Source organism: Streptomyces sp. NPDC005794 (assembly GCF_042871445.1).
In the GTDB taxonomy this organism is placed as follows: domain Bacteria; phylum Actinomycetota; class Actinomycetes; order Streptomycetales; family Streptomycetaceae; genus Streptomyces.
In genome coordinates, this window is sequence record NZ_JBIAIN010000018.1 from 115344 (window position 1) to 171239 (window position 55896).

Sequence of the window (55896 nt, forward strand, 5' to 3'; positions counted from 1 at the left end):
GCGGCGGGCGACGCGGCGGCCCGCCACGCGGCGACGGCGGCGCAGGAGTACGCCGAGCAGGCCCACCGCCTGGGCCTGTCCCGGGCCGACGCACTGGCCCTGGCCGAGGACGCGGTCCGGGCGGCCTACACGCGGTGACGCCCGCTCACAGGTACAGCCCGGCGTCCGCCCCCGCGTCCTGCTTCGGTACGGAGGCGGGACCGCTGCCCCGCCGCAGGGCGTACAGCTCGGCGAGCGTGGCGCCCTCCCGGCCCAGCCCCTCCTCCGTACCCAGCCAGGACACCGACTCCGCCCGCGTCAGCGAACCCACCTCGATGCGGGCCAGGCAGCGGCCGGGCCGCATCACGGCGGGGTGCAGCCGCTCCAGGTCCTCATTGGTCGTCACCCCCACCAGCACGTTGCGGCCCTGGCCCAGCAGGCCGTCCGTGAGGTTCAGCAGCCGGGACAGCGCCTGACCCGCCGTGTGCTTCGCCTCGCCCCGGATCAGCTCGTCGCAGTCCTCCAGGAGCAGCAGCCGCCACCGTCCCTTCGCTGAACCGTCGTCCTCACCGATGGCGATGTCCATCAGGTAGCCGACATCGTTGAAGAGCCGTTCCGGGTCCAGTACGCAGTCCACCTGGCACCAGTCGCGCCAGGAGCGGGCGAGGGTGCGCAGCGCCGAGGTCTTGCCGGTGCCCGGAGGGCCGTGCAGCAGGAGCAGCCGGCCGGAGATGTCGTCGGGGGTGACCTTCATCAGCCGGTCCATCGCATCGGCCACCGGCGCCGTGTAGTTGGGCCGGACCTCGTCCCAGGTGCCGGCGGAGATCTGCCGGGTGGTGCGGTGCGGGCCGCGGCGCGGGGAGACGTACCAGAAGCCCATGGTCACGTTCTCGGGCTGCGGATCCGGCTCGTCCTGCGCCCCGTCGGTCGCCTCGGACAGGATCTTCTGGGCCAGTTCGGCGGTGGTCGCGGTGACCGTGACGTCGGCGCCCCGGTTCCACCGTGAGATCAGCAGGGTCCATCCGTCCCCCTCGGCGAGGGTCGCGCTGCGGTCGTCGTCACGCGCGGCCCGCAGCACCTCGGCCGCCGAGGGCAGCAGGGTCGCCCCCGACTTCACCCGGTCGAGGGAGGCGCTGTGCGAGTAAGGCTGCTCGCCCGTCGCGAAGCGGCCCAGGAACAGCGCGTCCACGACGTCGGACGGCGAATCGCTGTCGTCGACGTTGAGCCGGATCGGCAGGGCGGACTCGGGGTTGGCAGACATGGCGCCCATGATCCGGCACGGCGGCACCCCGCGCACCCAGGTTTCGGCAGCCGCCCCCGTGTGACGGGACCGGAGCGCCACACGGGCGGCGCTCCGGCCCCGCCGGTCACGGGATCAGGCCGGCGCGGACCCGCCACCGGACCCGCGGCGCACCCTGCGTGCGCCGCGCACGACGGCGAACCCCTTGGTGAGGGCCCGGTCCACCACGAACGCCCGGGCGACCGCCCGGCCCTCGACCAGCCGCGCGAACTCGGCGGGGCCGGTGTCCCGGCGGACGGTCACCCGCTCCAGGGCGTACGGCCCCTGGCGGCGGCGCGCCAGAGCGTTGCCCACGGCGAGTGACTGCGCGAAGCCCGCCGCCCGCACGGACTGCCGCACCCGGCGGGTGGAGTAGCCGTACGGATAGGCGAAGGAGACCGGGGGAGCGCCCAGTTCGGCGCCGACGATCTCCCGGCAGCGCACGGTCTCGGCCCGCAGGGCCACGTCGTCGAGCTGGTCCAGCTGCGGGTGGGTGTGGCTGTGGCCGCCTATTTCCACCCCGGCGGCGGCGAGTTCGCGCACCTGGCCCCAGCCGAGCATGGTGTCCAGGGCGCCACCCTCGTCGTACGCCCCCCGCAGCCAGCCCGTGGTGACGAAGACGGTGGCCGTGAAGCCGTGCTCGGCGAGCTCCGGCAGGGCATGCCGGTGCACCCCCTCGTAACCGTCGTCGAACGTGATCAGCACCGGCCGGGGCGGCAGCGGCCGCCCCGTGCGCCAGCTCTCGCCCAGCGCGGCCGTGGTGAGCGGGGTGAAGCCGCGCCGGGCCAGGATCTCCATCTGCGTACGGAAGGCGCCGGGTGACACGGAGAGCCCGTACGCCCCGTCGGCCGGACGGTGGCCGACGGCGTGGTACATCAGGATCGGCACGGCACCGCTCACCGCACCGTCCCCGCTCACCGCACCTCCTCACGCGTGCCCGCCGCCGGTTCGATCGCCGGTACGGCGAAGGACGCGCCGTCGCGCCGGACCCGTACGCTCCCCACCGCGTAGCCGGCCGCGGCCGCCAGTACCCCCGTCACGACGGCGCCGGCGCGGCCCGCTCCGCCGGGACGGCCGAGCAGGAAGTCCCGGGCACCCCGCAGTACCCCGGCCGGGAGCACCCGGGTGGTGTAGCGGCGCTCGGACTCGAGCCCCCGGCCCGCACCGACGCTCCGGGCGACGAGCGCCTTCGAGAGCCCTTCGGCGTACGTACGGGTACGGAAGTAGCCGAAGCGCTCCCGCACCCCGGGGACCTTGTGGTGGATCACGGCGCGGTCGTCGATCAGCAGGACGGCGTGGGGGAGTGCGCGGCTCAGCCGGATGCAGAGCTCGGTCTCCTCACCGCCCAGCGGACGCTTGTCGCCGTCCCGCCCGATACCGGTCGCGAAGCCGCCCGCCGCGTCGAACGCCGTACGCCGGAACGACGCGTTGCCGCCGAGGACGTTGCGGACCCGGACGGTGCCGGACGGCAGCCCCAGGTAGGTGCAGCCGACCACCCAGTCGAACTCCTCGGGGAACCAGACCGGTCTGCGGCCCGAGGCCCACGACGGCAGGGTCCGGCCGCCGACGGCCATCACCTCCGGATCGTCGTAGCCCTTGTCGAAGTGGCGCAGCCAGTCCTGCTCGGCCACCGCGTCGTCGTCGAGGAAGGCGACGACCGCCCCACGGGCGGCGGCGATGCCCGTGTTGCGGCCCGCGGACAGGCCGCGGGGGCCCGCGTTGGCCAGCACCCGCACTTCCGGGCAGCCCCCGTACTCCTCGGCCAGACGGCGCAGCAGCGCCGGATTGTGGTCCACCACCAGCAGGATCTCCTCCGCCGGCAGGGACTGCGCGCGGACCGAGGCGACGGCCTCGAGGATGTCCGCCCAGCGTTCCTCGGTGTAGACGCAGATGACGACGGAGAAGTCGCGTGGGCTCACGGAGTCCGCCCCCGGCCGAGAGCTCACAGCACCTGCCCCCGGCCGATGACGGCGGGAACGGTGGCCGTCCGGCGCACGCGCTTCTCCGTGAGGATCACCCTGAGCACGCGGAGCCCGTCCCGTACGGCGCTGAGATTGCTGACGCCGTGGATGCGGTTGTACTCGTGGCTGGGCACCTCCTGGACCCTGAGGCCGGCCTTGACCACCCGGATGTTCATCAGGGTCTCTATCTCGAAGCCGGTGCAGTCCAGGGTGATCCTGTCCAGGCAGTGCTTCCAGAAGGCGTTGTAGCCGTAGCAGAGGTCGGTGTAGCGCGCCCCGAACTTGCGGTTGACCACCGTGCACAACGCCCGGTTGCCGAGCTTGCGGACGGGCGTCATGTCGTCCGTGCCGCCGCCGTTGGCGAAACGCGAACCCTTGGCGAAGTCGGCGCCGCCGACCAGGGCGGAGACGTAGCTGACGATCTCCTCGCCGTCCGCCGAGCCGTCCGCGTCGACCATCACGATGATCTCGCCGGTGCAGGCGGCGAAACCACTGATCAGGGCGTCCCCCTTGCCCTTGCCCACCTGTTTGACGACCACGACGTCCGGCCGGAGTTCACGGGCGACCCGGACGGTGTCGTCGGTCGAATTCCCGTCCACGAGCACGACTTCGTGAATCCAGTCGGGCAAGGTCTTGAACACATGGGGAAGATTCTCCGCCTCATTCATGGCGGGGATCACGACACTTACCGGCGGCGCTATCGCGAGATGGGAAGAGATCGGACGGTATTCGCTCTTCATTCGAGCGGCTTCGGTCTCTTCGGCGGCAGGTCTGATCGAGGAAGGCAGAACTGAACTCATGAGTCTTTTCCCTCTCGTCCGGTGGACGGCCCGCCCCCGGGCTGTCCGGATAAAGGTCCGGTTCGAAAGGGGGGCTCTCACCCCGGCCATGACGGCATGGCGCTCCGAGCTGGCTGGATGAGCCGGCACAACTGGCCGCGCGGCGACCGGCTCGAACGAGTCCGGCCGCTGAGCACGGCACCCCCCTACCGTGCGCCGCTCCGGTATCCACCGCGGCTGCCTGAGCCCTCCCCTGGAGCCGCTTGCGTGATGGGCCGTTACGGGTTGATCTACAACGGTATTAACGAATGGAACTGTATGGCAAGACATGCGATGGTGTCTCGCCCTTTTCGGAGTTTGGCGGAACTGTCACATACGGCTGCGGAATTGACGCTTCCTAATTCTTGGCGCGCCCGGGGTCTTTGGGGCCTTCGGGGCCTTCGATGCTTTCGAGGTCCGTGCCGGCAGGTAAGTGATCGGCGCGGATGCGGAAATGACCAGCACGTCATTCCGTGCTGAGCCGCTGTTCAGGGGCGACATGGCCTGCGCCGTCAGGAGACTGACCAGGAGTGACCCGGCGGCCGAGACGGTGAGCCGGCCCGTCCGGTCCGGTCCCGGCCGTCAGGCGTACAACGCGGCGGCCGGGGTCGTGAAGAGGTGAAAGAGCGTGAAAGGGGTGCGTAGTGGTGAATCGAACCCGGCGAGTGCCGGTGCGGCGCCCACTCCCGCCACCGCGACGGCTCCGCCCGCCAGGACGGGCGGCGTGTCTGTCCTGACTGTTCCTGTCTCAGGGGTGATGATCCGCATGGGCGACTTTGCCCCCCAGTGCGCCGGATGTCAGATTTCAACCTGCCGCACCGTCAGGAAGGCGTCAAGAAGACGTTGTCGAAGCTTCTTGGCATGCACACTTCCGAAATTCATGTCGGTACTGCTACCACGGAGTAGGCAGAGATCCTGCCCAAGGAGGTTCCATGAAAATGTCCAGACTCGTGGCGTTCTCGTCCTCTCTCCTGCTCGGTACTGTTCTCGCCCTGACCGGCGTGAGCGTCGCCCAGGCCCAGGAATCCGCACAGTCCGTCGACTATGTCGCCCTGGGTGACTCGTACTCGTCGGGTGTCGGTGCCGGCAGTTACGACAGCGCGAGCGGTGACTGCAAGCGCAGCACCCGCGCCTACCCCGTCCTCTGGAAGGCGGCCAACAGCCCCGCCTCGTTCGCCTTCACCGCGTGCTCAGGGGCCAGGACGGGCGATGTCACGGCCGGTCAGCTCGGCCCCCTGAACTCCGCGACCGACCTCGTCTCGATCTCCATCGGCGGCAACGACGCGGGCTTCGCCGATGTCATGACCACCTGTGTCCTGCAGTCCGAGGCCACCTGTCTGAGCCGGATCGCCACCGCCCGCGCCTACGTCGACTCGACCCTCCCCGGCAAGCTGGATTCCGTGTACGGGGCGATCAGCGCCAAAGCGCCGGCGGCCCACGTCGTCGTCCTCGGATACCCCCGCTTCTACAAGCTGAGCGGCAGCTGCGTCGCCGGTCTCAGCGAGAAGGAGCGCTCCGCCATCAACGGCGCCGCCGACTACCTCAACGCCGCGACCGCCAAGCGTGCGGCCGATCACGGCTTCACCTTCGGCGACGTCGCCTCGACCTTCACCGGGCACGAGATCTGCTCGGGCAGCGCCTGGCTGCACAGCGTGAACTGGCTCAACATCGGGGAGTCCTACCACCCGACAGCCGCCGGGCAGTCCGGCGGCTATCTGCCCGTCCTCAGTTCGAAGGCCTGACCGTGCCGTAGCGCAAGGTGCCGGCTCAGCCGGCCGCCGAGGGGGAGGCTCCGTCCCGCGGGGTCTCCTCCGCGCGCATCACGTGCATCACGTGCATCACGCGCGCCACGAGAACGCGACGACGCCCGTCGTGGCCTTCCCGCCGCCTCGCCCGTCCGTGTCGTCGTCGCCCGACAGGGCCCAGGCGAGACCTCCGGCGACGAGCAGTGCCACGGCGGCTCCGACGGCCACCAGAACACCCGTGCGCCTCCGGTGCCCGTCGGATTCCGGCGGGTCCGTGGCCGGGCCGGGCTTCCCTGGCTCCCCGGCCGGTGCGGCCGGAACGGTCGGGGCGTCCGGCGGTGGCAGCGGCGGGCCGGAGGCCCCGCCGCTCGGTGATCCGGTCCCGCCCGCGGCCAGGATCCTCAGCCGGCGCTCGGTGTCCCCGGCCGTGAGCCGCTCGGCCGGATCCTTGCGCAGCAGCCCCTCGACGACGGAGGCGAGCGCGCCGGCCCGCCGCAGCGGTGGCGGCTCCTCCTCGCGCACCGCGCGCAGGGTGTCCTGCTCGGTGTCCCGGCCGAACGGTTCCCGTCCCTCGGTGGCGGCGTACAGAAGCACTCCGAGCGACCAGAGGTCGGATTCGGGCCCGGGCGTGCGCCCCAGTGCGCGCTCGGGCGCAAGGTATTCCGGCGAGCCGGTCGGTTCACCCGTCCCGGTGAGCCCGGACGACTCTCCGGACGGGGTGATGCCGAAGTTCTTCAGCATCACCCGCCCGTCGTTGGCCAGCAGCACGTTGCCCGGTTTCACGTCGCGGTGCAGCACTCCGGCCTCATGGGCGACGCGCAGCGCGGCGAGCACCTCCGCGCCGACCCGGGCCGCACGCCGTGGGGGCAGCGGACCGTCGGCGTCCAGCACGTCGGACAGGGCGATCCCGCGGATCAGATCCATCACGATCCAGGGCCGGGAGTCCTGGCTGACCACGTCATGGACGGCGACGGCGTTGCGGTGCGAGACACGGGCCGCCGTCCGGACCTCCCGCTCCAGACGGGCGAGCAGTCGCTCGGCTTCGGCGGCGGGCAGGGCCGCCGGGGTCCGCACCTCCTTCACGGCCACCTCGCGGCCCAGCACCTCGTCCCGGGCACGCCACACGATGCCCGTCCCGCCCTCGCCCAGCGGGTCCAGGAGACGGTACCGATCCGCGATCACACGTCCGGTTCCCGGGGCTTCGCTCATCGGTGACCCTCCATCAGAAGCGGTGCGCGGTAAGGCGAATCCCCTCCAAGCTAACGCAACCCGTCCGGGAACCGACAGCATCCGGTGACGGGCCGTCAACACCCGGATACGCGCGTGCGATCCTGCGGCCGGAATACACGAGTGTCGGCGCGGGACGATAGGGTTAACCTGCCCGGGCCGGGTGCCCTCGTACGGGTGGGGAGTGACATGGAACAGATAACGGTGCGGAGCAGGCCGCGTGTGCCTGCCATCACATGTGGGAGTGGAGCGACCAGTTCGCGCCTCGACCGCCATCTCGCAGTGCTGGGCGGCCCCGCCGTTCCGCAGCGCGAGTCGGCGGAAGCGACGCTGCTGATGCTCGAACTCACCTCGCGCGACGCCGCGCACACCCGCAGGAGCAGGAGCGCGCGAGTCTCGCTCTTCGCCCCCCTGCGGCGACTGCGGCGCTCGCTCTTCGGCAGCCGCCACTGACCGACGGCTGTCACGACCGGCCGGCCCTCCGCTCAGGGCCGCGTCCACGATCACTCCGCTCCGGCGCAGTGCTGCTCTCGGCCCGTCCGTCATCCCCAGGGCCGGCAGCGTTGCGTCGGTGTGTTCCCCAGCGCCGGTACGGCACCCATCGGCGCCGGCGCCTCGCCCCTCACCACGGGCCGGCCCTTCAGCCTCCCCTCCGTGTGCGGGCCGCCGTCTCAGAGCAGTGCGAACTGCCCCTCCGGCCCCTCCTCCTGATGGTCCAGCACGGACGCGGGGAGCCGCGCCGACGCGGGGACGGGAATCAGCCCGGCCGAGCGCAACCCGTCCCGGGTCAGCGTGCCCGCCTGCTCCAGCCGGTTCCGCAGCGCCCGCTGCCGGGGCCGCAGCCCGGCGAGCAGCGCCAGGACGGTGACCAGTTCCAGCAGCTCAGAGGTCCGCTCCTGCGGCCAGCCACGCGGTCCCAGCGCGGCCAGGCCCTCCGCCGTCGCCGTACGGCGCTCCACCCAGAGCTCCAGCATCCGTACCCCGCTCACCCGGAAGTCCCAGGCCTCGACGGGCACGGGGGAGACACGTCCCTCGCCGAGGACGATCGCCTCCTCGTCGGCGTCGTAGCGCAGGCCGTCCGGCCGGGCCCGGACCGCGGCCCGCACATACGGGCGCCGGCCGCCGGGCAGGCGGGGGCGCTCCCCGCCGCGCGCCCCGCGCAGCTGGATCCGCAACAGCTCCTGGCCGAGCTGCACGCCCTCCGCCCACAGGTCGCCGTCGGCGGGCAGCGGGACGAGCGGCCCGGCGGGGGAGGGCAGAGCGGCGGCGAGGATCCAGGCCAGGACGGATTCGGCGCTGACCGGTACGCCGTACCGGGCGGTCAGCAGAGCGGCCAGACCCGGGGCGAGATTGGGCTCCCGTCCGCCCGGCCGCCGGTAGAGCGGGCGGATCCGGCCAGGTCGCCCGGCGGGGGAGTGCCCGTCGGGCAGCAGCGTGGTCGCGGACAGGGCGGGACCGCTGTCCCGGGGCACGGATCCGTGCTCGACGGCGAAGAGCTGGTGCCCGTCGGCGACCCGCCACAGCTCGGGGCGGGCCGCGTCGAGCAGTCGGTGGTCGGGTATCAGCCACTGTTCGTCGAAGGGGCCGTGCAGGATCCGTACCGGTTCGGGATACGGGCCCGGGTCGCGGGCGAACGCGCTCGTTCCGGTGGAGGTGCCCGGCAGCGCCGCGGCCGGGGTCAGTGGCGTACGGGAGCGGCTGGGACGGAACAGCCGCTCCTGCTCGGCGCCTTCCGACCTCGCCAGCAGGTCCCAGCGGGCCCGGAGCGAGGCGGCGTCGGGGGCCGTCACCCAGGGGCGCCCCGTTCTCAGGGGACGTACCGACCAGGGCATGAGGTCGTCCAGCAGGGGGAGCGTGTCGCCCCCGCCGGCTTCGGCCGCCACCCGTGCTGCCACCGTGTCGTCCTCCCCGTCGCCACGTCCGCCGCTCCCGGCATCGTAACGACCGCCGGTCGCGGCTCCGCCGTCAGTGCGCGTCGACGGTCACGGAGAAGGAGAAGCGGTCGCCCCGGTAGCGGATGCGCGCCACGTCCACCACCGTGCCGTCCTCGTCGTACGTCACGCCGGTGTAGTGCAGGATCGGGCTGAGCAGCGGGACCTGGAGCAGCTCGGCCGTGACCGGGTCGGCCAGCCGCGCCTCCACGGTGTCGGTGATCCGGGAGATCCGTACGCCGACGGCGTCGCGCAGCACCTTGGTCATCGGCCACCGCTCAAGATCGGCCACGTCGAGCCGGGCCGCGATCTCCGGGCGTACCGCGTTCTCCGCCCAGTTGGTGGGCTCGCCCGTCCCCTCGTCGCAGCGGAGCCGCCGGTAGCTGACCACCCCGGGGCAGTCCGGGAAGAACTCGGCGAGATCGCCGGGGACGGGTGTCCGTCCGTGGCCGAGCACGGTCGTCCGCTCGCCCGACTGCTGGGCGACGATCGCGTCGATCGAACCCAGCAGCCGGACGGGCGACACGCGCCGGGCGCGCGGCTCGATGAACGTGCCGCGCCGGCGGTGCCTGCTGATCAGCCCCTCGCTCTCCAGCTCCTTGAGGGCCTGGCGCATGGTGAGGACGCTGACGCCGTAGTGCGCGGCGAGCTGTTCCTCGGTGGGCAGCCGCGTCGAGGCGTCCTGGGGGCGGCCCAGTATGGAGGCCCGCAGGGACTGCGAGACCTGGTACCACAGGGGCAGTTTCCGGTTCAGCACCAGGGAGTCGGGGGCGAAGCCGGGCCGACTCGCCTCGTTCACCTGATTCATCCGGTTCACCCGATCTCTCTGCGGTGCGGCCGGCGGTGCGGTCTCACGGCCGGAAGTTGCGGCTCAGACCCTGCCACACGTCGTCGTATCCGCGCTGGAGACGGTCCGACCCCGCGGCCTGCGCGGTCGCCGTGACCGGCCAGCGGGTCTCGAACATGAAGGCCAGGCCGTCGTCGATCTTCTGCGGCTTCAGCTCCGCCGCGCTCGCGCGGTCGAAGGTCGCGCGGTCCGGGCCGTGCGCCGACATCATGTTGTGCAGCGAGCCGCCGCCCGGTACGAAGCCGCCCGCCTTGGCGTCGTACGCGCCCTCGATCAGGCCCATGTACTCACTCATCACGTTGCGGTGGAAGTACGGCGGGCGGAAGGTGTCCTCGCCGACCAGCCAGCGCGGGGCGAAGACGACGAAGTCGACGCCCGCGAGCCCCGGGGTGTCGGACGGCGAGGTCAGCACGGTGAAGATCGACGGGTCCGGATGGTCGTAGCTGATCGTGCCCAGCACATTGAAGCGGCGCAGATCATAGACGTACGGAGTGTGGTTGCCGTGCCAGGCGACGACGTCGAGCGGCGAGTGGCCGTAGGTCGCCGACCAGAGGTTCCCGCAGAACTTGTTGACCACCTCGACCGGGCCCTCGCGGTCCTCGAACGCCGCGACGGGCGCCAGGAAGTCCCGTGCGTTCGCCAGGCCGTTGGCGCCGATCGGGCCCAGGTCGGGCAGGACGAAGGGCTGGCCGTAGTTCTCGCAGACGTACCCCCGGGCGGTGCTGTCCAGCAGTTCGACGCGGAAGCGGACGCCACGCGGGATCAGCGCCACCTGGCCGGGGCAGGCGGCCAGCAGGCCGAGTTCGGTGCGGAGCAGCAGGCCGCCGCGCTCGGGGACGATCAGGAGCTCGCCGTCGGAGTCGCTGAACACCCGGTCCCGCATGGAGGAGTTCGCGCTGTACAGGTGCACGGCCATGCCGGTGCGCCGTGTGGCGTCGCCGTTACCGCCCAGCGTCCACAGGCCGGTCAGGAAGTCCGTGCCGGGCGCGGGGTCGGGGAGCGGGTCCCAGCGCAGCCGGTTGGGGTCGGGGGCGGTCTCGGTGAAGGGGGCGGTGCGCAGGGTGCCGTTGTCGGTGCGGACGAAGGCGGGATGGGCGGCCGAGGGCCGGATCCGGTAGAGCCAGGACCGGCGGTTGCGTGCCCGGGGCTCGGTGAAGGCCGAGCCGCTGAGCTGCTCCGCGTACAGCCCGAGGGGGGCGCGCTGGGGTGAGTTCCGGCCGTGCGGCAGGGCGCCCGGGACGGCTTCCGAGCTGTGCTCGTTGCCGAAGCCGGAACTGTGGCCGAGGCTCTCCGCCGTTTTCCTCGCCTGCTCGATGCCGCTCACCATGCGCTCCCGGTGGATGAGGAATCCCGTGGATCCCCTGACGAAGAATCCTATGGATCACCGTAGGAATCGAAACGTCGCCCGTCAACGGCATACGGGCATGATGGGGCCGTGTCCCACGCTCATTCGAATCTCCGACGCGTCCCCGTGCAGCAGCGCAGCGCCGACCGTCTCGCCCGTATCCTCGACGCCGGTGCCGCGCTGCTCGACGAGACCGGCTACGAACAGCTCTCCACCCGCGCGGTGGCCGACCGGGCCGGTGTGCCCATCGGCTCCGTCTACCGCTTCTTCCCCAACAAGAGGGCGTTGGTCGACGCCCTGGCCGAACGCAACCTGGAGGCCTACGCCGGGCGGGTCGTCGCCAGGCTCGAGGCGATACCCGAACGGGAATGGCGTGCGGCCATCGACGCCGTGCTCGACGAGTACCTGTCGATGAAGCGCTCCGTCCCCGGCTTCGCCCTCGTCGACTTCGGCCCTCCCGCGCCCGTCACCGGACCGCTCGACGAGGTGAACCGGCTTGTCGCGGGGCGGCTGGCCAAGCTGCTGTCCGGCCATCTCGGCCATGGTCGCGGCGGGACCGCCTCCGACGCCGCTCTGCTCCGCACGGTCCTGATCTGCGTGCAGGCCGCCGACGCTCTGCTCCAGCTCGCCTTCCGCTCCGACCCGGCGGGCGACCCGGACCTGATAGCGGAGACCCGGGTCCTGCTCCAGGCGTATCTCGCGCGGGTCATCGAATAAGAGGGCCTGTGTGAGTGGTTCCTCGCGCGGGCGGCCGGGCAAGCCGGTGGCTCCGGCACCTCGCCAGCATCCGTACCGGTCGGTATGCTCGGTTCGCCGGGAGCCCGTGCCCGCCGAGCGCGCCGCGGGACGCCGGCTCACGCCCGCGCGCCACCGCTGCCGCCGCCCCGGGGAGGGCCCATGTCCCACGAATCCCGCACCGCTCTGCGTGTCTGCCCGCTCTGCGAGGCCACCTGCGGGCTCACCCTCACCATCGAGGGGACCGCGGTCACCGGTGCCCGCGGTGACCGCGAGGACATCTTCAGCCGGGGCTTCATCTGCCCCAAGGGTGCCTCCTTCGGCGGCCTCGACGGCGACCCCGACCGGCTGCGTACGCCACTCGTCCGCACGGACGGCGTCCTGCGCGAGGCGACGTGGAGCGAGGCGTTCGACACGATCGCCGCGAAGATCCCGGCCCTGATCCACGAACACGGCGAGCAGGCCGTCGGAGTCTTCCTCGGCAACCCCAACGTGCACACGACAGCCGGCGGGCTCTACCCGCCGCTGCTGCTCTCCACGCTCGGCACCCGCAACGTCTTCACCGCGAGCACCCTGGACCAGATGCCCAAGCACGTCTCCAGCGGACTGCTCTTCGGCGATGCCAACGCCATCCCCGTGCCGGACCTGGACCGCACCGCTCACCTGCTGCTGATCGGCGCCAACCCGCTGGAGTCCAACGGCAGTCTGTGCACCGCCCCCGACTTCCCGGGCAAGCTCAAGGCGCTCCGCCGGCGCGGTGGCACCCTCACCGTCATCGATCCGCGCCGCACCCGCACCGCGCGCCTCGCCGACCGGCACGCCGCGATCCGGCCCGGCACCGATGCCCTGCTGCTCGCCGCGCTCACCCAGGTCATCGTCGAGGAGAAGCTCACCGATCCCGGCGTACTCGCCGAGCACCTCGACGGATACGGCGAACTGACCGAAGCCATGGCGGACTTCACTCCCGAGGCGGTGGCCCACGCCTGCGACCTCGACGCGGACACCATCCGGGAGATCGCCCGCGAGCTGGCCGCCGCCCCCGCCGCGGCCGTCTACGGGCGCATCGGCAGCTGCACCGTCGAGCACGGCACCCTGGCCAGCTGGCTCGTCGACGTACTCAACATCCTCACCGGCAACCTCGACCGCCCCGGCGGTGCGCTCTTCCCGCTGTCCGCCACCGCCCGTGCCCCACGCGCCGCCGCCCCGGGGAAGGGATTCGCCCTCGGCCGCTGGCGGAGCCGGGTCTCCGGCCACCCCGAGGCCAAGGGCGAACTGCCCGTCGCCGCACTCGCCGAGGAGATCGAGACCCCGGGAGAGGGCCGGATCCGGGCGCTGATCGTCATCGCGGGCAACCCGGTGCTCTCCGCCCCCGACGGCGACCGCCTCGACCGGGCGCTCGCCGACCGCCTCGACTTCATGATCAGCGTCGATCCGTATCTCAACGAGACCGCACGCCACGCGGACGTCGTGCTGCCCCCGCCGCCGCCCTCGCAGAGCGCCCACTTCGACTTCGCGTTGAACTCCCTCGCCGTCCGCAACCAGGTCCGCTACAGCCGTCCCGCCGTGCCGCTGGAGGAGGGGCGGATGGACGAGAGCGAGATCCTCGCCCGGCTCGTCCTCGCCGTCGGCGGCAGGCACGGCACGCCGCCCGAGGCCGTCGACAACCTGGTCATCGCCACGACACTCGCCAAGGCGGGGCTCCCCGAGTCGCTCGCCGACGGCCTGACCGGCCGCACCGGCGCGGAACGCCGCCTCGACCTGATGCTGCGCCTCGGTCCGTACGAGCTCACGCTGGACCGGCTCCTGGAGCATCCGCACGGCATCGACCTCGGCCCGCTGGAGCCGCGCCTGCCGCAGGTGCTCAGGACCCGCAGCGGCCGCATCGAGCTGTTCCCGGCACCGATCGCCGCCGATCTGCCCAGGCTCCGCGCGTCGCTCGACGCGAAGCCCGCCGGACTCGTCCTCGTCGGCCGCCGCCATCTGCGGTCCAACAACAGCTGGATGCACAACGTCGCCGCGCTGCGCGGCGGTTCGAACGTCTGCACCCTGCAGATCCATCCCGACGACGCGGCCCGGATCGGAATCGGTGAGGGCGACACGGCCCGGATCACCGCGGCGGGTGGCGAGGTCGAGGCGCCCGTCGAGATCACCGACTCGGTACGTACCGGGGTCGTGAGCCTGCCGCACGGCTGGGGCCACAGCCGCCCGGGCACCCGCATGTCGGTCGCCGGAGCGGAGCCGGGCGTCAACGTGAACCAGCTCCTGGACGGCACCCTCCTGGACCCGCTGTCCGGTACCGCGGTGCTCAACGCCGTCCCCGTCTCCATAGCGCCAACTCGTTGACCTGGGGTTTTGCTCGTATTGCTCGCACGTCAACATCTTGTTAACGCTGCTTCAGGGCCCCTAACGTCATCCGAACCGCCGACACCGGTGAGAGTTCAAAGGTGAACGTTAGGTAGCCCATATGTTGACAATCCTCGGCTTCGCCATGATCGCGACCTTCCTGGTCCTGATCATGATGAAGAAGATGTCGCCGATCGCGGCGCTGGTCCTGATCCCCGCCCTGTTCTGCGTGGCCGTAGGGCAGGGCGCGAAGCTCGGTGACTACGTCATCGAAGGGGTCGGCACCCTCGCGCCGACCGCGGCGATGCTGATGTTCGCCATCGTCTACTTCGGCGTGATGATCGACGTAGGCCTCTTCGACCCGATCGTCCGGGGCATCCTGCGCTTCTGCAAGGCCGACCCGATGCGGATCGTCGTCGGTACGGCGCTGCTCGCCGCGATCGTCTCGCTGGACGGCGACGGTTCGACCACCTTCATGATCACGGTCTCGGCGATGTATCCGCTCTACAAGCGGCTGAAGATGAGCCTGGTCGTGATGACCGGTGTCGCCGCCACCGCGAACGGGGTCATGAACACCCTGCCCTGGGGCGGTCCCACCGCCCGCGCGGCCACCGCGCTCAAGGTCGACGCGGCCGACATCTTCGTCCCGATGATCCCGGCTCTCGCCGTCGGCCTCCTCGCGGTCATCCTCCTCGCCTATGTCCTGGGCCGCCGCGAGCGCAAGCGGCTCGGCATGCTCACGCTCGACGAGGCGCTGGCGACCGAGCCGGAGACCGTTCTCGTCGGCGCGGGCGGTGGTGGTGACCGGCTCACGAAGGCCCCGAAGAGCGGCGGCACCGGCGGCGTGGACGGCGCCGCAGGCACCGCAGGCGGCGACGAGGAGGACGAGGAGTTCAAGGGCCTCGACCCCAACAGGTCCACGCTCCGCCCCAAGCTCTACTGGTTCAACGCCGGCCTCACCGTGGCCCTGCTGGCCGCGATGATCCTGGAGCTCATGCCGATCCCGGTGCTCTTCCTGCTCGGCGCGGCCCTCGCCCTCACCGTCAACTTCCCCCACATGCCCGACCAGCGGGCCAGGATCGCGGCCCACGCCGACAACGTGCTCAACGTGTCCGGAATGGTCTTCGCCGCAGCCGTCTTCACCGGCGTACTCACCGGCACCGGTATGGTCGAACACATGGCGGACTGGCTCGTCGGGGCGATCCCCGACGGAATGGGCCCGCACATGGCCATCGTCACCGGTGTGCTGAGCCTCCCCCTCACGTACTTCATGTCCAACGACGGCTTCTACTTCGGAGTGCTGCCCGTGCTTGCCGAGGCCGGCGCCGCCCACGGCGTCTCCCCCCTGGAAGTCGCCCGTGCCTCCATCGTGGGACAGCCGCTGCACATGTCGTCCCCGCTCGTGCCCGCCGTCTACGTCCTGGTCGGGATGGCCAAGGTCGAATTCGGCGACCACACCCGGTTCACGGTCAAGTGGGCCGTGCTCACCTCGCTGGTGGTCCTCGGCGCAGGGATCCTCTTCGGACTCATCTGATGCCTCCGGAACCACGGCCCGGCAGGGGCTGGCTGCTGCGCCTCGTCATCGCCTTCGCCTTCGCGCAGGGGGCGGTCTCGATGGCGCGGCCCGCCGTCTCCTACCGGGCTCTCTCGCTGGGTGCCGACGAGCGCGCGATCGGTGTCATCGCCGGTGTGTACGCGCTCCTGCCGCTCTTCGCCGCCGTACCGCTCGGCCGGCGGACCGATCACGGCCGCTGCGCGCCGCTGCTGCCCGTCGGGGTCCTCCTGATCGGCGGCGGCTGCGCGCTCAGCGGCACGGCGGGCTCCCTCCCCGCGCTGGCCGCCTGGAGCGGGGTCATGGGCCTCGGTCACCTCTGCTTCGTGATCGGCGCCCAGTCGCTCGTCGCCCGGCAGTCGGCCCCGGCCGACCAGGACCGCAACTTCGGCCACTTCACCATCGGCGCCTCCCTCGGCCAGCTCGTCGGCCCGATCGCGGCGGGCTACCTCATCTCCGAGCGGGACGGCGCCATGGCCCGCACGAGCGCCCTCGCCCTGCTCGTCTCGGCCGTCGTCGCCGCCGCCTCCTTCGCCTCGCTGTGGCGCATCGAGCACCGGGGGGCCGCCGGCCGGTCCGGGAAGACGGCCGGGAAGGTGCCGGTCGGCAGCATCCTGCGCACCCGGGGAGTCCCGGCCGGCATCTTCATCAGCCTCGCCGTGCTCAGTGCCACCGACATCCTCACGGCCTATCTGCCGGTCGTCGGCGAGCACCGCGGCATCGCACCCGCCACCGTCGGCCTGCTGCTCAGCCTGCGGGCCGCCGCGACCATCGCGTGCCGGCTCGTCATGACACCGATGCTGCGCGCCGTCGGCCGGACCGCCCTCCTCTCCACGACCTGCCTGCTCGGCGGCCTGCTCTGCGCGGCCATCGCCCTGCCCGTCCCGGTGTGGGGGCTGGCCGTGATGCTCGCGGTGCTGGGTTTCTGTCTGGGGGTCGGCCAGCCGCTGTCCATGACCACCGTCGTCCAGGCGGCTCCTGCGGCGGCGCGCTCCACCGCGCTCGCGCTCAGGCTCACCGGCAACCGGCTCGGCCAGGTCGCGGCCCCCGCCTCGGCCGGACTGATCGCCGGAGTGGCGGGCACGGCGGCCCCGTTCGTGATGCTGGGCGCCCTGCTGGTCGGTGCGGCGGGTCTCGGCCTGCGGGGCGGCGGGCCGAGGACGACGGCGGATCCGGCCCCCACGGCACCCGAGCCCCGCGCCGAAAGTCCCTCTCCCCGAAGCCCTTCCACCGAACGGCCTGGCGCCGAACGTCCCTGTGCCGAGCGGGACTCCTCCTGATCCGAGGCATCCAGGGCCACGTACGGAGCCCGGTCCCACCCGCCCCGGGACCTTCCCGGGCCCGGCGTGCGACGGTTGCCGCGGTCCGTGCGTGAGCTGTGTCTCCAGCCGTTCCCTGGCGCCGAAAAACTAACAGCGCTAGTTTGGGGCGGGACGGCATCCGTCCGTACGACGCACGGCTTCGGCGGCAGGCACAGCGAGCCCGGGAGGGACAGCCATGAAGGCGCATGACGGGATGTACATCGGCGGGGAGTGGCGGCCCGCCTCGGGCCAGGACACGATCGCGGTCGTGAACCCGGCGGACGAGCAGGTCATCGGCCATGTACCGGCGGGCACCGCCGAGGACGTCGACGCCGCGGTACGCGCCGCACGCGCCGCGTTCCCCGGCTGGGCGGCCACCCCGCCTGCCGAGCGCGCCGCGCGGATCGGCGCCCTGCGCGACGTGCTCGCCGCCCGTAAGGACGAGATCGCCGAGACCGTCACCGCCGAGCTCGGCTCACCGCTGCCGACGTCCCAGAAGGTGCACGCGGGCGTACCGGTGCTGGTCGCCGGTTCGTACGCGGAGCTGGCCGCCTCGTACTCCTTCGAGGAGAAGCTCGGCAACTCCACGGTCCTGCTGGAGCCCGTCGGGGTCGTCGGCGCGATCACGCCCTGGAACTACCCACTCCACCAGATCGTCGCCAAGGTGGCCCCCGCGCTCGCCGCGGGCTGCACCGTCGTCCTCAAGCCCGCCGAGGACACCCCGCTCACCGCTCAGCTCTTCGCCGAGGCCACCCAGGAGGCGGGCCTGCCGGCCGGTGTCTTCAACCTGGTCACCGGCATCGGGGCGGTCGCCGGCCAGGCGCTCGCCGAGCACGAGGACGTCGACCTGGTCTCCTTCACCGGATCCACGGCTGTCGGCAAGCGGATCGGGGCCATCGCGGGAGCGGCGGTCAAGCGCGTCGCACTGGAGCTCGGCGGCAAGTCGGCCAACGTGATCCTGCCCGGCGCCGACCTCGCCAAGGCCGTCAACGTGGGCGTGGCGAACGTGATGTCCAACTCCGGCCAGACGTGCAGCGCCTGGACCCGCATGCTGGTGGACGCCGAGCGGTACGAGGAGGCCGTGAGCCTCGCCGCCGCGGCCGTCGCCAAGTACGTCCCCGGGGAGCGGGTCGGCCCCGTCGTCAACGCCAGGCAGCAGGCCCGGGTGCGGGGCTTCATCGAGAAGGGCATCGAGGAGGGCGCCCGCCTCGTCGCGGGAGGCCCCGAGGCGCCCAAGGGCCAGGGCTACTACGTCAGCCCCACCGTGTTCGCCGACGTCACGCCCGGCATGACCATCGCGCAGGAGGAGATCTTCGGGCCGGTGCTCTCGATCCTGCGGTACGAGGACGTGGACGACGCCCTGCGGATCGCCAACGACACGGTGTACGGGCTGGCCGGCGCCGTCTGGGGCGCGGACGACGAGGAGGCCGTGGCCTTCGCCCGCCGCATGGACACCGGGCAGGTCGACATCAACGGCGGGCGCTTCAACCCCCTGGCGCCCTTCGGCGGTTACAAGCAGTCGGGGGTGGGCCGCGAGCTCGGTCCGCACGGCCTCTCCGAGTACCTCCAGACCAAGTCCCTCCAGTTCTGATCCCCCTCCGATCCACCGAGGAGTCTGTTCGTGGTCCGCGCCGCTGTACTGCCCGCCGTCGGAGCTCCCCTGGAGATCACCGACATCGAACTCCCGGAGCCAGGCCCCGGCCAGGTGAGCATCGGTCTCGCCGCCGCAGGTGTCTGCCACTCCGACCTGTCCCTGTCCAACGGCACCATGCGGCTGCCCGTCCCCGCCGTCCTCGGCCACGAGGGAGCGGGTACGGTCCTCGCCGTCGGCGAAGGCGTCACCCATGTCGCCGCCGGTGACCAGGTCGTCCTCAACTGGGCGCCGTCCTGCGGGGAGTGCTTCCACTGCGGGATCGGCGAGATCTGGCTCTGCGCCGACGCACTCAAGGGCGCCGCCAACATCCACGCCCGTACGGCCGACGGCACCGAGCTCCACCCCGGGCTGAACGTCGCCGCCTTCGCGCAGGAGACCGTCGTCGCCGCCAACTGCGTGCTGCCCGCCCCGGCCGGCATCCCGCTCACCGACGCCGCGCTGCTCGGCTGCGCGGTCCTGACCGGATACGGGGCGGTGCACCACTCCGCCCGGGTCCGCGAGGGCGAGAGCGTCGTCGTCTTCGGGATCGGCGGGGTCGGCCTCGCCGTCCTGCAGGCCGCCCGCATCGCCGGGGCGTCGAAGATCATCGCCGTGGACGTGTCACCGGAGAAGGAGGAACTCGCCCGCCGGGCCGGTGCCACCGACTACGTCGTCGCCTCCGACACCACGCCGCGCGCGATCCGCAAGCTCACCGGGGGCCAGGGCGCGGACGTCGCCGTGGAGTGCGTGGGCCGGCCCGCCACGATCCGTGGCGCCTGGGAGTCGACCCGCCGAGGCGGCCGCACCACGGTCGTCGGCATCGGAGGCAAGGACCAGCAGGTGACCTTCAACGCCCTGGAGATCTTCCACTGGGGCCGCTCCCTCACCGGCTGCGTCTACGGGAACAGCGACCCGGCCCGCGACCTGCCGGTGCTCGCCGAGCACATCCGCGCCGGACGGTTCGACCTCTCCATGCTGGTGACGGAGCGGATCGCGCTGGACGGCATCCCCGCGGCCTTCGAGAACATGATCGCGGGCAAGGGCGGACGCGCACTGGTCGTGTTCTAGCCAGCGGCGAAGGCAGGGCGTTCAGTCCTCCGCCCGGCGGAGGACTGACGGCCCTAGGAGCCGGCCGCCTGGGCACGCCGTGCACGGGACCGGGAGACCGCGACCCCGGCCAGGCAGAGCAGCCCGCCCGCGACGGTGAGCAGCGCGGGCACCTCGTCGAGCAGCAGCCAGGACATCAGCACCACCAGCGCCGGCACCGCGTACGTCGTCGCGCCCATCCGGCCCGCGGTGGTCCTGGCCAGGGCGTAGGCCCAGGTGGTGAAGGCCAGAGCGGTCGGGAACACACCGAGATAGATCATGTTCAGCGTGGCGGACACCGGGGCGTCGGCCGCCTCGGAGACCAGCACCCCGGCGAACGGCAGGCAGGCGACCGTACCGATCAGACAGCCGAACGTGGTGATCTGGAGCGGGGACCCGTGCCGCAGCGCGGGCTTCTGAACGACCACCCCGCCCGCGTACGAGACCGCGGCCAGCAGGCAGAGGAGCACGCCGAGCACCGAGGAACTCCCGTGGCCGGACATGGAGAGACCGACGACGACGGCGCCCGCGAACGAGACCGCCATGCCCGTCAGGAGCCGACGCGGCAGCGCCTCCCCGAGCAGCCGGGCACCCAGCAGTGCCATCAGGATCGGCCCGATGTTCACGATCATGGCCGCCGTGCCCGCGTCGACCTGCTGCTCACCCCGGTTGAGCACGACCATGTAGAGCCCGAACCAGAGCAGCCCGGATCCGATGATGCCCGGCCACGCGGCCCGCGACGGCAGCCCCTCGCGGCGTACGAGCAGAATCGCGCCCAGCGTCAGCGTGCCCGCGAGGAGCCGGCCCAGTGCCAGCGCCCCCGGTGAGTACGCCTCGCCCGCGCTGCGGATGGAGACGAATGCGGAGGCCCACAGGACGACCGTGGTGCACGCGGCGGCCGGAGCGCGCCAGTCGCGTCCGGAGGCGGCCGGCGCGGCGGGGCGCGTGGTCGGTGTCGTCGTCATGGCCACGACGGTAGGCCGGGAACACTTCGGGGCCCACCGAATTGTCAGCTCGTGTCGATCGTCGCCGGCTCGATGCCCAGATGCACCGACAGGGCGCGCAGTCCGGCAGGGGTGGGCCTGACCGCTCTTCCCGTGCCGACCCGCTCGCACCATCCGGCATCCAGCACATGCCGGCACAGGGCGGCACCCGAGGTCCCCGCCAGGTGCAGGCGCCGCTCGGTCCAGTCCAGGCAGCCGCGCGCCAGGGGCCTGCGTGACGCGGTGCTGAGAGGGACACCGAGTGCGCCGAACCATTCCAGGCCGGCTTCGGTCAGCGCGAAACCGGCGTCCTGCCGCAGGAGTCCGCGCTCGGTCATCGCGTCGGTGATACGGATGCCGAGCCGCCCTGCGAGATGGTCGTAGCAGGTACGCCCCCGGGCCAGCGCGTGCTGGAGGCTCGCCTCGCGCAGGGTGCGCGGGGGCGTCCGGTGGCCGGGAGAGGCGTGGGCGGCCAGCTCCTCGACCAGCTGTGCGATCCGCTCGTCGGCGAGCCGCAGATAGCGGTGGCGGCCTTGGCGTTCCTCGGTCAGCAGCCCGCCCTGGACCAGCTTGGACAGATGCTCGCTCGCGGTCGAGGGTGCCACCCCCGCGCCACGGGCCAGCTCGCCCGCGGTCCAGGCCCGGCCGTCGAGCAGGGCCAGGCAGAAGGAGGCGCGGGTCTCGTCGGCCAGCAGAGCTGCCAGCGCGGCGAGCCGGGGCGCGACGGGATCGTGCGGTGTCGTACGGGCCATACGTCCAGGATGCGTCAGGCACCGTTCGGCGTGGGCCGAACCGTGCGGCCGGCGGCCCGCTGCGCGTACTGGAGCGCGAGGCCGTCCAGCAGGGCACGCAGCCCGGTCTCGAACGCGCCCTCGTCGACCTGCTGGCGGCGGTCGGCCAGCAGATGGGCCTGGCCGAGGTGGGGGTAGTCGGCGGGGTCGTACGCCGTCTCGTCGTCGACGAATCCACGGGCGAAGGAGCCGAGCGCCGAACCGGTGATGAAGTAGCGCATCAGCGCGCCGATGTATGTGGCCTGGGCGGGCGGCCAGCCGGCCCGGACCATGGCCCCGAAGACCGCGTCGGCGACCCGCAGACCGGCCGGCCTGCGGCCGGGCCCCTGGGCGAGCACCGGGACGATGTGCGGGTGCGCGGCGAGCGCCGCGCGGTAGGAGACGGCCCAGTCGTGCAGGGCGGCGGACCAGTCGCGCGGGTCGGCCTCCTCGAACATCGACAGGTCGACCTGCGCGGACACCGTGTCGGCGACCGCGTCCAGGATCTCGTCCTTGTTCCGGAAGTGGTTGTAGAGCGACGGTCCGCTGACCCCCAGCTCGGCGGCGAGACGACGGGTCGAGACGGCGTCCAGCCCTTCGGAGTCGACGAGTGCGCCCGCCGCCTCGATGATGCGGTCTCTGCTGAGGAGGGGCTTGCGCGGTCGGGCCATGCGGCACATAGTAGGGCCTGCGAGCGAAAAACTAGCAGTGCTAATTTAAAGTGGGGTGTCGCAGGATGAACCTGGAGCTGAGCGAGGAGCAGGACGCCGTCCGGCAGCTCGCCGAGGACTTCGTCGCACGGGAGATCACCCCGCACGTCGTCGAGTGGGACCGTGCCGAGAGTGTCGACAAGTCGATCGTGAAGAAGCTGGGCGCCCTCGGCTTCCTCGGGCTGACGATCCCGGAGGAGTACGGCGGCTCCGGCGGCGACCACCTCGCGTACTGCCTGGTGACCGAGGAGCTCGGCCGCGGTGACTCCTCGGTGCGCGGCATCGTGTCCGTCTCCCTCGGCCTGGTCGCCAAGACGATCGCGTCCTGGGGCAGTGAGGAGCAGAAGCGGCAGTGGCTGCCGGAGCTCACCGCGGGCGAGGCCGTCGGCTGCTTCGGCCTCACCGAGCCGGGCACCGGTTCCGACGCCGGGAACCTGACGACCCGGGCCGTGCGCGACGGCGACGACTACGTCGTCAACGGCTCCAAGATGTTCATCACCAACGGCACCTGGGCCGATGTCGTCCTGCTGTTCGCCCGCACGAACGACACCCCCGGCCACCGGGGCGTCTCCGCCTTCCTGGTGCCGGCCGACGCCCCCGGCCTGACCCGGCGCACGGTCCACGGCAAGCTCGGGCTGCGCGGCCAGGCCACGGCCGAACTGGTGCTGGAGGACGTCCGTGTGCCCGCCTCCACCCTGATGGGCCCCGAGGGCAAGGGCTTCTCCATCGCCATGTCCGCCCTGGCCAAGGGCCGGATGTCGGTCGCGGCCGGCTGTGTCGGCATCGCCCAGGCCGCCCTGGACGCCGCCGTGCGTTACGCCGGCGAGCGTGAGCAGTTCGGTAAGCCCATCGCGAGCTACCAGCTCGTCCAGGAGCTCATCAGTGACATCTCCGTGGACGTCGACGCCGCCCGCATGCTGACCTGGCGCGTCGCCGACCTCATCGACCGCGGCCAGGAGTTCGCCACCGCGGCCTCCACGGCGAAGCTCTTCGCCTCCGAGGCGGCGGTCCGCGCCGCGAACAACGCCCTCCAGGTGTTCGGCGGTTACGGCTACATCGACGAGTACCCCGTCGGCAAGCTGGTCAGGGACGCCCGCGTGATGACCCTGTACGAGGGCACCAGCCAGATCCAGAAGCTGATCATCGGCCGGGCGCTGACGGGAGTGTCCGCCTTCTAGGGCGGGTTTCGAAGGTCCCGCCTGTCCGGCAGAACCCGCCCTGGCACGCCCGGCCCGCGAGCGCGGCTGATGAGTACCGCGTGAGTACGCCGACGGATGCCGGAGTGCGCCACCGCGCCGGATGCTGTGTGACATGAGTGAGACAACATCGGTCAAGCAGCAGAGCACCGCCGCCTTCTACGGGCAGGCGGTCCTCTCCTTCGGGGTGGCGATGGGCGCGGTGGCCCTCGGTATCTTCTTCCTCGACGCCGACGCCTGGGTGCGGGCCTTCCTCGCCATCGGCGTCCTGTATCTCGTCACCTCGTGCTTCACCCTCGCCAAGGTGATCAGGGACCGGCAGGAGGCGGGACAGATCGTCAGCCGGGTCGACCAGGCCCGGCTGGAGAAGATCCTCGCCGAGCACGATCCCTTCCAGAAGCTCTGACGTCTCACCCCCCGAGCGATCTAAGCGCTTGCTCAGGTTCGCGGTATGGTGTTCGTCCTGCCAGCGGAAAGGGGCACGTGGCGATGAGCACGGCGGAGGAGACCGACGGCGAGAACGCGCCGTGGAGCGAGGTCACGCCCGAGGCGGCGAGGCGGCTGCTCCTCGCGGCCGTCGAGGCCTTCGCCGAGCGCGGCTACCACGCGACCACCACCCGTGACATCGCCGGGCGGGCCGGAATGAGCCCGGCCGCGCTCTACATCCATTACAAGACCAAGGAAGAGCTGCTCCACCGGATCAGCAGGATCGGTCACGACCGCGCCCTGCTCCTCCTGGAGACGGCGGCCGACAAGGACGGCACGGCGGCCGAGCGGCTCGCCGACGCGGTCCGGTCCTTCGTCAGCTGGCACGCCGAGCGGCACACCACGGCCCGGGTCGTGCAGTACGAGCTGGAGGCACTCGGCGAGGAGCACCGCGCCGAGATCGTCGGCCTGCGCAGGAGGAGCGACGCCGCGGTGCGCCGGATCATCGGCGACGGTGTCAGGGCCGGCGAGTTCGACGTACCCGACGTCCCGGGCACCACGCTCGCCGTGCTGTCGCTCTGCATCGACGTGGCGCGCTGGTTCAACGCGCAGGGCAGCCGGACACCCGAGGAGGTCGGCACCCTCTACGCGGACCTCGTCCTGCGCATGGTGGGCGCCCGGAAGTGACGCCGGGCTTCCCTGCGGGCCCGGCGCACTCCGTACGCCTCAGGGCCGGTGCCCCCGCTCAGAAGTAGTAGCGCGAGACCGACTCCGCGACGCAGGCCGGCTTGTCGCCGCCCTCGCGCTCGACCGTGACGAGGGCGGTCACCTGTACGCCGCCGCCCGCCTCCTCGACGCTCTTGAGCACCGCAGTGGCGCGCAGTCGCGAGCCCACCGGGACGGTCGAGGGGAAGCGGACCTTGTTGGTCCCGTAGTTGATGCCCATCTTGGCGCCCTCGACCCGCAGGATCTGGGGTACGAGCACCGGCAGCAGTGACAGCGTGAGATAGCCGTGCGCGATCGTCGTCCCGAAGGGGCCGTTCGCGGCGCGTTCCGGGTCCACGTGGATCCACTGGTGATCGCCCGTGGCCTCGGCGAACTGGTCGATCCTCTTCTGCTCGATCTCCAGCCAGTCGCTGTGACCGAGCTCCTCGCCCACCCCGTCCCGCAGCTCCTGTGCGGACGTGAAGATCTTCGGCTCTGCCATGTTCGTGGTCCCTGCCTTCCGGCCGTCGGTCGCCCCTCCGGGGCACTGTCTAAGCGCTTGCTCAGCATGGTGGGGCCACGCGCCCCTGTCAACGACGGACCGGCCGGGTTTTCGAAGGAACGACAGCCGCCGGGGTGCGGCCATTAGGGTTGGGGAAGTGGCACAGATCCCGCAGACATACCAAGAACTCACCGTCGGTCAGCTCTCCGCCCGTAGTGGCGCCGCGGTGTCCGCCCTCCACTTCTACGAGTCGAAGGGCCTGATCGGCAGCCGCCGCACCAGCGGCAACCAGCGCCGCTACACCAGGGACGCGCTGCGCCGGGTGGCGTTCATCCGCGCGGCGCAGCGGGTGGGCATCCCGCTCGCCACCATCCGGGACGCGCTGGCCGAGCTGCCGGAGGAGCGCACGCCGAACCACGAGGACTGGGCCCGGCTCTCCCGGGCGTGGCGCTCGGAGCTCGACGACCGCATCCAGCAGCTGGGGCGGTTGCGTGACCACCTGACCGACTGCATCGGCTGCGGTTGCCTGTCACTGGAGACCTGTGTGCTGTCCAACCCTGACGACGTCTTCGGTGACCGGATGACCGGGTCGCGCCTGATGCCCGAGCGGGGCGCGGCCGGCCGCTCCTGAGCGCGCCCCGACTCCGGCCGGTCGCTCCGTCACCTGCGGTCCTCAGGCCGCCGACGCCGTCAGCTTCCCCGTCCGTGCTCCCCTGGCCCTGGCCAGCGCGCCCGCCGTCAGGACGGGCCGGGGGACCACGATGCCGCAGCCGGTGCAGACCGGGCCGGCCCAGGGTTCGCGGTCCAGGTCCTGCCGCCAGACGATGCCGGTTCCCGCGCAGACCGGGCACCCGGCGCCGGGCTTCGTGCCCAGGGCCGCGATCAGCCGTCCCAGGACCTCGGCCAGGGGGGCGCTGGGATGGACCTCCGGATCCTCGCAGTGAGCGATCCCGTTGCCGCCCCACGTACGCCGGTGCCAGTCGTCGAATGTTCCGGGCCGCCGCAGCCCGTCGTGCTTCTCACGGCGCCTCCGCTCGGCGAAGCCCGCCTCGTACGCGAGCCAGACGGCCCGCGCCTCCTCCAGTTCCTCCAGTGCGCGGATCAGGCGCACCGGTTCGGGGGCCCGGTCCTCGGGCTCGATCCCGTGCCGGGCGCACAGATGATCCCAGGTCGCCCGGTGACCGTACGGGGCGAACCGTTCCAGGCATTTGCGCAGCGAGTACCGCCGCAAAGCGAGATCGCCCCGCGGATCGCGGACCTGTCTCGCAAGACTCCGGAAACCGGCCATGGCACTGCCACCTCCGTCGCTCATACTTCGGCGTCAAGGGATGGACGTACGACTGCCCGATTCGGCTCCATCCAAGGGTGAATCGCGTCCACGGACTGAGACGACCCGTGTGAGGCCGCGTAACGGCGTGTGGTGATTCAGGAAAAGTGACTGGTGTTCATCTTACCGGCGGGGCGTACCGCCAGTAACCTCCGGCGCATCGGCCACCCGGAGGAGCACGCATGCCCCCTCGCACCCGCACGCTCAGAGCCGTCACAGTCGCGGCTGTTCTCGCTCTCGGTACGTCCCTGCTCGCCGTGGCGCCCGGCGCCGGAGCGGCGGAGCCGGAACCCCTCGTCGCCGCCGACCACTGCCACAACCAGTGCGCGGACATCCTGCCGCCCGGTGAGAACGGCAACGCCACCCTCGTCGAGATCCTCGGCAACAAGGCCTTCGGTACGCACCCCGCGCACAGCGACGACCAGCTCGACCGCTACAACGGCCTGGTCGCGGGGCACACGGGCCTCACCGACCAGAAGCTGACGGACTTCTTCAACGACGCCTCCTTCGGGGTCGCCGCCGACCAGGTCGAGTCCGTGACGAAGCCCCGCGAGGACGTCACGATCACCCGGGACAAGAAGAGCGGCGTCCCCCACATCAAGGGCACCACCCGCTACGGCACCGAGTTCGGTGCCGGGTTCGCCGCCGGACAGGACCGGCTGTGGCTGATGGACCTCTTCCGGCACATCGGACGCGGCGAGCTGACCTCCTTCGCCGGGGGAGCACCGGCCAACCAGGGCCTGGAGCAGCAGTTCTGGCCACAGGCCCCGTACACCGAGGCAGATCTCCAGGCCCAGGTCGAAAGGATCCGGACCACCGAGGGCGCACGCGGCGAGCAGGCGATGGCCGATGCGCAGGCCTACGTCGACGGGATCAACGCCTATCGCGAGAAGTCCAAGAAGGGCCGCTACTTCCCGGGCGAGTACGTTCTCACCGGGAAGATCGACTCCATCACGAACGTCGGCGAGATCCAGCCGTTCGGGCTGACCGACCTGATCTCGATCGCCTCGGTCGTCGGCGGGCAGTTCGGCGGGGGAGGCGGCGGTGAGGTCCAGGCCGCGCTCTCGCTGCTCGCCGCCCAGCAGAAGTACGGCGTCGAGGAGGGCACCCGCGTCTGGGAGTCCTTCCGCCAGCGCAACGACCCCGAGGCCGTCCTCACCGTCCACGACGGCACCTCCTTCCCGTACGCGGGCAAGCCCGACCGGGCCCGGGGCACCGCACTCCCCGACGCGGGCTCCGTCACACCCGAACCCCTCATCCATGACCGCACCGGCTCGGCGGTCACGGACAGGAAGGCCCCGGTCGACGCGCCGGCCGCGCTCGAGCCGCTGCAGGGCATGTACGACGACGGGGTCATCCCCGAGGGATCGCTGCCCGGATCCGGCGACGGCGCCCAGAAGCGCGGGATGTCCAACGCGCTCCTGGTGTCCGGCGAGCACACCGCCGGCGGGAACCCGATCGCCGTCATGGGCCCCCAGACCGGCTACTTCGCCCCGCAGCTGATGATGCTCCAGGAGCTCCAGGGCCCCGGCATCAGCGCCCGCGGCGTCTCCTTCGCCGGAGTCGGCATGTACATCCAGATGGGCCGTGGCCAGGACTACGCCTGGAGCGCCACCTCGGCGGCCCAGGACATCACCGACACCTACGCGGTCGAACTCTGCGAACCCGACGGCTCCGCGCCCACCAAGGACTCCACGCACTACCGCGACGACGGCGCCTGCGCGGCCATGGAGAAGCTGGAGCGCGCCAACTCCTGGAAGCCCACCGTCGCCGACTCCACCGCCGAGGGCTCCTACCGGATGCAGGTGTGGCGCACGGACCACGGCATCGTCACCCACCGCGCCACGATCGACGGCAAGCCGGTCGCGTACACCTCGCTCCGCACCACCTACCGGCACGAGGCCGACTCGATCATCGGCTTCCAGCTGCTCAACGACCCGGCGTACGTGACGGACGCGGCCTCCTTCCAGCAGGCGGCGAGCCACATCGACTACGCCTTCAACTGGTTCTACGCGGACTCACGCACCACGGCGTACTACAACAGCGGCATGAATCCCGTGCGCGCGCCCGGGGTGGACGCCGCGCTGCCGGTCAAGGCCGAGAAGGCGTACGCGTGGCAGGGCTACGACCCGGCTGCCAACACCGCCGACTACACCCCGTTCGCCGAGCACCCGCACTCCAGCGGCCAGGACTACTACATCTCCTGGAACAACCGGCAGGCCGAGGACTACTCCACCGCCGCGTTCGGCTTCGGCGCCGTGCACCGGGGTGACCTGCTCGACGACCGGGTGTCCGAACTGGTCGAGGAGGGCGGCGTGACCCGCGCCTCCCTCACCCGCGCCATGGCGGAGGCGGCTCTCACCGACCTGCGGGGCGAGCAGTTGCTGCCCGAGCTCCTGAAGGTGCTGCGCTCCCGGCCGGTCACCGACCCGGACCTGAACGCGGTGGTCCAGCAGTTGGATTCCTGGCGGGCGGCCGGAGCGCAGCGCAAGGAGACCAGCTCCGGATCGCACACGTACACGCACGCGGACGCGGTACGGATCATGGACGCGTGGTGGCCGAAGCTGGTCGAGGCGGAGTTCCGTCCGGGCCTCGGCGACGACCTCTACGCGGCGTTCACCGCGAGCCTGGCCACCGACGAGTCCCCGGCCGCCAGCCACGGGCCGAGCGGGGCGCACAGCGGCTCCGCCTTCCAGTACGGCTGGTGGGGCTTCGCCGACAAGGACCTGCGCCAGGTCCTCGGACAGCCCGTCAAGGGGCCGCTGGCGAAGACGTACTGCGGCGACGGCGACCTGAGCGCCTGCCGGTCCGCGCTGCTCAGCACCCTGAAGGAGGCGGCGGCCACGCCGGCCGCCGAGGTCTACCCGGGTGACGACAGCTGCGGGGCCGGTGAGCAGTGGTGCACCGACGCGATCATCCACCGCCCGCTGGGCGGGATCTCGCAGAAGTCCGTCCACTGGCAGAACCGGCCCACCTTCCAGCTGGTCGTGGAGTTCCCCTCGCACCGCTGAGATCGCGCCTGTTCCCCGTCCCGACGGCCGGGGAACAGGCGCGCCGGCGCAGGCGCTCAGCGGTACAGCAGGTGCTCCCGCCGCACCCGCCGGAACGCGGCGAGGTCGGCGGCCCAGGCCCCTGTCACCTCGTCCGTGTCCGCGCCCGCGTCGATCATCGTGCGTACCCGCGTGTTGCCCGTGAGCTTGTCGATCCAGTTGTCCGCCCGCCACGCGAACCCGCTCCACGTCCGCTTCGCCGTGACCAGCAGGGCGATTCCGGTGCGTACGGGGTCGAAGGCCTCCCGGTCCTGGACGTGCACCTGAACGCCGCCCACCGTCTTCCCCTGGAACTTGGAGAACGTCGGCGTGAAGTACGCCTCGCGGAAGGCCACCCCGGGCAGCTCCAGGCCGTTCGCGGCCGCCGCCCACCGATGGTCGATGCCCTCCGCCCCGAGGAGTTCGAACGGCCGTGTCGTTCCCCGGCCCTCGGAAAGGTTCGTCCCCTCGAACAGACACGTCCCGGGGTAGACCACCGCTGTCTCCGGCGTCGGCATGTTGGGACTCGGCGGCACCCACGGCAGACCCGTCGCGTCGAAGAAGTCCGCCCGCCGCCACCCGGACATCTTCACGACGTCAAGCTCCACCGGCCGGGCGGCCAGGAACTCCGCGTTGAAGAGCAGCGCGAGCTCCGCCACCGTCATGCCGTGCGCCTGCGAGATCTCCCGGCGCCCCACGAAGGTCGCGAAGGCCGGATCGAGTACGGGCCCCAGCGCCGCCCGGCCGGTCACCGGGTTCGGCCGGTCCAGGACGACGAACCGCTTGCCCGCGAGCGCCGCCGCCTCCATGCAGTCGTACAGGGTCCAGATGTACGTGTAGAACCGGGCGCCCGCGTCCTGGATGTCGAAGACCACCGTGTCCACGCCGGACGCGGTGAAGATGTCGGCCAGCGGCTGCCCGCTCTTCAGATACGTGTCGTAGACCGGCAGTCCGGTCGCCGGGTCGTCGTACCGTCCCTCCGAGCCGCCCGCCTGCGCGGTCCCCCGGAAGCCGTGCTCGGGGCCGAACACGGCGGTCGGATTCACCCGGTCGTCGGGGTGCATCGCGTCGACGATGTGCCTGACGTCCGAGGTGATCCCGGTGGGGTTGGTGACGATGCCGACCTTCTGCCCGGCCAGCAGCCGGTATCCGTCGGAGGCCAGCCGCTCGAAGCCGGTGCGGACCCGGCCGCGTGCGACGGGCCCCTGGCCGGCGGCCACGGCCGTCCCAGGTGCTGCGGCGGTCGCCGCGAGGGCCCCCATCGCGCCGCCGACGGCCAGCACACCACGTCTGGACAGGGTCATTCCGGTACCTCCCTGATCGCGCCGACTGTCATGGCCACGCACGCTAGCGCGGGTGCGGGCCGCGCGGAACGGCCACGACCGGGCAGATGCCCAGTCCTGCCCCGAGCCCCTTCCCCGATCACATACCGACTGGTTAGTCTGCTGGGGAAGACGGCTGAGAGAGGCGGGACCGATGAGTACGGTGCAGGGCGCTGGCGTAGTGGTGACGGGAGCCGGAGGCGGTATCGGGGCGGCTCTTGCCCGCAGATTCGCCGCCGAGGGCGCGCGGGTCGTCGTCAACGACCTCGACGCCGACCGGATCAAGCCCCTCGCCGAGGAGATCGGCGGCGTCGTCGTGGCCGGTGACGCCTCCGGCATCGTGGACGCCGCCCGCGACGCGCTCGACGGCACGGTGGACGTCTACTGCGCCAACGCCGGCCTCGCCTCGGGCGGAGACGCCTTCGCCGAGGAGGACGTCTGGGCCAGGGCCTGGGACGTCAACGTGATGGCGCATGTCCGCGCGGCCAGGGAACTGCTGCCGGACTGGCTGGAGCGCGGCAGCGGCCGCTTCGTCTCCACCGCGTCCGCGGCCGGGCTGCTGACGATGATCGGTGCCGCGCCGTACAGCGTCACCAAGCACGGCGCGGTCGCCTTCGCCGAGTGGCTCTCGCTGACCTACCGGCACCGGGGCATCAAGGTCCACTCGATCTGCCCCCAGGGTGTGCGTACGGACATGCTCACGGCGGCCGGTTCCGCGGGCGAACTCGTGCTCGCGCCCACCGCGATCGAGCCGGAGGCCGTCGCCGACGCGCTGTTCGACGCCATGGAGCGGGACCGTTTCCTCGTCCTCCCGCACCCCGAGGTGGCCGGCTACTACCGCGCCCGCGCCAAGGACCCCGACCAGTGGATCGGCAACATGAACCACCTGCAGCAGAAGTGGGAGGACGCCGGCGCATGACCGAGTCGATCTACGCGGCGAAGCCCTGGACCGCCCTGCTCAGCGAGGCCCAGCTCGCCCCCGTCCATCCGGCCGAGACCATGGTGCACGCCTTCCGCGCCGCCGTCGGACGGGCGCCGGACCACACCGCGCTCGCCTACTTCGACGGGCGCCTCAGCTACCGCGAGACCGACGAGCTGTCCGACTCCGTGGCGGGGCATCTGGCCGCCGAGGGCCTGCGGCGCGGCGACCGGGTCGCGATCATGCTGCAGAACACCCCGCACTTCGTCCTCGCGCTGCTCGGGGCATGGAAGGCGGGCGCGACCGTCGTCCCGCTCAACCCGATGTACAAGTCCGGCGAGGTCGGGCACGTACTGAAGGACGCCGACGTCACCGCGCTGATCTGCTCCGACCGGGCCTGGGAGTCGTATCTGCGGGCCACCGCCGAGGCGGCCCCGAGCGTCAGGATCGCCGTCACGGCGTGCGAGCTCGACCTCCAGTCGGCCGACGACCCGCGCGTGCTCGGCTTCGCGCGGCTCCCCGCGCCCGGCCCCGACGACTGGGCCTCCGACCTGGTGGCCGTGGCCCGGCGAGGCCTCGCCGCTCCTGAGGGCCGGGAGCTCACCGCCGCGGACACCGCCCTGATCAGCTACACCTCCGGGACGAGCGGCACCCCCAAGGGGGCCATGAACTCCCAGGGCAACATCATGATCAACGCCGAGCGGCAGCGGGCCGGGCACCCCATCGACGAAGGCGCGTCCTACTTCGCGCTCGCTCCGCTCTTCCACATCACGGGCATGGTGTGCCAGCTCGCCGCCTGTACCGCCAACGCGGGCACCCTGGTCCTCGCCTACCGCTTCGAGGCGAGCGTCGTCCTGGAAGCCTTCGCGGAGCACCGCCCCGCCTACACCGTGGGCCCGTCGACCGCCTTCATGGCGCTCGCCGCGCACCCGGAGGCCACCCGGGAACACTTCGCCTCCTTCCAGGTGATCTCCTCGGGCGGGGCGCCGCTGCCGCCCGCCCTGGTCGAGAAGTTCCGCGACGGCTTCGGCCCCTACATCCGCAACGGCTACGGACTCACCGAGTGCACCGCGCCCTGCGCCTCCGTGCCGCCGGAGCACGAGGCGCCCGTCGACCCGGTCTCCGGGACCCTCTCCGTCGGTGTCCCCGGCCCCGACACCCTGGTCCGGATCATCGACGAGAAGGGCGACGACGTCCCCTTCGGCGAGCAGGGCGAGATCGCCGTACGCGGACCGCAGGTCGTCTCCGGCTACTGGAATCTGCCCGATGCCACCGAAGCCGCGTTCCCGGACGGGGAGCTGCGCACCGGGGACATCGGTTTCATGGACACCGCGGGCTGGCTCTACGTCGTGGACCGCAAGAAGGACATGATCAACGCCTCCGGCTTCAAGGTCTGGCCCCGGGAGGTCGAGGACGTCCTCTACACCCACCCGGCGGTCCGCGAGGCGGCCGTCGTGGGCGTTCCCGACGCCTACCGCGGGGAGACCGTCCGGGCCTACGTCAGCCTGCGCCCCGGCGCCGGGACGGAACCCGGCGAGCTCAGCGCGTACTGCAAGGAACGGCTGGCCGCCTACAAGTACCCGCGCGAAGTGGAGATCCTGGCCGAACTCCCGAAGACGGCGAGTGGGAAGATCCTCAGGCGGGAACTGCGTTCCCCCCGTTAGAACAGTTCACGCGCGGTACGAGAGGGCAGGTGGCGGCACATGGCCAAGGCGACGGACGGGAACGGTACGCCCGTCCCCCAGAGGCTGCTGGCCGCCGCCACCCGGCTCTTCGCGGAGCAGGGCTACGACCGCACCTCCGTCCAGGAGATCGTCGAGGCGGCGGGTGTCACCAAGGGGGCGCTCTACCACTACTTCGGCTCCAAGGAGGACCTCCTCCAGGAGGTCTACGCCCGGGTGCTGCGGCTCCAGCAGGAGCGCCTCGACGCCTATGCGAACGCCGAGGCGCCGATCGAGCAGCGACTGCGTGACGCGGCGGCGGACGTGGTCGTCACGACCATCGACAACCTCGACGACGCCTCGATCTTCTTCCGCTCCATGCACCATCTGAGCCCGGAGAAGAACAAGCAGGTACGGATCGAGCGCCGCCGCTACCACGAGCGCTTCCGGGCCCTGATCGAGGAGGGGCAGCGGGCCGGGGTGTTCTCCGCGGCCACCCCGGCCGATCTGGTCGTCGACTACCACTTCGGCTCGGTCCACCACCTGTCCACGTGGTACAGCCCGGACGGTCCGCTCAGCCAGCAGGAGGTCGCGGGCCATCTGGCGGACCTGTTGCTGAGAGCCCTGCGTCCCTGACGGTCTCCCGGCCCTCCGCCGGCACCACCGTCCGGCCCGGAGCCGGCCGGCGGACACGGACGCACGGGGACCGGGACGCCGTAGGCGTCGGCCGCGTCGCGATCGAGCAGGGCCTTCCACGTCCCGGCCCCCGGTGTGATGGTCACGTCGTGACGCCCACCCGGATGTCCGCTGAGCGAACGCTCTTGTCCGGATTCCACCCTTGACGGTGCGCGGTCACCTCCTTGAACATCGGGGGCGCACTTCCAGTCCCACTGCTCCAGGCCCCGGGCCGTGCACGCCCCGGGGACCCCCTGCACGTTCCGTCAGTCCCCGAACGGAATCCGGAGCCCTTGATGAGACCTGCCCGACGCAGCTCCCTGTCCGTCGCCGCGCTCGCCGTCGCGGCCCTGCTGGCCGCCGCCGCACCGGCGGTCCAGGCCGCACCCGCCAGGGTCGCCGCCGCCCCCGACATCCCGCTCGCCAACGTCAAGGCGCACCTCGCCCAGCTCCAGTCGATCGCCACCGCCAACGGCGGCAACCGGGCCCACGGCAGGGCCGGTTACAAGGCGTCCATCGACTATGTGAAGGCGAAGCTGGACGCCGCCGGGTTCACCACCACGCTCCAGCAGTTCACCTCCGGCGGAGCCACCGGCTACAACCTGATCGCCGACTGGCCGGGCGGTGACGCGAACCAGGTCCTGATGGCCGGCGCCCACCTCGACTCGGTGACCTCCGGCGCCGGCATCAACGACAACGGCTCCGGCTCGGCCGCCGTGCTGGAGACCGCCCTCGCGGTCTCCCGGGCGCAGCTGGCCCCCGACAAGCACCTGCGCTTCGCCTGGTGGGGCGCCGAGGAGCTGGGGCTCGTCGGGTCGAAGTACTACGTCAACAGCCTGGCCGCCACCGAGCGGGCCAAGCTCGCCGGGTACCTCAACTTCGACATGATCGGCTCACCCAACGCCGGATACTTCGTCTACGACGACGACCCGGTCATCGAGCAGACCTTCAAGGACTACTTCGCGGGCCTGTCGATACCCACCGAGATAGAGACCGAGGGCGACGGCCGCTCCGACCACGCGCCGTTCAAGAGCGCGGGCGTGCCCGTCGGAGGCCTGTTCACCGGGGCGAGCAACACCAAGTCCAGTGCCCAGGCCCAGAAGTGGGGCGGCACCGCGGGGCAGTCCTTCGACCGCTGCTACCACTCGTCGTGCGACACGACCACGAACATCAACGACACGGCCCTGGACCGCAACAGCGACGCGATCGCCCACGCCGTCTGGACCCTGTCGGCGGGGACGGTCACCCCGCCGGCCGGCACGGTGTTCAGCAACGCCACCGACGTCGCCGTACCCGACAACGGGGCCGCAGTGACCTCGTCGCTCCCCGTCACCGGCCGTACGGGCAACGCCCCTTCGGCCCTCGAGGTGGCCGTGGAGATCAAGCACACCTACCGCGGTGACCTCGTCGTCGACCTGCTCGCGCCCGACGGCACCGCGTACCGCCTGAAGAACTCCAGCAGCAGCGACTCGGCCGACAACGTCAGCGCGACGTACACCGTCAACGCCTCCGGCGAGGCCGCGAACGGCACCTGGAAGCTCCGGGTGCAGGACGTCGCCGCGCAGGACACCGGCTACGTCGACAGCTGGCAGCTCACCTTCTGACCCGCCGGGGAGGCGCCGCTCGGGGCGCCTCCCCGTGCCGGGCTCAGAGGTACTTCTTGATCTCGCGCCGCGCCAGCGACCGCTGGTGCACCTCGTCCGGTCCGTCGGCGAGCCGCAGGGTCCGTGCCGACGACCAGAGTTCGGCCAGCGGGAAGTCCTGGCTCACTCCACCGGCTCCGTACAGCTGCACCGCCTGGTCGAGGATGTCGCAGACCGCGCGCGGGGTGGCGATCTTGATCGCCTGGATCTCCGTGTGCGCCCCGCGGTTGCCCACCGTGTCCATCAGCCAGGCCGTCTTCAGCACCAGCAGCCGCAGCTGCTCGACCGTCACCCGGGCGTCCGCGATCCAGTTCTGGACGACGCCCTGCTGGGCCAGCGGCTTGCCGAACGCCGTACGCGCCACCGCCCGCTTGCACATCAGCTCGATCGCGCGCTCGGCCATCCCGATCAGCCGCATGCAGTGGTGGATCCGGCCCGGGCCCAGACGCGCCTGGGCGATGGCGAAACCGCCGCCCTCCTCGCCGATGAGGTTCGAGGCGGGCACCCGCACATCGGTGAACACCACCTCGGCGTGGCCACCGTGTGAGTGGTCCTCATAGCCGTACACCTGCATCGCGCGGCGCACCTCCAGGCCAGGGGTGTCACGCGGGACGAGGATCATGGACTGCTGGCGGCGGATGTCCTCGCCGTCCGGGTCCGTCTTCCCCATCACGATGAAGACCGCGCAGTCCGGGTTCATCGCCCCGGAGATGTACCACTTACGCCCGTTGATGACGTAATCTCCCCCGCTCTCCCGGGTGATCCTGGTCTCGATGTTCGTCGCGTCCGACGAGGCCACGTCGGGCTCCGTCATCGCGAAGGCCGAACGGATCTCCCCGGCGAGCAGCGGCTCCAGCCACTGCTTCTTCTGCTCCTCGGAGCCGAACTGGGAGAGCACCTCCATGTTCCCGGTGTCCGGGGCCGCGCAGTTCAGTGCCGTCGGCGCCAGGTGCGGGCTGCGGCCGGTGATCTCGGCCAGCGGGGCGTACTGGAGGTTCGTCAGCCCCGCGCCGTACTCCGCGTCCGGGAGGAAGAGGTTCCACAGGCCCTGCCCGCGCGCCTCCGCCTTGAGGGCGTCCACGATCTCCGGGGTGTCCCACGGGGACGCCAGCCGCGCGCGCTGCTCCTCGGCGACCTCCTCGGCGGGGTACACGTGTTCGTCCATGAACGTGAGCAGCCTGGTGCGCAGCTCTTCGGTGCGGGCGTCGAATGCGAAGTCCACGGGGTGATCAGCCTTCCTGGAGGGTGGTGAGGCCGTGCGCGATGAAGACCGGGACCAGGTCGCCGATGCGGTCGAAGCCGGCGCCGACGGTCTGGCCCAGGGTGTAGCGGTAGTGGATGCCCTCGAGGATCACGGCGAGCTTGAACCACGCGAAGGCCGTGTACCAGGAGATGGCGGAGGTGTCGCGGCCGGAACGGGCGGCGTACCGCTCGATCAGCTCGGCGGGGCGGGGATGGCCCGCGGCGCCGCTCGTGGTGGAGACCGGCGACTCCGGCAGGTCCAGGTCGGAGCTGTACATCACCAGCAGACCGAGGTCGGTGAGCGGGTCGCCGATGGTGGACATCTCCCAGTCCAGGACCGCCTTGATCCGGTCGTCCTGGCCGACCAGCACGTTGTCCAGGCGGTAGTCGCCGTGCACGACGGTGGGTGCGGGGGAGGCGGGGAGCTGCCGGCCGAGCGCGGCGTGCAACTCGTCGATACCGGCGAGCTCACGGTTGCGGGAGGCGTCCAACTGCTTGCCCCAGCGCCGCAGCTGCCGGTCCAGGAAGCCGTCCGGGCGTCCGAAGTCGCCGAGGCCGACGGCCGCCGGATCCACGGCGTGCAGATCCACCAGGGTGTCCACGAGCCCCAGGACGACGGCCCGGGTGCGCTCGGCGCCGAGCGGGGCGAGCTGTTCGGCCGTGCGGTACGGGGTTCCCTCGACGTACTCCATGACGTAGAAGGGCGAGCCGATGACCGCGTCGTCCTCGCAGAGCAGGAGCGTTTCCGGCACCGGGACAGCCGTGGAGTGCAGGGCGCTGATCACCCGGTGCTCGCGCTTCATGTCGTGGGCGGTGGCGAGTACATGGCCCAGCGGAGGCCTGCGCACGACCCACTGCCCGGAGCCGTCGGTGACGACGTAGGTGAGGTTCGAGCGGCCGCCCTCGATGACCCGGGCGTCGAGCGGTCCGTTCACCAGCCCCGGCCGCTCACGGTCGAGATGGCCGCGCAGCAGGTCGAGATCGAGACCTGGCGGGTGGACTGGGCTCATGGGGCGCACCTCCGGGGCGGTTGAACGGTCGGCACCATGATGCCGACCAGTCGGTATGTCGTCCAGTGTCCGCCCGGAATCCGAGAAGTGATCTCCGGCTCCCCGCCTCGGTCCGCGTGTCGGCCGTCCCAGCCCCGCGCCGCCACGAACGCGTCCCCGTGCGCGGCGGACCGGCGTCCAGCGGGCTCGACCAGGCCGCGTATCTGGAGGCGACCACCGCGTTCCTCATCGGGCTCTGGCACTCCGGACACGACCCGCGGACGCTGCTGCCGCCCTTCGAGGTGGCCACGGCCTGAGTTGCGGGCGCCCCCGCCCGCCCCGATCGTCGGAGCATGAAGGCGATCAGCTACAGCAGGTACGGCTCGGCCGACGTACTGGAGTACGGCGAGCGCCCCGACCCGAAGGTCGGGCCCGACTCGGTCCTCGTGAAGGTGCGGGCCGCGGCCGTGAACCCCGTCGACTGGAAGGCCCGCGAGGGCTACCTCCAGGCGGGGCTGGAAGCCGTGTTCCCCGTCATCCCCGGCTGGGACGTCTCCGGTGTCGTGGTCCAGCCAGGCGCCGCCGTGGACGAGTTCGCGGTGGGGGACGAGGTCATCGGCTACGTGCGCGAGGACTTCCTCTCGCGCGGCACCTTCGCCGAGTACGTCGCCGCACCCGTGCGCACCCTCGCCCGCAAGCCTCTGAGCATCGGCTTCGAGGAGGCGGCGGGCCTGCCGCTGTGCGGCCTCACCGCACACCAGGTGCTGCACCGCACCCTGAAGGTCCAGGAGGGCGAGACCGTCCTCGTCCACGCGGCCGCCGGCGGGGTCGGTTCGCTCGCCGTCCAGCTCGCCCGGCACGCGGGCTGCCGGGTCGTGGGCACGGCCGGGTCCCACAACCACGACTACGTACGGCAGCTGGGCGGCGAACCCGTGGAGTACGGCGACGGGCTGGCCGCCCGGCTGCGGGAGCTGGTTCCCGGAGGCTTCGACGCGGCGTTCGACACGGTCGGCGGGGAAGCGCTCCGGGTCTCCGCCGAGACCCTCGCGCCAGGCGGCCGGCTCGCGTCCATCGCCGACGCCGAGGTCTTCTCCTACGGCGGGCGCTACGCCTTCGTGCGGCCCGACGCCACGGACCTCGCCCACCTCGCCGGACTCGCCGAGCAGGGCATCGTCTCCGTCCACGTGGACCGGGTCTTCACCCTGGAGCAGGCCGCCGACGCCTACCGGCTCAACGAGGAGGGGCGCACCCGGGGCAAGATCGTCGTCAGCGTGGACTGGGAGGACTGACGCCGCCCGGCCGGTCAGGTACGGCCGGTCAGAACAGCGTGACGACGCCGAACACCGCGAGCGCGACCGTGCACGCGGCCGCCGTCAGCGCATGACGCGGCGACAGCGGGGCGGGCCGTGCGGTCCCCATGCCCGTCACCCGGCGGTGGGCCACCGCGAGGAACCCCAGCCAGGCCAGCAGGCTCAGGGCCACCGCGAACACCCCGGCCCCGGTCGCACCGCTGTGCAGGGACTGCCGGACCGCGAGCAGGGCCACGACCGTGCACGCCAGGGTGGTGCGGCGCCAGGCCAGCCGCGTCCGCTCGGGCTGGAGGCCGGGATCCCGCCCCGCGGTGGTCACCGGCCGTCCCAGCCGAACAGGACCACCACCACCATCGCGACCGCCACCACGGCGACCACGAGGCCGATCAGCGCGGGGAAGCGCGACACCGGCAGATCCTCCCCGCGCCGCATCGCACGCTCGCACCGCACCCAGTGGTTGACGGCCCGCAGCGCGCAGAGCACCCCGGCGGCCAGCAGCCCGAGCGCCAGGCCGGCACGGACCCCCCAGGCCAGTGAGGGCAGGAACTGGTCGACGGCGAACCCGCCGCCGACGAGCGCGAGGGCCGTCCGGATCCAGGCCAGGAAGGTGCGTTCGTTGGCGAGGGAGAAACGGTAGTCCGGGGTGTCGCCCTCCTCACGGATCCGCTCCGGGGTGAACCACAGCCGCAGACCGCGCGTGAAATCACTCACCCGGTGGCCCCCGCTCCGCGGCCGGACCGGAACTCCCGCAGCCGGTGGTACGTCTCCAGCCCGTCCGGCACCCACGTCCGGTCGCCCAGGCGCCCTTCCAGCTCGGCGTCGGTCATGAAGGTGTGCCAGTCGACCTCCTCGGCCTGCGGCCGCACGGGCAGTTCGCAGCGCACCTCGTAGACGTACGACCACCAGCTGTGCCCGGGGCTCTCGTAGAGGTACTTGAAGAGCGGAGTGGGCCGGGGGAGACCGGAGACCCCCAGCTCCTCCTCGGCCTCCCGCAGCGCCGCCTCGTCGTACGACTCGCCGGCGCCGACGACCCCGCCCACGAACATGTCGTAGTGCGAGGGGAAGACCAGCTTCGTGGCCGTCCTCCGGTGCACGAACAGCCGGCCCGCCGCGTCCCGGGCCTCGATGAAGACACAGCGGTGGCGCAGGCCGCGCGCGGTCGCCTCGCCGCGGCGCTCCTGCCCGACGACCTCGTCGTTCTCGTCGACGATGTCCAGGATCTCGTCAGCCGGTGTCATGGGGCCCATCCAACATCACCCGGTCGGCAGCCGTGGATCCGTGTCGCTCCTTGCCCTCCGGCATCGCCGGGTGCAGCCCCAGCAGCACGATCCCGGCGACGACGGCCGCCAGACCCACGGCCTGCCAGGCCAGGGCGCCCGTGTCGGTGCGCACCTGGTCGCCGAGGAAGCCGATCCCGCAGACGATCCCCGCCAGCGGCTGCGCGGCGGTCAGCGCGGGCAGCGACATCCGCAGCGGCCCCGCCTCGAACGCGCTCTGGACCAGGAGCAGCCCGGTCACCCCGAGGACGAGGACGGCGTACGGCTGCCAGGCGGTCAGCAGCGCCGCCCAGCCGTCGTCGGCCAGCCGTTCCCCGCTGAGCCTGGTCAGGGCGTCCTGCAACCCGTAGAGCAGGCCCGCCGCGAGACCCAGCAGGACAGGTGTCCCACGCGTCCGCGGGTGTCTGGCGCAGGCGGTCAGGAGGACGGCGATCCCCGCCACCACACCGATCACCAGCCAGTGCCGCGGGGTCTCCGTCACCGCCTCACCGCCGCGTGGCTCGCCGGCCAGCAGGAACGCGGTGACGCCGCCCGCCAGCAGGCAGAGGCCTCCCCAGCCCTGCTTCCCCAGTTGCTGGCCCGTGCGGTGCCGTGACAGCGCCATCGCGAAGAGCAGATTGGTCGCCAGGAGCGGCTCCACGACCGACACCTCGCCCTGGCCGAGCGCCAGGGCGCCGAGGACCATTCCGCAGACCATGAGGCCGATCCCGGCCAGCCAGCTCGGGACCCGCATGAGGTCGAGCAGCAGCCGGGGAGAGAGGAAGTCGCTCAGAGGCGCGCGGCGGGCGGCGTCCTGCTGGAGGACGAATCCGAAGCCCAGGCAGCAGGCGGCGCCCACGGACAGCAGGAGTACCAGCACCGACACGGTCCGACGATAGCCCGGCGGCCGTACGGGACCGGTGAGGGCGCCGCCGACGGGACGGTTGACGTGGGCACTGCCCGTGCCGAAGATCTGAACCCACAGGTAACTTGCTCAGCCCGCCCGCCGCCGCTGCCCCGCACCGCTCCGAAGGATGGAACCCATGGCGTACGACGCTGATGTGATCGTGATCGGGGCAGGACTCGCGGGGCTGGTGGCCACCGCCGAGCTCGTCGACGCGGGCCGCACGGTGATCCTCCTCGACCAGGAACCCGAGCAGTCGATCGGTGGCCAGGCGCACTGGTCCTTCGGCGGCCTCTTCCTCGTCGACTCGCCCGAGCAGCGCCGGCTGCGGATCAGGGACAGCCACGACCTGGCCCTCCAGGACTGGTACGGCACGGCCGGCTTCGACCGCGAGGAGGACCACTGGCCACGGCAGTGGGCCGAGGCGTACGTCGACTTCGCGGCAGGGGAGAAGCGGTCCTGGCTGCACGCCCAGGGGCTGCGGCTCTTCCCCGTCGTCGGCTGGGCCGAACGCGGCGGCTACGACGCGAACGGCCACGGCAACTCCGTGCCCCGCTTCCACATCACCTGGGGCACCGGCCCCGGTGTCGTCGCCCCCTTCGAGCGACGGGTCCGCGAAGGCGTCGCGAAGGGCCTCGTCCACCCCCGCTTCCGCCACCGGGTGACCGGCCTGGGCCGCTCGGCCGGATCGGTCGACACGGTCACCGGAGAGATCCTCGCGGAGAGCGGCGCCGAGCGGGGCACCGCGAGCAGCCGTGAGGTCACGGGCACCTTCGAGCTCAGGGCCCAGGCCGTGATCGTCACCTCCGGAGGCATCGGCGGCAACCACGAACTCGTGCGCGCCCAGTGGCCCGAGCGGCTGGGCACGCCGCCCCAGAAGATGCTCTCCGGGGTCCCCGCCCACGTCGACGGACTGATGCTGGGCATCGCCGAGAAGGCCGGTGCCCACCACATCAACAAGGACCGGATGTGGCACTACACCGAGGGCATCGAGAACTGGAGTCCGATCTGGGACAAGCACGGCATCCGGATCCTGCCCGGTCCGTCCTCCCTCTGGCTGGACGCCCGCGGCAAGCGGCTCCCGGTCCCGCTCTTCCCGGGCTTCGACACGCTGGGCACCCTCGAACACATCATGCGGTCCGGCCACGGCTACACCTGGTTCGTCCTCGACCGGAAGATCATCGGCAAGGAGTTCGCTCTCTCCGGTTCCGAGCAGAACCCGGACCTGACAGGGAAGTCGGTGCGTGACGTGATCGGCAGGGCGCGCGCCGACGTACCCGGCCCCGTGAAGGCGTTCATGGACAAGGGCGTGGACTTCGTCGTCGAGAAGGACCTCGGCGCGCTCGTACGGGGAATGAACGCGCTCACCGGCGAAGGGCTCATCGACGAGGACGCCCTGCGTCGCGAGATCACGGCCCGCGACCGTGAGATCGCCAACCCCTTCACCAAGGACCTCCAGATCACGGCGATCAACGGCGCCCGCGCCTATCTGGGCGACCGGCTGATCCGCACGGCGAAGCCGCACCGCATCCTCGACCCGGAGGCGGGTCCGCTCATCGCCGTACGGCTGAACATCCTGACCCGCAAGTCCCTGGGAGGGCTGGAGACGGACCTGTCCTCCCGCGTCCTGACCGGCGACGGCACCCCGCTGCCCGGGGTGTACGCGGCGGGGGAGGCGGCGGGCTTCGGCGGCGGTGGGGTCCACGGCTACCGCTCCCTGGAGGGCACGTTCCTCGGCGGCTGCATCTTCTCGGGCCGGACTGCGGGCCGGGCGGCGGCGAAGGCGCTCGGCTGACGGGCCCCCTCCCCGCGAGCGGGCCGCAGCCCGGGATGGTGACGGGAACTTCACGAGCCTGTCCCGGTTGTGTGCCGTACGGGGGAAGGCCGAAAAGCGACGGTAGCCTTGCGGCGCTCAAGGCGTTCCGGGGGTCCCGGGAGCGTCGCAACAGGTGAACGGAAGCGGGGGACGGACATGTTCGGGCACGGCGGGAACGCGATGTCGCGCAGGCAGATGCTCAGGCTGGCCGGTACGGGGCTGGGGCTGGCCGTGCTCGGGGCGGGGGCGGTGGGGTGCGGTCCCGAGGAGGACGCGCCGGCCGGCGGCGCCACGCCGGGCGGGGAGAAGAACGGCGACGCCTTCACCACCCCGCCGCCCGGCACCGCGCCCGAGCCGCTGTGGCAGGCGGACACCGCGAGCACCAGCCTGTCCGGCAGCGACGCGCTCGCGGTGATCGGCGGTCTGGTCCTGGTGTCGGGTGACCCGCTGGTGGGACGGGACGCCGTCAGTGGCAAGGAGAAGTGGTCGCGCGCCGGCATCACCACGCCGGGCGCCGAGCTCGTCGTCGGTGGTGGGACGCTGTACCTCGCCAGCGCGGAGTACGACGGTGACGTGGTGGGTCTGGATCCGGCCACGGGCAAGGAGACCTGGCGCAGCCGTCTGGGCGACGAGTACCAGCAGCCGCGCCCCATGGCGGCCGACGAGGGCCATGTCTACGTGCTGGCCGGCATCCTGGAGAAGGACTTCACCACGCCGGACAACGTGATCGCCGCGATCGACACCGCCTCCGGCAAGGTCGCCTGGCGTGAGCAGCGCGACGCGGGGACCGAGGAGTACGGCATCAACGCCGCGGTCGTCGGCGAGCGCCTCGTCTACACGGACTACCGGGAGAACGTGACCGTCCGCGACACGGCCACGGGCCGGCAGGTCTGGACGAAGAAGCTCGGCCGGTCCAACCGTCGTCGGTTCGCCGTGCACGAGGAGCTGGTGATCGTGGCGGACGGACAGCGGCTGCGGGCGCTGGAACTGTCCGGGGGCAAGGAGCGCTGGTCGCTCACCACGGAGGAGTTCAGCAACTTCTACGACCCCCATCTCCTGGACGGTGTGCTCTACGCCTCCGACAGCGCGCGCGCCCTGTGGGCGGTCGACCCCGCCACGGGCAAGGAGATCTGGCACAACGAGGACCTGCGGGACAAGGCGACGCAGGCGTGGCAGTTCGTCAAGGTGAACGGTGTCCTCTACGGCGCCACCGAATTCGACAAGGACGGTGGTGTGCACGCCTACGACGCGGCGACCGGGAAGCTGCGCTGGACCTACAACGACAAGAGCGGCGACATCCAGCAGTGGTACGTGGCCGCGGCGGGCAAGCGGCTGGCCGTGATGCACGGGAAGCGGCTCTACGCGCTCCCCGCCGTCTGACAGGCACGCCCCGTCAGCCCTGTCAGCCCCGTCAGCCCCGTACGCCCGCCGACTGCGCGAGGCGGCCGGGGCCGGGCCGTCAGAGGAGCCGCTCCACCACGCGGTAGCGCTCCGCCACGCTCATCGTGTCGTCGTCCACGGTGCGTTCCCGTGGGAGAAGGCGGCGGAGAGTGGTCAGGACCCGTGGTGATCCGCGTTTCTTTCCGAAGTGTGACGCCCACCCGCGGCCCCTGGTGACGGACGGCCGCAGGTGTTCGAATGGGCGGGTGAAGAATCCCCCTCCCGACGGTGGCGGCACACCCGTCGGCCGCCGTCTGGTCCTGGCCATGCTCGGCCTCGGTGCCGCCGGGGTGGCGGCCGCCCCCGCGCTCCAGCGTGCGCTGGAGAGCGGACTGGGCGCCGTCGCCGACCAGGACCCCACCGGACTCACCGGCCTGCTCCCCAACGGCGGCGGCTTCCGTTACTACTCGGTCGCCACCTCCGTGCCCGAGAAGACCGCCGCCGATTACCGCCTCACCGTGGACGGCCTGGTCGACCGCCCGGCGACGTACACGCTCGACTCCCTGAAGGCGCTGCCGCAGACCCGCGTCGTGCGGGACGTCCAGTGCGTCACGGGCTGGAGAGTGCCCGAGACCCCGTTCGACGGGGTCAGGCTCTCGGCTCTGCTGGATGCGGCAGGGATACGGCCCGACGCGAAAGCGATCCGGTTCACCTGCTTCGACGGCGCCTACAGCGAGAGCCTCACCCTGGAACAGGCCCGGCGCCCGGACGTCCTTGTCGCCCTGCGCATGCAGGACAAGCCGCTCAGCCACACCCACGGCGGTCCCGCGCGTCTCTACGTCGCCCCCATGTACTTCTACAAGTCCGCCAAATGGCTGTCCGGGATCACCGTCACCGACTCCGTGCGCCCCGGCTACTGGGAGGAGCTCGGCTATGACGTCGACGCCTGGGTCGGCCGGTCCAACGGCCGCGACGACGCCCCCACCGTCTGAACCCTCGTCGAGGCTACGGCGCTTCACCACCGCGGAGCGCTGGGTGCACCGCACCACGGCGTGGCTGACGCTGCTCTGTGTCGCCACGGCCGCCTGTCTGTACGTCCCCCAGCTCGCGGAACTCGTCGGCCGCCGACGGCTCGTGGTCGCCGTGCACGAATGGTCCGGGCTGCTCGTCCCCGTACCGCTGCTGGCCGGACTGGTCTCCCGCGCACTGCGGGCCGACCTCTCCCGGCTCAACCGGTTCGGGCCGCACGACCGGCAGTGGCTGCGGGCCGCCCTGCGCCGCGACCGCACGCCCGGATCACGGCCGGCGGGCAAGTTCAACGCGGGCCAGAAGCTCTACGCGTCGTGGATCGCGGGCGCCGTGCTCGTGATGCTCGGCACCGGGCTGCTGATGTGGTTCACCGGACTCACCCCACTGGTGTGGCGCACGGGCGCGACCTTCGTCCATGACTGGCTCGCCCTCGCCATCGGCATCGTCCTCGCCGGGCACATGGCGAAGGCGCTCGCCGACCCGGAGGCACGCCGTGGCATGCGTACCGGGTCGGTCGAGCGCCTCTGGGCCCGTTCCGAGCACCCGTTGTGGCGGGAGCCGGAGGAGTAGTGCCCGCTACAACACCAGGGACAGCAGCAGGATGAAGGCCAGCGAGACGACGGAGATGATCGTCTCCATCACCGACCAGGTCTTGATCGTCTGCGGGACGTCCATGCCGAAGTACTCCTTCACCAGCCAGAACCCCGCGTCGTTGACGTGGCTGAAGAAGAGCGAGCCGGCGCCGACGGCGAGGACGAGCAGGGCGACGTGCGAGGACGACAGGTCGGCGGCGAGAGGCGCCACCAGACCGGCCGCCGAGATGGTGGCCACGGTCGCCGAGCCCGTCGCCAGCCGGATCGCGACGGCGATCAGCCAGCCGAGCAGCAGGGCGGGGATCGACCAGTTCTCGGAGAACTCCAGGATCATCTGGCCCACACCGGCGTCGATCAGGGTCTGCTTGAACCCGCCGCCGGCGCCCACGATCAGCAGGATGCCCGCGATCGGTGCGAGCGACTTCTCGACGGTGCCGGAGAGGCGGCCCTTGGTGAATCCGGCCGCGCGGCCCAGGGTGAACATGCCGACGATCACAGCTGCGAGCAGCGCGATCAGCGGCGAGCCGATGACGTCGGTGACCCGCTGGACGTGGTTCTCCGGGTCGTCCACCACGATGTCGGCCAGCGCCTTGATCAGCATCAGCACGACGGGCAGCAGGATCGTCGCCAGGGTCGCGCCGAAGCTGGGCCGGCGGTCCAGGTCCTCGGACGGGCGCTGCGGGATCATCTTCTCCGGCGCCTCGATGTCCACCCAGCGGGCGGCGTAGCGGGAGAAGACCGGACCGGCGATGATCACGGTGGGGATGGCCACCAGCACGCCGAGGGCCAGCGTCACGCCCAGGTTGGCGCCAAGGGCGTCGATCGCGACCAGCGGGCCGGGGTGCGGGGGGATCAGCCCGTGCATCACGGAGAGACCGGCGAGCGCGGGGACGCCGATCCGCATCAGGGAGTAGTTGCCGCGCTTCGCGACCAGCAGCACCACCGGAATCATCAGCACGATTCCGACCTCGAAGAACAGCGGAAGCCCGATGATCGAGGCGATCAGGACCATCGCCCACGGCATCGCCCGCCCGCTCGCCTTCGCGAGGATCGTGTCGACGATCTGGTCGGCGCCGCCGGAATCGGCGAGCAGCTTGCCCAGGATGGCGCCGAGGGCGATGAGGACACCGACACCCGCGACGGTGGAACCGAGGCCCGCGGTGAAGCTGGCGATGGTCTTCGCCGGGTTGGCCCCGGCGAAGGAGCCGAGTGCCAGCGAGCCGATGGTCAACGCGAGGAACGCGTGCATCTTGAACTTGGTGATGAGCAGGACGATGACGGCGATACCCGCCAGGACGGCGATGCCCAGCTGCGCGTTGCCGGCCGAGGTGATCGGTTCGACGGCATCCGCTGCCAGCATCTCGACGCTGAGACTGGTCACGGTGGTGATCCTTAGTTCGCGAGCCCGCGCAGCGCGGCGACGGCCCGGTCGGTGATTTCCTCAGGGGTGCCGGACACGTCGACGGCGACGCCTGCCTCGTCCTCCTGCAGTGACTGCAGGGTGGCGAACTGGGAGTCGAGCAACGCGGTCGGCATGAAGTGGTTCTTGCGGTCCGCCATGCGGCGTTCGATGAGAGCCCGGTCGCCGGTCAGATGCAGGAAGACGGCACCGGGGGCCTCGGCCCGCAGCCGGTCGCGGTACACCCGCTTGAGCGCCGAGCTGCTGACGACGCCGCCGAGCCCCGCCCGGCCGTGTGCCCACTGCCCGATCGCGTCCAGCCACGGCCAGCGGTCGTCGTCGTCCAGCGGCGTACCGGCGGACATCTTGGCGATGTTGGCCAGCGGGTGGAAGTCGTCGCCCTCGGCGTAGGGGACGCCCAGTGCGTCGGCGAGCAGGGGGCCGATCGTGGTCTTGCCGGTCCCTGCTACGCCCATCACCACGACGACGTGGGGGGTGCTCATTGGTGCCTCGCTGTCTTCATCGACATCGGTCCGTCGACATCGGTCCGTCGCGCTACTGAAACCCATTACATACGACTTATTCAAGTGGCTGTGACATAAACGTCGTACTTTTTGTTCCCGCATGCCGCCCCGTAGGCTTGTGGGCATGACCACACCTGCCCGGGGGCTCCATACGCATGTGCTGGACGCCCTGGGTCTGGAGATCACGGCGGGTGACTGTCCGCCCGGCCGGGTCCTGCGCACGGACGAGCTCGCCCAGCGCTTCGACGTGTCGCGCACCGTCGTACGCGAAGTGATCCGCGTCCTGGAATCCATGCATCTGGTCGAGTCCCGGCGCCGGGTCGGGGTGACCGTGCGGCCCGCCGAGGAGTGGAACGTCTACGACCCCCAGGTCATCCGATGGCGCCTCGCCGGCTCCGACCGGCCCCGGCAGCTGCGCTCCCTCACCGTGCTGCGGTCCGCCGTGGAACCCGTCGCCGCGGGACTCGCGGCCCGTCACGCCACCGCCGAGCAGTGCGCGGCCCTCACGGAATGCGCCCTCGGCATGGTCGCCACCTCGCGCGGCCAGCAGCTGGAGGGCTACCTGCGGCACGACATCGCCTTCCACCGCATCGTGCTCAACGCCTCAGGCAACGAGATGTTCGCGAGGCTCGGCGACGTCGTCGCGGAGGTCCTCGCCGGGCGTACCCACCACCAGGTGATGTTCGAGGACCCGGACCCCGCCGCCGTCACGCTCCACGTACGGCTCGCCGAAGCCGTGCGCGAGGGCGACGCCGAGGAGGCGGAACGGCTGACCGAGGAGATCGCGGTCGGCGCGCTGCACGAACTGGACGTCCTCGCCCCGTGAGCGGCTCCCCGTCCGGGTACGGTGGGTGAGATCGATCTTCGGTACAACGGGGCAGTCGGAATGGGAGACCACGGCATGGCGCAGCAGGTACAAGGGGTCATCGCACCGGGGAAGAACGAGCCGGTCCGGGTCGAGACGATCCTGGTGCCGGACCCCGGCCCCGGTGAGGCCGTGGTCAAGATCCAGGCGTGCGGCGTCTGCCACACCGACCTGCACTACAAGCAGGGCGGCATCAACGACGACTTCCCGTTCCTGCTCGGCCACGAGGCCGCGGGCGTCGTGGAGTCCGTCGGCGACGGCGTCACCGACGTCGAGCCCGGCGACTTCGTCGTCCTCAACTGGCGTGCGGTGTGCGGCCAGTGCCGCGCCTGTCTGCGCGGCCGCCCCTGGTACTGCTTCGACACCCACAACGCGAAGCAGAAGATGACCCTCCTGGACGGCACGGAGCTCTCCCCGGCGCTCGGTATCGGCGCGTTCGCGGAGAAGACCCTCGTCGCGGCCGGCCAGTGCACCAAGGTCGACCCCGAGGTCTCCCCGGCCGTCGCCGGACTGCTCGGCTGCGGTGTCATGGCGGGCATCGGCGCCGCCATCAACACGGGCCAGGTCGGCCGCGGCGACTCCGTCGCCGTCATCGGCTGCGGCGGCGTCGGTGACGCGGCGATCGCCGGAGCCCGGCTCGCGGGAGCGGCGAAGATCATCGCGGTCGACATCGACGACCGCAAGCTGGAGACGGCGAAGAAGATGGGCGCCACCCACACCGTCAACTCCCGCTCCGGTGACCCCGTCGAGGCGATCCGCGCACTGACCGGCGGCAACGGCGCCGACGTCGTCATCGAGGCGGTCGGCCGCCCGGAGACGTACAAGCAGGCCTTCTACGCCCGGGACCTCGCCGGCACCGTCGTCCTCGTCGGCGTGCCCACACCCGAGATGCAGCTCGAACTCCCGCTCCTCGACGTGTTCGGACGCGGCGGTTCGCTCAAGTCCTCCTGGTACGGCGACTGTCTGCCCTCGCGTGACTTCCCGATGCTCATCGACCTGCACCAGCAGGGACGCCTCGACCTGGGCGCCTTCGTCACCGAGACCATCCAGCTCGGCGAGATCGAGCAGGCCTTCGCCCGGATGCACGACGGCGACGTCCTGCGCTCGGTGGTGATCCTCTGATGGCCGCCCGCATCGACCACCTGGTCACCTCCGGCACCTTCGCTCTCGACGGCGGCGAGTGGGACGTCGACAACAACGTCTGGATCGTCGGCGACGACACCGAGGCCGTCGTCATCGACGCCGCCCACGACGCCGCCGCGATCGAGGCCGCACTCGGCGGCCGTACGCTGCGCGCGATCATCTGCACCCACGCGCACAACGACCACATCGACGCGGCCCCCGCCCTTGCCGACGCGACCGGGGCGCCGATCCTGCTGCACCCGGACGACCTGCCGCTCTGGAGGCAGACCCACCCGCACCGCGACCCCGACGCCGAACTGGCCGACGGCCAGGAGCTGGAGATCGCCGGGACACGCCTCACGGTGCTGCACACCCCGGGTCACGCTCCCGGCGCCGTCTGCCTCCACGCACCCGGGCTGAGCACGGTCTTCACCGGCGACACCCTCTTCCAGGGCGGCCCCGGCGCCACCGGACGGTCCTTCTCGCACTTCCCGACGATCATCGACTCGATCAGGGACCGGCTGCTCACCCTGCCGCCGGAGACCGCCGTCCGCACCGGACACGGGGACTCCACCACCATCGGCGCGGAGGCCCCGCAGCTGGAGGACTGGATCAACCGCGGCCACTGACCGCGGCGGGCCTCACCGGTCCGGCCACGCGGAGAGCCGCTGCCCGCTCTCGAAGCGGTGCGGCTCGCCCGTGACCGGATCGGTGAACTCCAGTACTTTCGCGAGGAGTTGCAGCGGGCGCGCGTAGTCCTCGTGCTCCGGCTCGGGCTCCACCACCGGATAGACCGGATCGTTCACCAACGGCAGCCCCAGCGCGTTCATATGGACCCGCAGCTGATGGGTGCGGCCCGTCGCGGGCAGCAGCCGGTAGCGGCCGAGGGCGCCCCGGTGCTCCAGCAGTTCGACCCGGCTCTCGCTGTTCGCGGGCCCCGGCTCCTCGCGCGCCGCGATGACCCCGCGCTCCTTGAGGATCCGGCTCCGCACGGTGCGGGGGAGTGTGAGCCGTGGATCGTACGGTGCCACCGCCTCGTACTCCTTGCGCACCAGCCGGTCCCGGAACAGCGTCTGGTACGCGCCCCGGTCCCCGGCCCGTACGACACAGAGCACCAGGCCCGCCGTCAGCCGGTCCAGCCGATGAGCGGGCTGCAGCTCCGGGAGGTCCAGCTCCCTGCGCAGCCGGGCCACCACGGTCTGCGTGATGTGACGGCCGCGCGGGGTGGTCGCCAGGAAGTGCGGCTTGTCGGCGATGACCAGGTGCGCGTCCCGGTGGACCACGCCGACCGGGAACGGCACCGGCTCCTCCGGTGCGAAGTCCCGGTGGAACCAGAGGAACCGGCCCACCGTGTACGGCTCGTCACCGTCCACCGGGCCGCCGTCGGCCCCGACGAAGAGCCCCTCGGCGAGCATCGCGTCCACCCGCCGCGCCCCGACCGCAGCCGCGAACCGGTCCAGCAGGTGGTCCCGGACGGTCGGCCAGGCGCCGCCGGGATCCTCGGGCAGTCTGACGCGCACCGGGTCGATCCCGTCCCGCTGGGGGAGGGGGGCGGCGGGGGGCTTCGCCCGTCCTCGCATCGTCTCGGTCCTTGTCGCCGGAGGGGCCCGGTACAGACGGGCACAGCCCTTCATCATCCCACCGCGTAGGCCCCCAGCAGCCGCTCGTACTCCTGCTGCGTGACCGGAAGCACCGTGCCGTGCCGGGCGCCCGCCGGGAGCTCGTAATCCGCGGACATCGTCCACTTCCCGGAGTCGAGATCGGCCGTCTCGAACGGCACGTAGCCCCGGCCGCCGAATTCGTCGATGAGCAGGTACCACTTCGCCTCGGTGTTGGACGCGAAGACCGCCGGCCCCTCACCGCGCTCGATCGAGCCCTTCCCGATGCAGTCGGCGACGAATCCGTAGGGGCCGGAGGTCAGGTCCTGCGACTTCTCCACGGTGATGAACTTGGAGCAGGGGGTGTCCGACGAGGGGTTCCGCTCGTCCTTGGTGAACCGGTAGTAACTGCCCTCGTGACGGATCACCGTCGAGTCGATCACCGAATAGCCCGGGTCGTGCCACACGGCGGGCTCGCTGAAGGTGCGGAAGTCGCGTGTGGTCGCGTACATCATCTTGTTGTAGGTGCTGCCGGTGTGCTCCGGGTCGTCGGGCGCGTAGACCTTCGAGGCCCAGAAGACGACGTACGAGCCGAGCTCCTCGTCGTAGTACGCCTCGGGCGCCCAGGTGTTGCCGGCGGTGTCCGGTGCGACCTCCACCAGGCGCCGGTCGGTCCAGGTCACCAGGTCCGTGGACTCCCAGACCATGATCGACCGGCTACCGGTGCGCTGCACCTGGTCCCAGCTGCCGCCGCTGCCCCCGTACATCCGGAGGTCGGTGGCGATCTGGTAGAACGTGTCCCCCTCCGGGGAGCGGATGATGAACGGGTCGCGGAGACCACGGGTGCCGACATCGGAGGTGAGGACCGGCTTGCCGCCGTTCAGCTCCTGCCAGTGCAGGGCGTCGTCGCCCCGGCTGAGCGCCATCCGGATCTGCTCGCCGTCGGCGGTGCCTTCGCCGGTGAAGTAGCTCATGGCGTAGCCGGTGTACGGGTCCTTCCGTGGGAGTTCCGGTACCGAGGCGGTGAAGGTGCGGCGCGTGGCGGCCTTCCCGCGTGTGACGACCGCGGTGAGCTGCACGCGCTCCGGTCCCGCGCCGGGCTCCGGGCGGTGCACCACGCCCGTCGCGTCGATGACCGGCGGCCTGCCGGACTTCCACGTGACGCCGGTGCCGTGGGCGCCGGTGCCGGGCAGCGTCAGATTGCCGCGTACGTCGTCGAGCCCGTGAACGGTGAGTGAGGCGGCGGCCCGCTCGGTGGCAGCCCTGTCGCCGGCCGGGGCGGGGCCGGCGACAGCGGATCCGCCGGGGATCGAGAGCAGGCCGACGACGAGGGACAGCAGGGGCAGCAAGGGGACCAGGGCTCTTCTCGCGAAGTGCGGACGCATGACTCTCCCGACGTGGCGTTCGAAATGGCGGACAGCGTTCGTCAAATCGGACCGACGCTAGGGCTGTTGGTGACCCTGGTCAAGGGAGCCGGACAAAGTTTCTCGCACCGTAGAAAGCGCTTGCCGATCCGCGTATGGTCTGGCCCCGCTGAATCCGTTCACCTGAGGAGCCGTCCATGCGCCGAGCCGGATCCGTACTGCTGGCAGCCTGCACCACCACTGCCGCCCTGACTGCCCTGACCGCAGTCCCCGCCGGAGCCGAGGAGCGAAGCGCGGCCGGACGGGACCACTGCACCGGCGCCTCCCCCGTCGTCTGCCACATCGATGTCGCCCCCGGCACCTACCGGATCCGGGCCCTCCTCGGAGGCGGTGCGGGGCCCGGCTCCACGGCCGTCACCGCGGAGTCCCGCAGAGCAGTGCTCGCCGAGACCCCGACCCCCGCCGGTGGGACCGTCCGCCGCACCTTCACCGTGGACGTGCGCGATCCGGAGGGTGAACCCACCGGTGCCCTCGGCAGCCCGGGACTCGACCTCACCTTCGGCGGCGCGGCCCCGCAGCTCGCCTCGCTCCACGTCGAACGTGTCCGTACGCCGCAGCTCCTGCTCGCGGGTGACTCCACCGTCTGCGACCAGGCCGGTGAGCCCTACACGGGCTGGGGGCAGCAGCTCCCGCAGTACCTCACCGACCGGATGGCCGTCGCCAACTACGCCGACTCCGGCGAGGGCTCACAGTCCTTCCGGGACGACCCCGCGCTCTTCCCCGCGCTCCGGGCCCACATCCACCACGGCGACCTCGTCCTCATCCAGCTCGCCCACAACGACAAGCAGACCGACCGCGACACCTACCGCGCCAACCTCACCGCGATGATCGAGGACGTACGCGCCGAGGGCGGGCGGCCCGTACTCGTCACCCCGATCGTGCGCCGCTGGTTCAACGCCGACGGCACCCTCGACAACGGCACCGCACTGCTCGTCAACGGCCTGGGCGTCGACCTGCCCGCCGAGGTGCGCGGCATCGCCGCCGAGCAGGACACCCCGCTCGTCGACCTCACCGCCCTGACCAGGGCCCGGGTCGAGGAGCTCGGTCCCGAGGGGTCCAAGGCCCTCTACCTCTACGACGAGAAGCGCGACAACACCCACACCTCGGCGCGCGGAGCCACCGAGTACGCCGCGCTCGTCCTCGGCGAACTGCGGGATCAGAAGCTGGTCCCGTCGCGCGCGATCCGGTGAATCCGTCCCCACACGAGAGGCGATACTCATGAGTCAGGCCGAAGTGCCCAGCCGCAGGGCCGTGCTGAGGGGAGCCCTGGCCGCAGGGGCCCTCACCGCCGCACCCGGCGTGGCCCACGCCGCGGAGTCGCGAGCCCCGTACCGCAATCCGCTGGTCGAACAGCGTGCCGACCCGCACATCACCCGGCACACCGACGGCCGGTACTACTTCACCGCCAGCGTCCCCGAGTACGACCGGATCATCCTGCGTTCCTCCCGCACACTGAGCGGTCTGAGCACCGCCGGCGAATCGGTGATCTGGACCAGGCACACCACCGGAGACATGGCCGCCCACATCTGGGCACCGGAACTCCACCACATCGGCGGCGTGTGGTACATCTACTTCGCCGCGGCCCCGGCGGACGACGTCTGGAAGATCCGGATCTGGGTGCTGGAGAACGCGAACCCCGACCCGTTCCGTGGTTCGTGGACCGAGAAGGGGCAGCTCACCACGGCCTGGGACACCTTCTCCCTCGACGCCCACACCTTCACCCATCGCGGCGACCGTTACCTCGCCTGGGCCCAGCACGAGCCCGGACTCGACAACAACACCGGGCTCTTCCTCTCGCGGATGGCCGATCCCTGGACCCTGACCGGGCCTCAGATCCGGCTCAGCACGCCGGAGTACGACTGGGAATGCGTCGGCTTCAAGGTCAACGAGGGGGCGGCCGTCATCGAGCGGAACGGCCGCGTCTTCATGACGTACTCCGCGAGCGCGACGGACGCCAACTACTGCATGGGTCTGCTCACCGCCGACGCCGGCAGCGACCTGATGGACCCGGGCTCCTGGACGAAGTCCCCGGAGCCCGTCTTCGTGAGCAGCGAGGAAACGGGCCAGTACGGACCCGGCCACAACTCCTTCACTGTCGCCGAGGACGGCCGCACGGACGTGCTGGTCTATCACGCCCGGCCGTACGAGGAGATCGCCGGCGATCCGCTGCACGACCCCAACCGCCACACCCGTGTCCAGCGGTTCGGCTGGCGCGCGGACGGCACCCCGGACTTCGGAGTCCCCGTGCGCTCCTGAGAATCTGTCCCGGCCAGTTCGGGCGGGAGCGTTGACGCACTGCCTCGCCCTGCCTATCTTGCGTTCGAAGTTCTGGGCAACGTCTGATATCTCGAACAATTTTCCCTGGAGCGTCCATGCCGCACCCGCACCTGTGGCCGAGACTCACCGTCCCGGTCATCGCCCTCCTGCTCGGCGCGCTGGTGGCAGCACCCACCCGCGCCGACGACGGTCCGTCCGAGGCGGAGGCGACGGACTACTCCCTCGCCGTCCACCCCGACCGCACGGGACCGGCCATCAGCGAGTCGATGTACGGCGTCTTCTACGAGGACATCAACCACGCCGCGGACGGCGGTCTCTACGCCGAGCTCGTCCAGAACCGCTCCTTCGAGTACGACCGTGCCGACAACGCCGCGTACTCACCCATGACCGCGTGGACCGAGACCGCGGTGGCCGGCGCCACGGGACGCGCCGGCACCGTGGACGACGACCGGCGGCTGGGCGAACGCAACCGGCGCTACCTACGTCTGGACCTCGACGGGACAGGAGACCGAGGGGCC

At 71.5% G+C, this 55896-nt stretch carries 54 protein-coding genes and 1 pseudogene (2 of these 55 running past the window's edge); 31 read left to right on the plus strand and 24 right to left on the minus strand.

Annotated elements, in window-relative coordinates; translation table 11 throughout:
* Positions 1-138 carry the 3' portion of a GntR family transcriptional regulator gene (locus ACFYQ5_RS26755; RefSeq protein ID WP_389201127.1) on the plus strand. Its footprint begins 237 nt before the window's first position, so the window shows 138 of its 375 coding nt (coding positions 238-375); its start codon lies beyond the left edge, outside the window; it ends in the stop codon at positions 136-138.
* Between the two features lie 7 nt (positions 139-145).
* On the opposite strand, the gene ACFYQ5_RS26760 is transcribed toward ACFYQ5_RS26755, so the two are convergent.
* From ACFYQ5_RS26760 to ACFYQ5_RS26775, 4 genes are all read right to left on the minus strand, one after another.
* Positions 146-1240 carry a DUF5925 domain-containing protein gene (locus ACFYQ5_RS26760; protein WP_389201129.1) on the minus strand — a complete coding sequence of 365 codons (1095 nt, stop codon included), beginning with the start codon at positions 1238-1240 and terminating at the stop codon, positions 146-148.
* A 114-nt stretch (positions 1241-1354) separates the two neighbouring features.
* Complete coding sequence (locus tag ACFYQ5_RS26765; RefSeq protein ID WP_389201225.1) at positions 1355-2134, minus strand: polysaccharide deacetylase family protein; 780 nt, start codon at positions 2132-2134, stop codon at positions 1355-1357.
* 38 nt (positions 2135-2172) lie between these two features.
* A complete protein-coding gene (locus tag ACFYQ5_RS26770) occupies positions 2173-3177 on the minus strand; it encodes a glycosyltransferase family 2 protein (protein WP_389201131.1) in 1005 nt (334 codons plus the stop codon).
* A gap of 23 nt (positions 3178-3200) precedes the next feature.
* Positions 3201-4019 carry a glycosyltransferase family 2 protein gene (locus ACFYQ5_RS26775; protein ID WP_389201133.1) on the minus strand — a complete coding sequence of 273 codons (819 nt, stop codon included), beginning with the start codon at positions 4017-4019 and terminating at the stop codon, positions 3201-3203.
* Between the two features lie 472 nt (positions 4020-4491).
* On the opposite strand from ACFYQ5_RS26775, the gene ACFYQ5_RS26780 reads away from it, so the two are divergent.
* Positions 4492-4659, plus strand: coding sequence for a hypothetical protein (locus tag ACFYQ5_RS26780; RefSeq protein WP_389201134.1), 168 nt, complete (start codon positions 4492-4494; stop codon positions 4657-4659).
* 310 nt (positions 4660-4969) lie between these two features.
* Positions 4970-5779, plus strand: a complete 810-nt coding sequence (locus ACFYQ5_RS26785; protein WP_389201136.1) for an SGNH/GDSL hydrolase family protein — start codon at positions 4970-4972, stop codon at positions 5777-5779.
* Between the two features lie 96 nt (positions 5780-5875).
* On the opposite strand, the gene ACFYQ5_RS26790 is transcribed toward ACFYQ5_RS26785, so the two are convergent.
* Positions 5876-6991 carry a serine/threonine-protein kinase gene (locus ACFYQ5_RS26790; RefSeq protein WP_389201137.1) on the minus strand — a complete coding sequence of 372 codons (1116 nt, stop codon included), beginning with the start codon at positions 6989-6991 and terminating at the stop codon, positions 5876-5878.
* 207 nt (positions 6992-7198) lie between these two features.
* Here ACFYQ5_RS26790 and ACFYQ5_RS26795 point away from each other — a divergent pair, with 207 nt between their 5' ends.
* A complete protein-coding gene (locus tag ACFYQ5_RS26795; RefSeq protein WP_351279918.1) occupies positions 7199-7462 on the plus strand; it encodes a hypothetical protein in 264 nt (87 codons plus the stop codon).
* A 218-nt stretch (positions 7463-7680) separates the two neighbouring features.
* Here the strand turns inward: ACFYQ5_RS26795 and ACFYQ5_RS26800 are convergent, their stop codons facing one another.
* The 3 genes from ACFYQ5_RS26800 to hmgA form a co-directional block, all read right to left on the minus strand.
* Positions 7681-8904 (minus strand): type ISP restriction/modification enzyme, encoded by a 1224-nt coding sequence (locus ACFYQ5_RS26800; protein WP_389201139.1) that lies wholly within the window; start codon positions 8902-8904, stop codon positions 7681-7683.
* Positions 8905-8974: 70 nt separating this feature from the next.
* Positions 8975-9748 carry a GntR family transcriptional regulator gene (locus ACFYQ5_RS26805; protein WP_389201141.1) on the minus strand — a complete coding sequence of 258 codons (774 nt, stop codon included), beginning with the start codon at positions 9746-9748 and terminating at the stop codon, positions 8975-8977.
* Positions 9749-9791: 43 nt separating this feature from the next.
* On the minus strand, positions 9792-11111 hold the full coding sequence (hmgA, locus tag ACFYQ5_RS26810) for a homogentisate 1,2-dioxygenase (RefSeq protein WP_389201143.1): 1320 nt from the start codon (positions 11109-11111) through the stop codon (positions 9792-9794).
* Positions 11112-11258: 147 nt separating this feature from the next.
* Between hmgA and ACFYQ5_RS26815 the strand changes: the two genes are divergently transcribed.
* From ACFYQ5_RS26815 to ACFYQ5_RS26840, 6 genes are all read left to right on the plus strand, one after another.
* On the plus strand, positions 11259-11849 hold the full coding sequence (locus ACFYQ5_RS26815; protein ID WP_389201145.1) for a TetR/AcrR family transcriptional regulator: 591 nt from the start codon (positions 11259-11261) through the stop codon (positions 11847-11849).
* A 180-nt stretch (positions 11850-12029) separates the two neighbouring features.
* Positions 12030-14210: a molybdopterin oxidoreductase family protein gene (locus ACFYQ5_RS26820; protein ID WP_389201147.1), complete on the plus strand. Its 2181-nt coding sequence runs from the start codon at positions 12030-12032 to the stop codon at positions 14208-14210.
* A gap of 121 nt (positions 14211-14331) precedes the next feature.
* Positions 14332-15744 carry a CitMHS family transporter gene (locus tag ACFYQ5_RS26825; protein ID WP_389201149.1) on the plus strand — a complete coding sequence of 471 codons (1413 nt, stop codon included), beginning with the start codon at positions 14332-14334 and terminating at the stop codon, positions 15742-15744.
* Positions 15744-17042 carry an MFS transporter gene (locus ACFYQ5_RS26830; protein ID WP_389201152.1) on the plus strand — a complete coding sequence of 433 codons (1299 nt, stop codon included), beginning with the start codon at positions 15744-15746 and terminating at the stop codon, positions 17040-17042. The genes ACFYQ5_RS26825 and ACFYQ5_RS26830 overlap by 1 nt, the downstream gene beginning before the upstream one ends.
* A 217-nt stretch (positions 17043-17259) precedes the next feature.
* The gene (locus ACFYQ5_RS26835) at positions 17260-18654 is read left to right on the plus strand and encodes an aldehyde dehydrogenase family protein (protein WP_389201153.1); all 1395 of its coding nucleotides are present in this window, start codon (positions 17260-17262) and stop codon (positions 18652-18654) included.
* 30 nt (positions 18655-18684) lie between these two features.
* Positions 18685-19764: a Zn-dependent alcohol dehydrogenase gene (locus ACFYQ5_RS26840; protein WP_389201155.1), complete on the plus strand. Its 1080-nt coding sequence runs from the start codon at positions 18685-18687 to the stop codon at positions 19762-19764.
* Positions 19765-19817: 53 nt separating this feature from the next.
* On the opposite strand, the gene ACFYQ5_RS26845 is transcribed toward ACFYQ5_RS26840, so the two are convergent.
* The 3 genes from ACFYQ5_RS26845 to ACFYQ5_RS26855 are packed head-to-tail and all read right to left on the minus strand — an operon-like array spanning position 19818 to position 22206.
* Positions 19818-20747 (minus strand): DMT family transporter, encoded by a 930-nt coding sequence (locus tag ACFYQ5_RS26845; RefSeq protein WP_389201157.1) that lies wholly within the window; start codon positions 20745-20747, stop codon positions 19818-19820.
* Positions 20748-20791: 44 nt separating this feature from the next.
* Positions 20792-21517: an ArsR/SmtB family transcription factor gene (locus ACFYQ5_RS26850; RefSeq protein WP_389201158.1), complete on the minus strand. Its 726-nt coding sequence runs from the start codon at positions 21515-21517 to the stop codon at positions 20792-20794.
* Positions 21518-21531: 14 nt separating this feature from the next.
* Positions 21532-22206, minus strand: coding sequence for a TetR/AcrR family transcriptional regulator (locus ACFYQ5_RS26855; RefSeq protein WP_389201160.1), 675 nt, complete (start codon positions 22204-22206; stop codon positions 21532-21534).
* 65 nt (positions 22207-22271) lie between these two features.
* Between ACFYQ5_RS26855 and ACFYQ5_RS26860 the strand changes: the two genes are divergently transcribed.
* The 3 genes from ACFYQ5_RS26860 to ACFYQ5_RS26870 all read left to right on the plus strand — a co-directional run bounded on the left by ACFYQ5_RS26860 (position 22272) and on the right by ACFYQ5_RS26870 (position 24554).
* On the plus strand, positions 22272-23423 hold the full coding sequence (locus tag ACFYQ5_RS26860) for an acyl-CoA dehydrogenase family protein (protein WP_389201162.1): 1152 nt from the start codon (positions 22272-22274) through the stop codon (positions 23421-23423).
* A 133-nt stretch (positions 23424-23556) separates the two neighbouring features.
* Positions 23557-23847 (plus strand): YiaA/YiaB family inner membrane protein, encoded by a 291-nt coding sequence (locus ACFYQ5_RS26865; protein WP_031099588.1) that lies wholly within the window; start codon positions 23557-23559, stop codon positions 23845-23847.
* 83 nt (positions 23848-23930) lie between these two features.
* Positions 23931-24554: a TetR/AcrR family transcriptional regulator gene (locus tag ACFYQ5_RS26870; RefSeq protein ID WP_389201164.1), complete on the plus strand. Its 624-nt coding sequence runs from the start codon at positions 23931-23933 to the stop codon at positions 24552-24554.
* A gap of 58 nt (positions 24555-24612) precedes the next feature.
* Here ACFYQ5_RS26870 and ACFYQ5_RS26875 read toward each other — a convergent pair whose 3' ends face one another.
* A complete protein-coding gene (locus ACFYQ5_RS26875; RefSeq protein ID WP_389201166.1) occupies positions 24613-25074 on the minus strand; it encodes a MaoC family dehydratase in 462 nt (153 codons plus the stop codon).
* A gap of 157 nt (positions 25075-25231) precedes the next feature.
* Between ACFYQ5_RS26875 and soxR the strand changes: the two genes are divergently transcribed.
* Entirely contained in the window at positions 25232-25705 is a 474-nt protein-coding gene (soxR, locus tag ACFYQ5_RS26880; RefSeq protein WP_389201167.1) for a redox-sensitive transcriptional activator SoxR, read from the plus strand.
* Between the two features lie 42 nt (positions 25706-25747).
* Here the strand turns inward: soxR and ACFYQ5_RS26885 are convergent, their stop codons facing one another.
* A complete protein-coding gene (locus ACFYQ5_RS26885) occupies positions 25748-26362 on the minus strand; it encodes a hypothetical protein (RefSeq protein ID WP_389201169.1) in 615 nt (204 codons plus the stop codon).
* 221 nt (positions 26363-26583) lie between these two features.
* On the opposite strand from ACFYQ5_RS26885, the gene ACFYQ5_RS26890 reads away from it, so the two are divergent.
* Positions 26584-29412 (plus strand): penicillin acylase family protein, encoded by a 2829-nt coding sequence (locus tag ACFYQ5_RS26890; protein ID WP_389201170.1) that lies wholly within the window; start codon positions 26584-26586, stop codon positions 29410-29412.
* A 56-nt stretch (positions 29413-29468) separates the two neighbouring features.
* Here the strand turns inward: ACFYQ5_RS26890 and ACFYQ5_RS26895 are convergent, their stop codons facing one another.
* Positions 29469-30734 (minus strand): exo-beta-N-acetylmuramidase NamZ domain-containing protein, encoded by a 1266-nt coding sequence (locus tag ACFYQ5_RS26895; RefSeq protein ID WP_389201173.1) that lies wholly within the window; start codon positions 30732-30734, stop codon positions 29469-29471.
* Positions 30735-30906: 172 nt separating this feature from the next.
* Between ACFYQ5_RS26895 and ACFYQ5_RS26900 the strand changes: the two genes are divergently transcribed.
* The 4 genes from ACFYQ5_RS26900 (at position 30907) to ACFYQ5_RS26915 (ending at position 35611) form a co-directional block, all read left to right on the plus strand.
* Positions 30907-31671 carry an SDR family oxidoreductase gene (locus ACFYQ5_RS26900; protein WP_389201174.1) on the plus strand — a complete coding sequence of 255 codons (765 nt, stop codon included), beginning with the start codon at positions 30907-30909 and terminating at the stop codon, positions 31669-31671.
* Complete coding sequence (locus ACFYQ5_RS26905) at positions 31668-33335, plus strand: AMP-binding protein (protein ID WP_389201176.1); 1668 nt, start codon at positions 31668-31670, stop codon at positions 33333-33335. The genes ACFYQ5_RS26900 and ACFYQ5_RS26905 overlap by 4 nt, the downstream gene beginning before the upstream one ends.
* Before the next feature lie 39 nt (positions 33336-33374).
* Positions 33375-33968 (plus strand): TetR/AcrR family transcriptional regulator, encoded by a 594-nt coding sequence (locus ACFYQ5_RS26910; RefSeq protein WP_389201177.1) that lies wholly within the window; start codon positions 33375-33377, stop codon positions 33966-33968.
* Between the two features lie 335 nt (positions 33969-34303).
* A complete protein-coding gene (locus ACFYQ5_RS26915) occupies positions 34304-35611 on the plus strand; it encodes a M28 family peptidase (RefSeq protein ID WP_389201178.1) in 1308 nt (435 codons plus the stop codon).
* A gap of 43 nt (positions 35612-35654) precedes the next feature.
* On the opposite strand, the gene ACFYQ5_RS26920 is transcribed toward ACFYQ5_RS26915, so the two are convergent.
* Together ACFYQ5_RS26920 and ACFYQ5_RS26925 are read right to left on the minus strand one after the other, a co-directional pair.
* On the minus strand, positions 35655-36872 hold the full coding sequence (locus tag ACFYQ5_RS26920; RefSeq protein ID WP_389201180.1) for an acyl-CoA dehydrogenase family protein: 1218 nt from the start codon (positions 36870-36872) through the stop codon (positions 35655-35657).
* A 7-nt stretch (positions 36873-36879) separates the two neighbouring features.
* Entirely contained in the window at positions 36880-37902 is a 1023-nt protein-coding gene (locus ACFYQ5_RS26925; RefSeq protein WP_389201181.1) for a phosphotransferase family protein, read from the minus strand.
* Positions 37903-38018: 116 nt separating this feature from the next.
* Between ACFYQ5_RS26925 and ACFYQ5_RS26930 the strand changes: the two genes are divergently transcribed.
* Positions 38019-38198, plus strand: a complete 180-nt coding sequence (locus ACFYQ5_RS26930) for a hypothetical protein (protein ID WP_389201183.1) — start codon at positions 38019-38021, stop codon at positions 38196-38198.
* 36 nt (positions 38199-38234) lie between these two features.
* A complete protein-coding gene (locus ACFYQ5_RS26935; protein ID WP_389201184.1) occupies positions 38235-39170 on the plus strand; it encodes an NADP-dependent oxidoreductase in 936 nt (311 codons plus the stop codon).
* A gap of 28 nt (positions 39171-39198) precedes the next feature.
* Here the strand turns inward: ACFYQ5_RS26935 and ACFYQ5_RS26940 are convergent, their stop codons facing one another.
* From ACFYQ5_RS26940 to ACFYQ5_RS26955, 4 genes are read right to left on the minus strand one after another with little or no spacing between them, the layout of a single operon-like run.
* The gene (locus ACFYQ5_RS26940) at positions 39199-39510 is read right to left on the minus strand and encodes a DUF202 domain-containing protein (protein ID WP_389201186.1); all 312 of its coding nucleotides are present in this window, start codon (positions 39508-39510) and stop codon (positions 39199-39201) included.
* On the minus strand, positions 39507-39902 hold the full coding sequence (locus ACFYQ5_RS26945; RefSeq protein WP_389201188.1) for a YidH family protein: 396 nt from the start codon (positions 39900-39902) through the stop codon (positions 39507-39509). Before ACFYQ5_RS26945 ends, ACFYQ5_RS26940 begins: the two co-directional genes overlap by 4 nt.
* Positions 39899-40429 carry an NUDIX domain-containing protein gene (locus ACFYQ5_RS26950; RefSeq protein WP_389201190.1) on the minus strand — a complete coding sequence of 177 codons (531 nt, stop codon included), beginning with the start codon at positions 40427-40429 and terminating at the stop codon, positions 39899-39901. The genes ACFYQ5_RS26945 and ACFYQ5_RS26950 overlap by 4 nt, the downstream gene beginning before the upstream one ends.
* On the minus strand, positions 40416-41333 hold the full coding sequence (locus tag ACFYQ5_RS26955) for a DMT family transporter (RefSeq protein WP_389201193.1): 918 nt from the start codon (positions 41331-41333) through the stop codon (positions 40416-40418). The genes ACFYQ5_RS26950 and ACFYQ5_RS26955 overlap by 14 nt, the downstream gene beginning before the upstream one ends.
* Before the next feature lie 157 nt (positions 41334-41490).
* Here ACFYQ5_RS26955 and ACFYQ5_RS26960 point away from each other — a divergent pair, with 157 nt between their 5' ends.
* The 4 genes from ACFYQ5_RS26960 to ACFYQ5_RS26975 all read left to right on the plus strand — a co-directional run bounded on the left by ACFYQ5_RS26960 (position 41491) and on the right by ACFYQ5_RS26975 (position 46146).
* Positions 41491-43146, plus strand: coding sequence for an FAD-binding dehydrogenase (locus ACFYQ5_RS26960; protein WP_389201194.1), 1656 nt, complete (start codon positions 41491-41493; stop codon positions 43144-43146).
* A 201-nt stretch (positions 43147-43347) separates the two neighbouring features.
* Complete coding sequence (locus ACFYQ5_RS26965; RefSeq protein WP_389201196.1) at positions 43348-44547, plus strand: PQQ-binding-like beta-propeller repeat protein; 1200 nt, start codon at positions 43348-43350, stop codon at positions 44545-44547.
* A gap of 326 nt (positions 44548-44873) precedes the next feature.
* Complete coding sequence (locus tag ACFYQ5_RS26970) at positions 44874-45539, plus strand: molybdopterin-dependent oxidoreductase (protein WP_389201227.1); 666 nt, start codon at positions 44874-44876, stop codon at positions 45537-45539.
* A complete protein-coding gene (locus tag ACFYQ5_RS26975; protein ID WP_389201197.1) occupies positions 45481-46146 on the plus strand; it encodes a cytochrome b/b6 domain-containing protein in 666 nt (221 codons plus the stop codon). The genes ACFYQ5_RS26970 and ACFYQ5_RS26975 overlap by 59 nt, the downstream gene beginning before the upstream one ends.
* A 6-nt stretch (positions 46147-46152) precedes the next feature.
* On the opposite strand, the gene ACFYQ5_RS26980 is transcribed toward ACFYQ5_RS26975, so the two are convergent.
* On the minus strand, positions 46153-47550 hold the full coding sequence (locus ACFYQ5_RS26980) for a GntP family permease (RefSeq protein WP_389201198.1): 1398 nt from the start codon (positions 47548-47550) through the stop codon (positions 46153-46155).
* Between the two features lie 11 nt (positions 47551-47561).
* Entirely contained in the window at positions 47562-48071 is a 510-nt protein-coding gene (locus ACFYQ5_RS26985) for a gluconokinase (RefSeq protein WP_389201199.1), read from the minus strand.
* Positions 48072-48216: 145 nt separating this feature from the next.
* On the opposite strand from ACFYQ5_RS26985, the gene ACFYQ5_RS26990 reads away from it, so the two are divergent.
* The 3 genes from ACFYQ5_RS26990 (at position 48217) to ACFYQ5_RS27000 (ending at position 50708) form a co-directional block, all read left to right on the plus strand.
* Entirely contained in the window at positions 48217-48918 is a 702-nt protein-coding gene (locus ACFYQ5_RS26990; protein WP_389201201.1) for a FadR/GntR family transcriptional regulator, read from the plus strand.
* Between the two features lie 75 nt (positions 48919-48993).
* Positions 48994-50079, plus strand: coding sequence for an S-(hydroxymethyl)mycothiol dehydrogenase (locus ACFYQ5_RS26995; protein ID WP_389201202.1), 1086 nt, complete (start codon positions 48994-48996; stop codon positions 50077-50079).
* The gene (locus ACFYQ5_RS27000; protein ID WP_389201204.1) at positions 50079-50708 is read left to right on the plus strand and encodes an MBL fold metallo-hydrolase; all 630 of its coding nucleotides are present in this window, start codon (positions 50079-50081) and stop codon (positions 50706-50708) included. The genes ACFYQ5_RS26995 and ACFYQ5_RS27000 overlap by 1 nt, the downstream gene beginning before the upstream one ends.
* Positions 50709-50720: 12 nt before the next feature.
* On the opposite strand, the gene ACFYQ5_RS27005 is transcribed toward ACFYQ5_RS27000, so the two are convergent.
* Both ACFYQ5_RS27005 and ACFYQ5_RS27010 read right to left on the minus strand, forming a co-directional pair.
* On the minus strand, positions 50721-51659 hold the full coding sequence (locus tag ACFYQ5_RS27005) for a pseudouridine synthase (RefSeq protein WP_389201206.1): 939 nt from the start codon (positions 51657-51659) through the stop codon (positions 50721-50723).
* Positions 51660-51724: 65 nt separating this feature from the next.
* Positions 51725-52945: pseudogene (locus tag ACFYQ5_RS27010) on the minus strand (immunoglobulin-like domain-containing protein); the annotation flags it as partial.
* Positions 52946-53238: 293 nt separating this feature from the next.
* Here ACFYQ5_RS27010 and ACFYQ5_RS27015 point away from each other — a divergent pair.
* From ACFYQ5_RS27015 to ACFYQ5_RS27025, 3 genes are all read left to right on the plus strand, one after another.
* Entirely contained in the window at positions 53239-54291 is a 1053-nt protein-coding gene (locus tag ACFYQ5_RS27015; protein ID WP_389201208.1) for a rhamnogalacturonan acetylesterase, read from the plus strand.
* 28 nt (positions 54292-54319) lie between these two features.
* Positions 54320-55357 carry a family 43 glycosylhydrolase gene (locus tag ACFYQ5_RS27020; RefSeq protein ID WP_389201210.1) on the plus strand — a complete coding sequence of 346 codons (1038 nt, stop codon included), beginning with the start codon at positions 54320-54322 and terminating at the stop codon, positions 55355-55357.
* A 116-nt stretch (positions 55358-55473) separates the two neighbouring features.
* On the plus strand, positions 55474-55896 hold part of the coding region annotated (locus ACFYQ5_RS27025; protein WP_389201212.1) for an alpha-L-arabinofuranosidase C-terminal domain-containing protein (this coding region is incomplete at its 3' end). 1954 nt of the annotated region lie beyond the right edge of the window; 423 of 2377 annotated nt are visible.

Coding starts and splice junctions, on each gene's coding strand:
- ACFYQ5_RS26830 (WP_389201152.1), top strand. CDS start 15,744: ATGCCTCCGGAACCACGGCCCGGCAGGGGCTGGCTGCTGCGCCTCGTC.
- ACFYQ5_RS26970 (WP_389201227.1), top strand. CDS start 44,874: ATGCTCGGCCTCGGTGCCGCCGGGGTGGCGGCCGCCCCCGCGCTCCAG.
- ACFYQ5_RS26965 (WP_389201196.1), top strand. CDS start 43,348: ATGTCGCGCAGGCAGATGCTCAGGCTGGCCGGTACGGGGCTGGGGCTG.
- ACFYQ5_RS26975 (WP_389201197.1), top strand. CDS start 45,481: ATGACGTCGACGCCTGGGTCGGCCGGTCCAACGGCCGCGACGACGCCC.
- ACFYQ5_RS27015 (WP_389201208.1), top strand. CDS start 53,239: ATGCGCCGAGCCGGATCCGTACTGCTGGCAGCCTGCACCACCACTGCC.
- ACFYQ5_RS26950 (WP_389201190.1), bottom strand. CDS start 40,429: ATGACACCGGCTGACGAGATCCTGGACATCGTCGACGAGAACGACGAG.
- ACFYQ5_RS26995 (WP_389201202.1), top strand. CDS start 48,994: ATGGCGCAGCAGGTACAAGGGGTCATCGCACCGGGGAAGAACGAGCCG.
- ACFYQ5_RS26835 (WP_389201153.1), top strand. CDS start 17,260: ATGAAGGCGCATGACGGGATGTACATCGGCGGGGAGTGGCGGCCCGCC.
- ACFYQ5_RS26785 (WP_389201136.1), top strand. CDS start 4,970: ATGAAAATGTCCAGACTCGTGGCGTTCTCGTCCTCTCTCCTGCTCGGT.
- ACFYQ5_RS26865 (WP_031099588.1), top strand. CDS start 23,557: ATGAGTGAGACAACATCGGTCAAGCAGCAGAGCACCGCCGCCTTCTAC.
- ACFYQ5_RS26910 (WP_389201177.1), top strand. CDS start 33,375: ATGGCCAAGGCGACGGACGGGAACGGTACGCCCGTCCCCCAGAGGCTG.
- ACFYQ5_RS27005 (WP_389201206.1), bottom strand. CDS start 51,659: ATGCGAGGACGGGCGAAGCCCCCCGCCGCCCCCCTCCCCCAGCGGGAC.
- ACFYQ5_RS26775 (WP_389201133.1), bottom strand. CDS start 4,019: ATGAGTTCAGTTCTGCCTTCCTCGATCAGACCTGCCGCCGAAGAGACC.
- ACFYQ5_RS26850 (WP_389201158.1), bottom strand. CDS start 21,517: ATGGCCCGTACGACACCGCACGATCCCGTCGCGCCCCGGCTCGCCGCG.
- ACFYQ5_RS26820 (WP_389201147.1), top strand. CDS start 12,030: ATGTCCCACGAATCCCGCACCGCTCTGCGTGTCTGCCCGCTCTGCGAG.
- ACFYQ5_RS26760 (WP_389201129.1), bottom strand. CDS start 1,240: ATGTCTGCCAACCCCGAGTCCGCCCTGCCGATCCGGCTCAACGTCGAC.
- ACFYQ5_RS26915 (WP_389201178.1), top strand. CDS start 34,304: ATGAGACCTGCCCGACGCAGCTCCCTGTCCGTCGCCGCGCTCGCCGTC.
- ACFYQ5_RS26855 (WP_389201160.1), bottom strand. CDS start 22,206: ATGGCCCGACCGCGCAAGCCCCTCCTCAGCAGAGACCGCATCATCGAG.
- ACFYQ5_RS26905 (WP_389201176.1), top strand. CDS start 31,668: ATGACCGAGTCGATCTACGCGGCGAAGCCCTGGACCGCCCTGCTCAGC.
- ACFYQ5_RS26780 (WP_389201134.1), top strand. CDS start 4,492: ATGACCAGCACGTCATTCCGTGCTGAGCCGCTGTTCAGGGGCGACATG.
- ACFYQ5_RS26870 (WP_389201164.1), top strand. CDS start 23,931: ATGAGCACGGCGGAGGAGACCGACGGCGAGAACGCGCCGTGGAGCGAG.
- ACFYQ5_RS26960 (WP_389201194.1), top strand. CDS start 41,491: ATGGCGTACGACGCTGATGTGATCGTGATCGGGGCAGGACTCGCGGGG.
- ACFYQ5_RS26845 (WP_389201157.1), bottom strand. CDS start 20,747: ATGACGACGACACCGACCACGCGCCCCGCCGCGCCGGCCGCCTCCGGA.
- ACFYQ5_RS26825 (WP_389201149.1), top strand. CDS start 14,332: ATGTTGACAATCCTCGGCTTCGCCATGATCGCGACCTTCCTGGTCCTG.
- ACFYQ5_RS26890 (WP_389201170.1), top strand. CDS start 26,584: ATGCCCCCTCGCACCCGCACGCTCAGAGCCGTCACAGTCGCGGCTGTT.
- ACFYQ5_RS26990 (WP_389201201.1), top strand. CDS start 48,217: ATGACCACACCTGCCCGGGGGCTCCATACGCATGTGCTGGACGCCCTG.
- ACFYQ5_RS26935 (WP_389201184.1), top strand. CDS start 38,235: ATGAAGGCGATCAGCTACAGCAGGTACGGCTCGGCCGACGTACTGGAG.
- ACFYQ5_RS26925 (WP_389201181.1), bottom strand. CDS start 37,902: ATGAGCCCAGTCCACCCGCCAGGTCTCGATCTCGACCTGCTGCGCGGC.
- ACFYQ5_RS26900 (WP_389201174.1), top strand. CDS start 30,907: ATGAGTACGGTGCAGGGCGCTGGCGTAGTGGTGACGGGAGCCGGAGGC.
- ACFYQ5_RS26895 (WP_389201173.1), bottom strand. CDS start 30,734: ATGACCCTGTCCAGACGTGGTGTGCTGGCCGTCGGCGGCGCGATGGGG.
- ACFYQ5_RS26805 (WP_389201141.1), bottom strand. CDS start 9,748: ATGAATCAGGTGAACGAGGCGAGTCGGCCCGGCTTCGCCCCCGACTCC.
- ACFYQ5_RS27020 (WP_389201210.1), top strand. CDS start 54,320: ATGAGTCAGGCCGAAGTGCCCAGCCGCAGGGCCGTGCTGAGGGGAGCC.
- ACFYQ5_RS27000 (WP_389201204.1), top strand. CDS start 50,079: ATGGCCGCCCGCATCGACCACCTGGTCACCTCCGGCACCTTCGCTCTC.
- ACFYQ5_RS26790 (WP_389201137.1), bottom strand. CDS start 6,991: ATGAGCGAAGCCCCGGGAACCGGACGTGTGATCGCGGATCGGTACCGT.
- ACFYQ5_RS26860 (WP_389201162.1), top strand. CDS start 22,272: ATGAACCTGGAGCTGAGCGAGGAGCAGGACGCCGTCCGGCAGCTCGCC.
- ACFYQ5_RS26885 (WP_389201169.1), bottom strand. CDS start 26,362: ATGGCCGGTTTCCGGAGTCTTGCGAGACAGGTCCGCGATCCGCGGGGC.
- ACFYQ5_RS26765 (WP_389201225.1), bottom strand. CDS start 2,134: ATGTACCACGCCGTCGGCCACCGTCCGGCCGACGGGGCGTACGGGCTC.
- ACFYQ5_RS26795 (WP_351279918.1), top strand. CDS start 7,199: ATGGAACAGATAACGGTGCGGAGCAGGCCGCGTGTGCCTGCCATCACA.
- ACFYQ5_RS26875 (WP_389201166.1), bottom strand. CDS start 25,074: ATGGCAGAGCCGAAGATCTTCACGTCCGCACAGGAGCTGCGGGACGGG.
- ACFYQ5_RS26985 (WP_389201199.1), bottom strand. CDS start 48,071: ATGAGCACCCCCCACGTCGTCGTGGTGATGGGCGTAGCAGGGACCGGC.